56 protein-coding genes (2 of these 56 only partly in view) are annotated in these 55,281 nt (G+C 68.1%); 23 read left to right on the top strand and 33 right to left on the bottom strand.

Annotated features, from left to right (window positions below):
• Both EV645_RS11635 and EV645_RS11640 read right to left on the bottom strand, forming a co-directional pair.
• Positions 1 to 304 carry the start of a hypothetical protein gene (locus EV645_RS11635; RefSeq protein WP_130442517.1) on the bottom strand. It extends 311 nt beyond the left edge of the window, so 304 of the gene's 615 nt are visible here — the first part of the coding sequence; it begins with the start codon at positions 302 to 304; its stop codon lies beyond the left edge, outside the window.
• The gene (locus tag EV645_RS11640) at positions 297 to 785 is read right to left on the bottom strand and encodes a SigE family RNA polymerase sigma factor (RefSeq protein ID WP_130442519.1); all 489 of its coding nucleotides are present in this window, start codon (positions 783 to 785) and stop codon (positions 297 to 299) included. The genes EV645_RS11635 and EV645_RS11640 overlap by 8 nt, the downstream gene beginning before the upstream one ends.
• Positions 786 to 858: 73 nt before the next feature.
• On the opposite strand from EV645_RS11640, the gene EV645_RS11645 reads away from it, so the two are divergent.
• On the top strand, positions 859 to 1,371 hold the full coding sequence (locus EV645_RS11645; protein ID WP_157997049.1) for a TIGR04222 domain-containing membrane protein: 513 nt from the start codon (positions 859 to 861) through the stop codon (positions 1,369 to 1,371).
• 1 nt (position 1,372) lies between these two features.
• Here the strand turns inward: EV645_RS11645 and purD are convergent, their stop codons facing one another.
• Complete coding sequence (purD, locus tag EV645_RS11650; protein ID WP_130442523.1) at positions 1,373 to 2,650, bottom strand: phosphoribosylamine--glycine ligase; 1,278 nt, start codon at positions 2,648 to 2,650, stop codon at positions 1,373 to 1,375.
• A gap of 39 nt (positions 2,651 to 2,689) precedes the next feature.
• Positions 2,690 to 3,412 (bottom strand): hypothetical protein, encoded by a 723-nt coding sequence (locus tag EV645_RS11655; protein WP_130443747.1) that lies wholly within the window; start codon positions 3,410 to 3,412, stop codon positions 2,690 to 2,692.
• Between the two features lie 106 nt (positions 3,413 to 3,518).
• Between EV645_RS11655 and EV645_RS11660 the strand changes: the two genes are divergently transcribed.
• The 4 genes from EV645_RS11660 to EV645_RS11675 all read left to right on the top strand — a co-directional run bounded on the left by EV645_RS11660 (position 3,519) and on the right by EV645_RS11675 (position 6,905).
• Positions 3,519 to 4,382 (top strand): alpha/beta fold hydrolase, encoded by an 864-nt coding sequence (locus EV645_RS11660; RefSeq protein ID WP_130442525.1) that lies wholly within the window; start codon positions 3,519 to 3,521, stop codon positions 4,380 to 4,382.
• Positions 4,383 to 4,476: 94 nt separating this feature from the next.
• Positions 4,477 to 4,848 (top strand): FKBP-type peptidyl-prolyl cis-trans isomerase, encoded by a 372-nt coding sequence (locus EV645_RS11665; protein WP_130442527.1) that lies wholly within the window; start codon positions 4,477 to 4,479, stop codon positions 4,846 to 4,848.
• Between the two features lie 111 nt (positions 4,849 to 4,959).
• Positions 4,960 to 5,586 (top strand): DUF2238 domain-containing protein, encoded by a 627-nt coding sequence (locus EV645_RS11670; RefSeq protein WP_130442529.1) that lies wholly within the window; start codon positions 4,960 to 4,962, stop codon positions 5,584 to 5,586.
• A gap of 89 nt (positions 5,587 to 5,675) precedes the next feature.
• Complete coding sequence (locus EV645_RS11675; RefSeq protein ID WP_130442531.1) at positions 5,676 to 6,905, top strand: glycosyltransferase; 1,230 nt, start codon at positions 5,676 to 5,678, stop codon at positions 6,903 to 6,905.
• On the opposite strand, the gene EV645_RS43150 is transcribed toward EV645_RS11675, so the two are convergent.
• The 5 genes from EV645_RS43150 to EV645_RS11700 form a co-directional block, all read right to left on the bottom strand.
• The gene (locus EV645_RS43150) at positions 6,867 to 11,849 is read right to left on the bottom strand and encodes an AAA domain-containing protein (RefSeq protein WP_198681550.1); all 4,983 of its coding nucleotides are present in this window, start codon (positions 11,847 to 11,849) and stop codon (positions 6,867 to 6,869) included. The two genes, EV645_RS11675 and EV645_RS43150, sit on opposite strands and share 39 nt — an antisense overlap.
• Entirely contained in the window at positions 11,846 to 12,997 is a 1,152-nt protein-coding gene (locus tag EV645_RS11685; RefSeq protein ID WP_157997050.1) for a M48 family metalloprotease, read from the bottom strand. The genes EV645_RS43150 and EV645_RS11685 overlap by 4 nt, the downstream gene beginning before the upstream one ends.
• Positions 12,998 to 13,136: 139 nt before the next feature.
• Positions 13,137 to 14,051 carry an ABC transporter ATP-binding protein gene (locus EV645_RS11690; RefSeq protein WP_130442538.1) on the bottom strand — a complete coding sequence of 305 codons (915 nt, stop codon included), beginning with the start codon at positions 14,049 to 14,051 and terminating at the stop codon, positions 13,137 to 13,139.
• A 3-nt stretch (positions 14,052 to 14,054) separates the two neighbouring features.
• Entirely contained in the window at positions 14,055 to 15,092 is a 1,038-nt protein-coding gene (locus EV645_RS11695) for a FecCD family ABC transporter permease (protein WP_130442540.1), read from the bottom strand.
• On the bottom strand, positions 15,089 to 16,162 hold the full coding sequence (locus EV645_RS11700; protein ID WP_130442542.1) for a FecCD family ABC transporter permease: 1,074 nt from the start codon (positions 16,160 to 16,162) through the stop codon (positions 15,089 to 15,091). Before EV645_RS11700 ends, EV645_RS11695 begins: the two co-directional genes overlap by 4 nt.
• A gap of 115 nt (positions 16,163 to 16,277) precedes the next feature.
• Between EV645_RS11700 and EV645_RS11705 the strand changes: the two genes are divergently transcribed.
• Positions 16,278 to 17,084, top strand: a complete 807-nt coding sequence (locus EV645_RS11705) for a siderophore-interacting protein (RefSeq protein ID WP_130442544.1) — start codon at positions 16,278 to 16,280, stop codon at positions 17,082 to 17,084.
• Positions 17,085 to 17,136: 52 nt separating this feature from the next.
• On the opposite strand, the gene EV645_RS11710 is transcribed toward EV645_RS11705, so the two are convergent.
• From EV645_RS11710 to EV645_RS11720, 3 genes are all read right to left on the bottom strand, one after another.
• A complete protein-coding gene (locus tag EV645_RS11710; RefSeq protein ID WP_130442546.1) occupies positions 17,137 to 18,333 on the bottom strand; it encodes an alginate lyase family protein in 1,197 nt (398 codons plus the stop codon).
• Between the two features lie 302 nt (positions 18,334 to 18,635).
• Positions 18,636 to 19,031, bottom strand: coding sequence for a PPOX class F420-dependent oxidoreductase (locus EV645_RS11715; RefSeq protein WP_130442548.1), 396 nt, complete (start codon positions 19,029 to 19,031; stop codon positions 18,636 to 18,638).
• Positions 19,032 to 19,047: 16 nt separating this feature from the next.
• Positions 19,048 to 19,632, bottom strand: a complete 585-nt coding sequence (locus EV645_RS11720; RefSeq protein ID WP_130442550.1) for a TetR/AcrR family transcriptional regulator — start codon at positions 19,630 to 19,632, stop codon at positions 19,048 to 19,050.
• 88 nt (positions 19,633 to 19,720) lie between these two features.
• Between EV645_RS11720 and EV645_RS11725 the strand changes: the two genes are divergently transcribed.
• Positions 19,721 to 20,422, top strand: coding sequence for an SDR family oxidoreductase (locus EV645_RS11725; RefSeq protein WP_130442552.1), 702 nt, complete (start codon positions 19,721 to 19,723; stop codon positions 20,420 to 20,422).
• Here EV645_RS11725 and EV645_RS11730 read toward each other — a convergent pair.
• Positions 20,411 to 21,007, bottom strand: coding sequence for a DJ-1/PfpI family protein (locus tag EV645_RS11730; protein WP_130442554.1), 597 nt, complete (start codon positions 21,005 to 21,007; stop codon positions 20,411 to 20,413). The two genes, EV645_RS11725 and EV645_RS11730, sit on opposite strands and share 12 nt — an antisense overlap.
• Positions 21,008 to 21,084: 77 nt before the next feature.
• A complete protein-coding gene (locus tag EV645_RS11735; RefSeq protein WP_198681551.1) occupies positions 21,085 to 21,417 on the bottom strand; it encodes a DUF1330 domain-containing protein in 333 nt (110 codons plus the stop codon).
• 90 nt (positions 21,418 to 21,507) lie between these two features.
• Here EV645_RS11735 and EV645_RS11740 point away from each other — a divergent pair, with 90 nt between their 5' ends.
• Positions 21,508 to 23,415 carry a serine/threonine protein kinase gene (locus tag EV645_RS11740; protein WP_130442556.1) on the top strand — a complete coding sequence of 636 codons (1,908 nt, stop codon included), beginning with the start codon at positions 21,508 to 21,510 and terminating at the stop codon, positions 23,413 to 23,415.
• A 21-nt stretch (positions 23,416 to 23,436) separates the two neighbouring features.
• Here the strand turns inward: EV645_RS11740 and EV645_RS11745 are convergent, their stop codons facing one another.
• A complete protein-coding gene (locus tag EV645_RS11745; protein ID WP_130442558.1) occupies positions 23,437 to 24,717 on the bottom strand; it encodes an adenylosuccinate synthase in 1,281 nt (426 codons plus the stop codon).
• Positions 24,718 to 25,009: 292 nt separating this feature from the next.
• The gene (locus EV645_RS11750; protein WP_130442560.1) at positions 25,010 to 25,498 is read right to left on the bottom strand and encodes a VOC family protein; all 489 of its coding nucleotides are present in this window, start codon (positions 25,496 to 25,498) and stop codon (positions 25,010 to 25,012) included.
• A 57-nt stretch (positions 25,499 to 25,555) separates the two neighbouring features.
• Between EV645_RS11750 and EV645_RS11755 the strand changes: the two genes are divergently transcribed.
• Complete coding sequence (locus tag EV645_RS11755) at positions 25,556 to 26,374, top strand: helix-turn-helix transcriptional regulator (protein ID WP_130442562.1); 819 nt, start codon at positions 25,556 to 25,558, stop codon at positions 26,372 to 26,374.
• Here the strand turns inward: EV645_RS11755 and EV645_RS11760 are convergent.
• From EV645_RS11760 to EV645_RS11770, 3 genes are all read right to left on the bottom strand, one after another.
• A complete protein-coding gene (locus tag EV645_RS11760; protein ID WP_130442564.1) occupies positions 26,361 to 27,560 on the bottom strand; it encodes an MFS transporter in 1,200 nt (399 codons plus the stop codon). The two genes, EV645_RS11755 and EV645_RS11760, sit on opposite strands and share 14 nt — an antisense overlap.
• Positions 27,561 to 27,728: 168 nt before the next feature.
• A complete protein-coding gene (locus tag EV645_RS11765) occupies positions 27,729 to 28,466 on the bottom strand; it encodes a 2-phosphosulfolactate phosphatase (RefSeq protein ID WP_198681552.1) in 738 nt (245 codons plus the stop codon).
• A 43-nt stretch (positions 28,467 to 28,509) separates the two neighbouring features.
• Positions 28,510 to 28,917 (bottom strand): DUF3151 domain-containing protein, encoded by a 408-nt coding sequence (locus EV645_RS11770; protein ID WP_130388010.1) that lies wholly within the window; start codon positions 28,915 to 28,917, stop codon positions 28,510 to 28,512.
• A gap of 144 nt (positions 28,918 to 29,061) precedes the next feature.
• Between EV645_RS11770 and EV645_RS11775 the strand changes: the two genes are divergently transcribed.
• From EV645_RS11775 to EV645_RS11785, 3 genes are read left to right on the top strand one after another with little or no spacing between them, the layout of a single operon-like run.
• Positions 29,062 to 29,511 carry an HNH endonuclease gene (locus tag EV645_RS11775; protein ID WP_130442568.1) on the top strand — a complete coding sequence of 150 codons (450 nt, stop codon included), beginning with the start codon at positions 29,062 to 29,064 and terminating at the stop codon, positions 29,509 to 29,511.
• A 12-nt stretch (positions 29,512 to 29,523) separates the two neighbouring features.
• A complete protein-coding gene (locus tag EV645_RS11780; protein ID WP_130442570.1) occupies positions 29,524 to 30,258 on the top strand; it encodes a GNAT family N-acetyltransferase in 735 nt (244 codons plus the stop codon).
• Positions 30,259 to 30,303: 45 nt separating this feature from the next.
• The gene (locus EV645_RS11785) at positions 30,304 to 31,275 is read left to right on the top strand and encodes a type IV toxin-antitoxin system AbiEi family antitoxin domain-containing protein (protein WP_242000337.1); all 972 of its coding nucleotides are present in this window, start codon (positions 30,304 to 30,306) and stop codon (positions 31,273 to 31,275) included.
• A gap of 82 nt (positions 31,276 to 31,357) precedes the next feature.
• Here the strand turns inward: EV645_RS11785 and fbaA are convergent, their stop codons facing one another.
• Positions 31,358 to 32,383: a class II fructose-bisphosphate aldolase gene (gene fbaA / locus EV645_RS11790; RefSeq protein WP_130442572.1), complete on the bottom strand. Its 1,026-nt coding sequence runs from the start codon at positions 32,381 to 32,383 to the stop codon at positions 31,358 to 31,360.
• 207 nt (positions 32,384 to 32,590) lie between these two features.
• The gene (locus EV645_RS11795) at positions 32,591 to 33,310 is read right to left on the bottom strand and encodes a GntR family transcriptional regulator (protein WP_130442574.1); all 720 of its coding nucleotides are present in this window, start codon (positions 33,308 to 33,310) and stop codon (positions 32,591 to 32,593) included.
• A 139-nt stretch (positions 33,311 to 33,449) separates the two neighbouring features.
• On the opposite strand from EV645_RS11795, the gene EV645_RS11800 reads away from it, so the two are divergent.
• From EV645_RS11800 to EV645_RS11810, 3 genes are all read left to right on the top strand, one after another.
• Positions 33,450 to 34,469: an SIS domain-containing protein gene (locus EV645_RS11800; RefSeq protein ID WP_130442576.1), complete on the top strand. Its 1,020-nt coding sequence runs from the start codon at positions 33,450 to 33,452 to the stop codon at positions 34,467 to 34,469.
• Positions 34,470 to 34,473: 4 nt separating this feature from the next.
• Positions 34,474 to 35,118 (top strand): GNAT family N-acetyltransferase, encoded by a 645-nt coding sequence (locus EV645_RS11805; RefSeq protein ID WP_130442578.1) that lies wholly within the window; start codon positions 34,474 to 34,476, stop codon positions 35,116 to 35,118.
• A gap of 61 nt (positions 35,119 to 35,179) precedes the next feature.
• On the top strand, positions 35,180 to 35,602 hold the full coding sequence (locus EV645_RS11810) for a VOC family protein (protein ID WP_130442580.1): 423 nt from the start codon (positions 35,180 to 35,182) through the stop codon (positions 35,600 to 35,602).
• 56 nt (positions 35,603 to 35,658) lie between these two features.
• On the opposite strand, the gene EV645_RS11815 is transcribed toward EV645_RS11810, so the two are convergent.
• On the bottom strand, positions 35,659 to 36,441 hold the full coding sequence (locus EV645_RS11815; RefSeq protein WP_130442581.1) for an IclR family transcriptional regulator domain-containing protein: 783 nt from the start codon (positions 36,439 to 36,441) through the stop codon (positions 35,659 to 35,661).
• Positions 36,442 to 36,505: 64 nt separating this feature from the next.
• On the opposite strand from EV645_RS11815, the gene EV645_RS11820 reads away from it, so the two are divergent.
• Genes EV645_RS11820 through EV645_RS11830 form a run of 3 tightly spaced genes read left to right on the top strand, consistent with a single transcriptional unit; the run spans position 36,506 to position 40,192 of the window.
• Positions 36,506 to 37,591: a maleylacetate reductase gene (locus tag EV645_RS11820; protein ID WP_130442583.1), complete on the top strand. Its 1,086-nt coding sequence runs from the start codon at positions 36,506 to 36,508 to the stop codon at positions 37,589 to 37,591.
• A gap of 25 nt (positions 37,592 to 37,616) precedes the next feature.
• On the top strand, positions 37,617 to 38,462 hold the full coding sequence (locus tag EV645_RS11825) for an intradiol ring-cleavage dioxygenase (protein WP_130442585.1): 846 nt from the start codon (positions 37,617 to 37,619) through the stop codon (positions 38,460 to 38,462).
• Entirely contained in the window at positions 38,459 to 40,192 is a 1,734-nt protein-coding gene (locus EV645_RS11830) for an FAD-dependent oxidoreductase (protein ID WP_130442587.1), read from the top strand. Before EV645_RS11825 ends, EV645_RS11830 begins: the two co-directional genes overlap by 4 nt.
• Here the strand turns inward: EV645_RS11830 and EV645_RS11835 are convergent.
• The 3 genes from EV645_RS11835 to EV645_RS11845 all read right to left on the bottom strand — a co-directional run bounded on the left by EV645_RS11835 (position 40,178) and on the right by EV645_RS11845 (position 42,574).
• Positions 40,178 to 40,363, bottom strand: coding sequence for a hypothetical protein (locus EV645_RS11835; protein WP_130442589.1), 186 nt, complete (start codon positions 40,361 to 40,363; stop codon positions 40,178 to 40,180). The genes EV645_RS11830 and EV645_RS11835 overlap by 15 nt on opposite strands.
• A gap of 134 nt (positions 40,364 to 40,497) precedes the next feature.
• Entirely contained in the window at positions 40,498 to 41,655 is a 1,158-nt protein-coding gene (locus EV645_RS11840; protein WP_130442591.1) for an alpha-amylase family glycosyl hydrolase, read from the bottom strand.
• Positions 41,645 to 42,574 (bottom strand): FUSC family protein, encoded by a 930-nt coding sequence (locus tag EV645_RS11845; RefSeq protein WP_130442593.1) that lies wholly within the window; start codon positions 42,572 to 42,574, stop codon positions 41,645 to 41,647. The genes EV645_RS11840 and EV645_RS11845 overlap by 11 nt, the downstream gene beginning before the upstream one ends.
• A gap of 118 nt (positions 42,575 to 42,692) precedes the next feature.
• Here EV645_RS11845 and EV645_RS11850 point away from each other — a divergent pair, with 118 nt between their 5' ends.
• Positions 42,693 to 43,115: a MarR family winged helix-turn-helix transcriptional regulator gene (locus tag EV645_RS11850; protein WP_130442595.1), complete on the top strand. Its 423-nt coding sequence runs from the start codon at positions 42,693 to 42,695 to the stop codon at positions 43,113 to 43,115.
• On the opposite strand, the gene EV645_RS11855 is transcribed toward EV645_RS11850, so the two are convergent.
• Positions 43,097 to 43,723, bottom strand: a complete 627-nt coding sequence (locus EV645_RS11855) for a TrmH family RNA methyltransferase (protein ID WP_130443753.1) — start codon at positions 43,721 to 43,723, stop codon at positions 43,097 to 43,099. The genes EV645_RS11850 and EV645_RS11855 overlap by 19 nt on opposite strands.
• 60 nt (positions 43,724 to 43,783) lie before the next feature.
• Here EV645_RS11855 and EV645_RS11860 point away from each other — a divergent pair, with 60 nt between their 5' ends.
• On the top strand, positions 43,784 to 44,494 hold the full coding sequence (locus tag EV645_RS11860) for a DedA family protein (protein ID WP_242000338.1): 711 nt from the start codon (positions 43,784 to 43,786) through the stop codon (positions 44,492 to 44,494).
• Positions 44,495 to 44,497: 3 nt separating this feature from the next.
• Here EV645_RS11860 and EV645_RS11865 read toward each other — a convergent pair whose 3' ends face one another.
• From EV645_RS11865 to EV645_RS11890, 6 genes are all read right to left on the bottom strand, one after another.
• On the bottom strand, positions 44,498 to 44,908 hold the full coding sequence (locus tag EV645_RS11865; RefSeq protein WP_130442597.1) for a hypothetical protein: 411 nt from the start codon (positions 44,906 to 44,908) through the stop codon (positions 44,498 to 44,500).
• Positions 44,909 to 45,011: 103 nt separating this feature from the next.
• Positions 45,012 to 47,993, bottom strand: coding sequence for an AfsR/SARP family transcriptional regulator (locus EV645_RS11870; RefSeq protein ID WP_130442599.1), 2,982 nt, complete (start codon positions 47,991 to 47,993; stop codon positions 45,012 to 45,014).
• Positions 47,994 to 48,209: 216 nt separating this feature from the next.
• Positions 48,210 to 49,067 (bottom strand): LemA family protein, encoded by an 858-nt coding sequence (locus EV645_RS11875; protein WP_130442601.1) that lies wholly within the window; start codon positions 49,065 to 49,067, stop codon positions 48,210 to 48,212.
• A gap of 64 nt (positions 49,068 to 49,131) precedes the next feature.
• Positions 49,132 to 49,833 (bottom strand): DUF3137 domain-containing protein, encoded by a 702-nt coding sequence (locus EV645_RS11880; protein WP_130442603.1) that lies wholly within the window; start codon positions 49,831 to 49,833, stop codon positions 49,132 to 49,134.
• A complete protein-coding gene (gene pyrE / locus EV645_RS11885) occupies positions 49,833 to 50,378 on the bottom strand; it encodes an orotate phosphoribosyltransferase (RefSeq protein WP_130442605.1) in 546 nt (181 codons plus the stop codon). Before pyrE ends, EV645_RS11880 begins: the two co-directional genes overlap by 1 nt.
• 28 nt (positions 50,379 to 50,406) lie before the next feature.
• Positions 50,407 to 51,024, bottom strand: coding sequence for a class E sortase (locus EV645_RS11890; RefSeq protein WP_130442607.1), 618 nt, complete (start codon positions 51,022 to 51,024; stop codon positions 50,407 to 50,409).
• Positions 51,025 to 51,108: 84 nt separating this feature from the next.
• On the opposite strand from EV645_RS11890, the gene tdh reads away from it, so the two are divergent.
• Positions 51,109 to 52,158: an L-threonine 3-dehydrogenase gene (gene tdh, locus EV645_RS11895; protein ID WP_130442609.1), complete on the top strand. Its 1,050-nt coding sequence runs from the start codon at positions 51,109 to 51,111 to the stop codon at positions 52,156 to 52,158.
• A complete protein-coding gene (locus EV645_RS11900; protein WP_130442611.1) occupies positions 52,158 to 53,342 on the top strand; it encodes a glycine C-acetyltransferase in 1,185 nt (394 codons plus the stop codon). Before tdh ends, EV645_RS11900 begins: the two co-directional genes overlap by 1 nt.
• Here the strand turns inward: EV645_RS11900 and EV645_RS11905 are convergent.
• Positions 53,311 to 54,189 carry a hypothetical protein gene (locus EV645_RS11905; RefSeq protein WP_130442612.1) on the bottom strand — a complete coding sequence of 293 codons (879 nt, stop codon included), beginning with the start codon at positions 54,187 to 54,189 and terminating at the stop codon, positions 53,311 to 53,313. The two genes, EV645_RS11900 and EV645_RS11905, sit on opposite strands and share 32 nt — an antisense overlap.
• 146 nt (positions 54,190 to 54,335) lie before the next feature.
• Here EV645_RS11905 and EV645_RS11910 point away from each other — a divergent pair, with 146 nt between their 5' ends.
• Positions 54,336 to 55,281, top strand: partial view of a winged helix DNA-binding domain-containing protein gene (locus EV645_RS11910; protein ID WP_130442614.1) — the 5' portion only. It continues 140 nt past the right edge of the window; the window shows 946 of its 1,086 coding nt (coding positions 1-946); it begins with the start codon at positions 54,336 to 54,338; the stop codon falls past the right edge of the window.

Raw genomic sequence — 55,281 nt, forward strand, 5'->3', positions numbered from 1 at the left:
AGGTCAGCGTGAGCGGTCCGGCCTTCTCGACCGGGGCCGGGTTCGGCTGCACCGACACCTCGGGCGGCGCGACCATGTTGGTCGGGACCGGGCTGTCGGCCACCGGCGCGTTGTTGTGCGCCGGCCGGAGCGTCGGGACCACCGCGACGGCGGCGACCACGACGGCTGCACCGAGCACGGTCAGACCGGCGGTCATCCGGCGCTTGCGGGAACGGGCCGCGGTCAGGACGGAGTCGAAGTCACCGGCGGACTCGGCGGCCTTGCGGTCCGCCAGGGCCTGCAGGTCCTCTTGCAGATCAGGCATGGTCGTCACTCCTCAACAGCAATGAATCGGACAGGGCGTCCCGGGCGCGGGACAGGCGCGACTTGACCGTGCCTTCCGCGATCCCGAGCGTGTCCGCCACCTGAGCCACGCTCAGGTCACAGACGTAATGGAGGACGACGACCTGCCGGGTCGGCATCGGCAGGCCGGCGAGAGCCTGCTCGAGATCACCGGCGTACCTGTCGGCGGGGTCCGGGACGTGTTCCGCCGGCAGCCGGTGGAACAGTTGCGTGAACCGGTTGCCGTCACGGTGCCGATTCGCGGCGAGCCGCACGGCGACCAGGCGCACCCAGGCCTCCGGTGAGTCGTACCGCGAGACCTTCTGCCACCGGGGCACCAGCCGGACGAACGCCTCTTGGACGATGTCTTCCGCCTCGGCCCGCGACCCGGTCAGCAGCGAGATCACCCCGACCAGCCGTGGCTGGTGTGCGCGGTAGAACTCCCGCAGCCCCTCCGTCTCCATGCCCACTAACACCCCCGACCCCTGGATCCGGTTCCATCGGATTGCTGACCCTATCGAAGCTCACTCTGAGTACATGGACAAGCTATCGACGTACGAGGTCGCCTGGCTGGTCGGCGGCGCGGAGCGAGCCGCACTGGTCACCTTCGTGGCGCTGGCCGCCGACGGGCGGCTGGACGTCGCTTACAAGCGGCAGCGGGTCAAGGTCGCCCGCACGGAGTCGACGTACCCGGTCGAGGCCGCCGCCCTCGCCCTGGTCCCGGAGAGCGGGATCGGCGTGACTGAGCTCCTCGCGCGGCTCGCAGCCTTGCCGGAGGTCGCCGGCCTCAACGCTGCTGTCCGGGCGAAGGGCCAGCTCCGGTTCCTCCGCTGGTTCAGCTCGACGTACCGCGACCTGGCGGCACGCCCCGGCACCGGTCTTCGGCGGGTTGCCGTCCTCGGCGTACCGGGGATCGAGGACGTGCAACTGCGGGACATGTTGGAGCACCCGCTGCCGGACCTGCCGAAGATCGATCCGGTCGTCCCCGTCCGCGACAACACCATCGACGGCTCCATCGGGCCCTCGTCGGGCACCTGGACCGCCGGATAGGTCAGACGGTGATCTCGCCGCGTTCGGCCTTGAGGGCGATGTCGGTGCGGTGCTGCGAGCCCTTGATGCGGATCTGACCGACGGCGGCGTACGCGCGCTGGCGGGCCTCGGCGAGGTCCTTGCCGACGGCGCTGACCGCCAGCACGCGCCCGCCGGACGTGACGAGCTCCTCGTCCTCGAGCGACGTACCGGCGTGGAAGACGCGTACGTCGCCGCTCTCGGCCTGCTCGACACCGGCGATCGGATCACCCTTGCGAGGGCTGGACGGGTACTTCTTCGCGGCGACGACGACCGCGACCGACGCGGCATCCCGCCAGCTCAGGTCGCCCTGGTCCGCCAGCTTGCCGGTGGCGGCGGCCAGGAGCAGGCCGCCGAGCGGGGTCTTCAGCATCGGCAGCAGGGCCTGCGTCTCCGGGTCGCCGAAGCGGCAGTTGAACTCGATCACCCGGACGCCGCGTGACGTCAGCGCGAGACCGGCGTACAGCAGGCCGCTGAACGGCGTACCGCGGTGGCGGAGCTCGTCGATCGTCGGCTGCAGAACCTTTTCGGTGATCTCGGCAACCAAGTCGTCGGGTGCCCACGGCAACGGCGTGTACGCGCCCATGCCGCCGGTGTTGGGACCTTCGTCGTTGTCGGCGAGGCGCTTGAAGTCCTGCGCCGGTTGCATCGGAAGCACCGTGGTGCCGTCGGTGATCGCGAACAGCGAGACCTCGGGTCCGTCCAGGAATTCCTCGATCAGCACCTGCTCGCACTGCGCCGCGTGCGCGAGCGCTTCCTCGCGGTCCGAAGTGACCACAACGCCCTTGCCCGCCGCGAGCCCGTCATCCTTCACGACGTACGGCGGCCCGAACGCGTCGATCGCGGTCGCGGCCTCCTCGGGCGTCGTGCACACGTACGCGCGGCCGGTCGGCACGCTCGCGGCAGCCATCACGTCCTTCGCGAAAGCCTTGGAGCCCTCGATCTGCGCGGCCTCGCGCGACGGACCGAACACCGCGATGCCTGCATCCCGCAGCGGATCGGCCAGGCCGGCGACCAGAGGAGCCTCCGGGCCGACGACGACCAGGTCGGCGTCCAGCTCCTGCGCGAGCGCGACAACCGCGTCGTGGTCCTCGATATCCACCGACCGGCAAACGATCGTTTGACCGTCGTGCGCGGGCCGCAACGTCGCGATACCGGGGTTACCCGGCGCCGCCACCACCTGCTCGACCTCGGGGTCCTGGGTCAACGCCCAGGCCAGTGCGTGCTCACGACCACCGGACCCGACCACCAAAACCTTCACGGGCGCTCAGCCTAGCGTGCCCCGAGCTTGGCGTTCGCCTCAGTAGTGCCAGTAGTAGCGACCGTCGGCATTCCAGGTGAGGGGGACTGTGGTGCGGTTGGTGAAGGCCATGCCCAGGCCTTTGGCGAGCTCTACGGTGCGGGCTAGTTGTAAGGCGTAGGGGTGTTGGTTGTCGTCCCACCACTGTTCGGACTGAGTGATGCACGTCTGGCCCGTGTAGTACGGGTTGGTGCAGGGGTGCGGCGGGAGCCACTTCTGCAGGTGGCGGAAGGTGACAGTGGTGGCGCCGTTGGGAGGCTTGATGGTGCCGGTGGCGTCCAGGCAGTAGCCGGTGGTGGGGATGGTCCATCGGACGTAGTGCTGGCGGCCGCCGTTGGACGGGATGGGCTGCATGTTGGTGCAGCTCGCGTCGCCGATGGTTTCGGCGGTGACACGTTGGATCTGGGTCAGTGGACGGCCGGCGCCATCGTTGTATCCGTCGAGGAGAACCCAGTCGCCATCGTGGATGAAGTGTTCGGCCGACTTCGGCGGCCATGCCGTGGGATCGCCCCAGGAGATGTCGGACTCGGTCGCGCTCAGCGGGGTCCAGGCCCACTGGCCGGCAGCGGTCCCGCCCGCGAAGTACTGGCCGGCTGATTTCTCGAACATCAGCGAGTACTGCGCATAGGTCCCCGTCGCCGCGTCGGAGCTCCGCGGATCCGCCACCGCGACGCCCGACGTCAGCACCGCGGACAGGGCGATCACCAAGGCGAGCTTCTTCATCACGGAGGGCAACTTTAGTGCCGATCGGGTTCCGGTTGAGTTCCTGTTCCGTGCAGCCGGAGCGGTCTAGGCTCACCACCACTAGACCGACCTCAGAGGAGCTGTGATGCCAGAGCCTGTGACCCAGACGCTCGACGTGCCCGGAGCCACGCTGACGTACGACGTTCGCGGCGACCTCGCGAATCGCCCGGTGCTGCTGATGATCGGCTCCCCGATGGGCGCGAGCGGATTCCCGACCCTGGCCTCGCACTTCGCCGACCGCACCGTGGTCACGTACGACCCGCGCGGCGTCGAGCGGAGCGTCCGCACCGGTGAGATCACCGAGCTGTCTCCGGAAGACCACGCCGCGGACCTCGCCGCGCTCATCGAGCATCTCGACGTCGGCCCGGTCGACCTCTTCGCCAGCAGCGGCGGCGCGGTGAATGCGCTGGCCCTCACCGCGAAGCGTCCCGACCTCATCAACACCCTCGTCGCTCACGAGCCGCCGCTGGCCGCGATCCTGCCCGACAGCGAGGCCGCGCTGGCCGTGGTCGCCGACATGTACGCGACGTACCAGCGCGACGGCATGGGCGCCGGAATGGCGAAGTTCATCGCCTTCGTGGGGTACGACGGCGAGGTGCCCGCCGACTACACGCAGCAGCCCGCGCCGGACCCGGCCATGTTCGGACTCCCCACCGAGGACGACGGATCCCGCAACGACGCGCTCCTCGGCCAGAACCTTCGCGGCTGTACGTCGTACCAGCCCGACTTCGACGCCCTGGCCAACGCGAAGGAGCGGATCGTCATCGGTGTCGGCGAAGAGTCGGCGAACCAGATGGCTGCCCGTGGCGGCAAGGCGGCGGCCGAGAAGCTGGGCCTGGACCCGGTCGTGTTCCCGAGCGGCCACGGTGGCTTCCTCGGCAACGAGTACGGCCAGCCCGGCAAGCCGGAGGAGTTCGCCACCACCTTGCGCCAGGTCCTCGGCAGGTGACCGCGAGTGTCCATCGTTGCGCTGACAGCGGAACGATGGAGACCAGGAGGGTCCAGTACTCGACGCCACCGAGGCATCTGCTTAGCTGGAAGGTATGACTGAGAAGCCAGAGATCGACTTTCCGGACGGGCCGCCCCCGGCGGATCTCGAGATCACCGACATCACCGTTGGCGACGGCGACGAGGCGAAGGCCGGTTCGCGGGTCAACGTGCACTACGTGGGCGTGGCCCACTCGACCGGCGAGGAGTTCGACGCGTCGTACAACCGGGGCGCCCCGCTGGCGTTCCAGCTCGGCGTCGGCCAGGTCATCCAGGGCTGGGACACCGGCGTCCAGGGCATGAAGGTCGGCGGCCGCCGCAAGCTGGTCATCCCGCCGCACCTGGGCTACGGCGACCGTGGCGCCGGCAGCGCGATCAAGCCGGGCGAGACCCTGATCTTCGTCGTGGACCTCGTCAGCGTCAGCTGAACCAAACGCTGTCCCGAACCCCCGCGTCTCCGTCACAATGACGGAGACGCGGGGGTTCTTCGCGTAGTTGTACTCATCCGCCCAGCCCAGCGGCCCGATTGACTGGGAGGCATGACGACGATGACTGTGACCACGGTTCCCGCTACGCGAACCAACTGGCTGCGGTACGCCGCCCTGGCCGCGAAGGTACTGCTCTTCGCATTGTTGCTCTCGGCCCTGATCTGGCCCGACCTCAGCGGGATCAAGGGCAAGGCGTCGACGGCGCGCCTGGTCGTGTATCCGATCGGTGCGATGGCGCTCCCGCTGTGGTGGTGGGCCTACGGGCGCACGCGCAGCAAACTCCACAGCACGTTCCCGTGGCCTGCGGACCTGTTGATGACGCTGCCGTGGTTGATCGACCTGATCGGCAACCGACTCAACCTGTTCGACACCGTCGACTGGTGGGATGACGCGATGCACTTCATCCTCTGGGGCTTCCTGACCGCGGGCGTCCTGCTCGCCTTCGCACCGCGCGGTCTCTCCCGAGGACTTACCGCCTTCGTGGCCCTTGGCTTCGGCGCTACAGCCGCCGTCGTCTGGGAGCTGGGCGAGTACGTGGCCTTCGTCCGAAACTCCCCCGAGCTGCAGACGGCGTACACCGACACTCTTGGCGACCTCGCCCTCGGCACGATGGGCGCCCTGCTCGCCGGACTGATCCTCTACCAGCTGCGTCGATCCCCCTCTACTTCCAACGTATAGCGGCACAGGGGACTTGCCGCAAGCCCCGGTTCGGCCCGCAGAATTGTGGCCGATCAGCTCGTCGGAGCTCGGGGAACGGAGATTGATCAGTGCGTTTCGTGTTGGCAACCTGGGGGTCGCGCGGCGATGTGGAACCGTTGGCGGGGCTTGCGGTAGCGCTTCAGGAACTCGGTGCCGAGGCAACGGTCTGTGCGCCGCCGGACGATGATTTCGAGGCGCTGCTCGCGCGAGCCGGCGTACCGATGGCACCGCTCGGACCGTCGGTGAAGTCGGTGGTCGCGGCACCGAAACCACCATCGGGGCAGGCGGCGTTCGAGCTTGCGCCCCGGTTGGTCGCGGCGCGGTTCCAGACGCTCGGCGCCGTCGTGCAGGACGCCGATGCGATCGTGGCAACCGGTCTGATGCCGGCTGGTGCGCGGGACGTCGCCGACAAACTCGGCATCCGCTATGTGCTCGCCTGCTTCCACCTGGGTGGTATCCCGTCGCAGCATTTCTCGCCGGGAGCACGCCCCGGTACGCCGTCGCCGGAAGGCGAGACCGATCGGCGCGTGCTGTGGCAGCACGACGCCGAGCGTGTGAACGCCTTGTACGGTCCGTCGCTCAACAGCCACCGCGCCGAGATCGGCCTGCCGCCTGTGGAGAGCGTCCGCGACTATGTGCTGACCGAGCACCCGTGGCTCGCCGCGGATCCGATCTTGTGTCCGTCGAAGGGCATGACCGATCTCGACGTCGTACAGACAGGCGCGTGGCTGTTGCCCGACGACCGGCCGCTGCACGACGAGCTGGAGGCGTTCCTCGGCGCCGGTGAGCCACCGGTGTACGTCGGGTTCGGGAGCATGGCCGCGTACGCGCCGAAGGACATCGCTCGAACCGCGATCGACGCATGCCGCGCGCACGGTCGCCGCGTGCTGCTCAGCCGCGGTTGGGCCGGGCTGGACCTGGCCGACGAAGGCAGGGACTGCTTCATGGTCGGGGAGATCAACCAGCAGGCGTTGTTCCCGAGAGTCGCGGCGATCGTGCATCACGGCGGCGCCGGTACGACGACGGCCGCCGCGCGATCCGGTACGCCGCAGGTCGTCGTACCACTGATTGCGGATCAGCCGTACTGGGCGTCCCGGGTTGCCGCGCTCGGAATCGGGGCCGCGCACGAGCGCGCGACGCCGACCGTCGACTCGCTGGCCGCTGCGCTCGGGATCGCCTTGAGTTCGGAAACGCAGGCACAGGCGGCGAAAACAGGCGGAGAGATCACGACTGACGGAGCGAGAGTAGCTGCCGGACTGCTAGTCGACGGGGCGATGGAGGGCGTCAAGAAGGTGTGAGATGACGGTCTCCGGCGAGCGGGTCCAGTCCGTGGTGAGCACGTGGTGGACCCGCCAACCGGTGGTGGTCAGCGCGCTCGGGTGAGTGGTCAGTCGTTCCAGCAAAGTGTCGGATGCGACTCGGTCGGGCGTGTCCACGAGTACTGCGAGGCGGTGGCCGGCGTCCTCGGGCAACTTCAGCGCGAGATCGCAGCGGAAGACCGACTCCCCGACAGCGGTGTCCACCTCGACGCCGCGGGCTTCGAGCGCCGCGGCGAGCTGCTCGACCACAGCACTCGGGCGCGCAGACGCCGGGGCCTTCACGGCGTACGGCGTGAGGGCGGCCTTCGCGCCGGCGTGGTCGCCTCGGGAGACCGCGGTGGCATACGCGAGGAACCGGCGGAGGGTGTTGGCGCCGTCGTTGTAGGTGTTGGTGATGGCCTCGGGTTCGATGCTGCTGACGATCACCATGTGTTCGCGGGCGCGGCTGAAGATGACGTTCAGGCGCTTCTCGCCGCCGGAGGTGTTGATCGGGCCGAAGTTCATCAGCATCCGGCCGTCCGGACCGGTGCCGTAGCAGACGCTCATCAGGATGATGTCGCGCTCGTCGCCCTGCACGTTCTCGAGGTTCTTCACGAACAGGCCGGCGTCCTGCTCGCCATGCGTACGCACTTGCTCCGCCTCGTACAGCGTCGCGAACTCCGGGTCCGCCTCCGCCAACTGATCCAGCGCCCGCTCGATCTCGCCTTGCTGTGCCTCGGAGAACGCGACTATCCCCAGGCTCTTCCCGGTCTGCCGGATCAACGTCTCCCGCACCAACGCAGCGATCCATCGCGCCTCGGCAGGATTGGTACGCCGGATGTACACGCCGTCGACGAGCCGCACCGCCGTGATGCTTCCGGCCAGCATGCTGTCGCAGACCTCGGACACCATCGGTGAGTCCGACCGAACTGTCCACGGCGGCGCCGCATGCGGTGGCAGCCGATCCGGAACCGTCGCGAGCTTGCCCTGGTAGAACGCCGAGTTGCTGAAGGAGATCAACGCTTCCGAACGACTCCGGTAGTGCCACGTGAGCATCGTCGACGCGAGCCGCAGTGCGCTGATCGAGAGGAAGCTGTCTTCGGTGAGGGCGATCCCGACCTGCTCGGCCGCCTCGTCCTCGACGTCGATTTCTTCATCTGCTGTCCGCACGCGGAAGTACTGCGTCGGCGGTAGCTGCATCTGGTCGCCGACGACGATCACCTGCGGCGCTCGGTGCAGGGCGGGGATCGCCTCCTCCACAGGGATCTGGCTGGCTTCGTCGTAAACGACGACGTCGAATGAAGTTGTCAGCGGCAACGTTTCGGAGACCGAGGACGGGCTCATCAGCCAGACCGGTCGGAGGACCGAGACCACCTCACCGGGTGCGCCGGAGGCGAGGTCGCGGATCGAGCGGTACCGCATGACCTTGCCGAACTCGTGTTCCAGCTCGCGTCGGCCGGTCGCGAAGGTCTTCTTGCGTTCGCGGTCCTCGGGAGACATGCCGGTCACGCTCTGCTCGGAGTGCGCGACCTCGGCGAGGAAGCGGCGGCGGACCTGGGCGGTGACGACTTGGGCGTTGAGTTCGGTCAGGTCGTCGTACACCATGCTCAGTTCGCCGACGATCGCGTCGACTCGGGCGGAGGAGAGTTGCAGGGGTGCGGCCGCGCGGGCGCGTTCCCACTCAGCGACACAGACGGCGTACTCGAGCTGGTCGGGTGTGGCGTCGAGTTGGCGCAGGGCGGTGATGACGGAGGGCGTAGCGGTGGCGAGGTCACGCAGTCTGGGGCCGACTGCGCGTACGACGCGGCTCTCCGCGACGAGCCGGTCTGCGAGGTTGCGGATGCCGTCGACTGTCAGCGCGTCCCAATGGTCGGCGAGCAGGTCTTGGGTTGGTCCTTCGGCTTGCTCGAGCGCGTCGGCCAGGCGCGAGAGCTCGGCGGGGGCGCCGTCGCGGAGTACGAACTGCCAGTCCGGCACAGCCTTGCGGGCCGCTGCCAGTTGGTCGATCAGCACGCGCGGGTCGTCGACGGCCCAGTCGCGGCGGGTCTGCTCGGTGTGTTGCTCGACAGCGGCAGAGGCGGATTGCGCGGCGACCAGGTCAGTGAGGGTGTCGGTCACGGAGGGTTGTACAGCGCGTCCGGTAGCGTCGAAGCGGCCGCGAACGAGGCTCTTCACCCGCCGCCAATCACCACTCAGGAAGGAGAAAACCCCACCTTCCTTGCCCTGAGCAACCTTCAACGCCGCCCGCGCGTCCGCCGGCGCCAGCGGATCACTCCACCCAGCGGCCTCCTTCCAAGCCGCCCCCTCAACCACCACCAACCGCTCCCGCTCAACCCCAGCAGCAGCAAGTTCCCGAGCCAGCTCGGACCGCGGCACAATCGCCCCCACCCGATCCACCCTCACCAACGACCCCACCACCCGCCCCAACCCCGCCAACCCCCGCACTTCCTGCACGGTCTTGTCACCATCCGTGGCAGCCGCGACGACATCCCACCGTGCGCGGAGTTCGCCGGCGGTGACGGTCACGTCGGTGTCGTCCCAGTGCTCGGTGGCGATGAAGGCGAGCGAACTGCGAGCCAGCACACCACCTGTAGACGGATCCGCGGAGGCCAGCTCCCGAGCGACCTCGCGGACCGCGTCCCGCGCCTGCCACCACTCCCCAACCCCAGGCACCGCGGACTCCGGAGTCCAAGCGTGCGCGTGCAGTTCGGCGAGGCGGTTGATGAGGTCTCGGAGGTGTGGGTTGCCGGTGGCCAGCTGGTGTTCGAAGGTGTCGACTGTGGATAGCAGGCGGTCGACGCGGGCGGTTAGGTCGGCTCGGTGGGTGGTTAGCGTGTCTAGGTTGTCCTCGGTGGATAGCCAGGATTCGTAGGTTTCGCGCAGCCCATGGACGAAGGCCTTCTTGTCGGCCTGGGAGTCGTGGATGAGGGCGCACAGCCCGTCCAACCGCCGACTCGCCAGCCGCGCATGCACCACGTCCAGCGCGGCCCGCTTCTGGCAAACGAAGAGGACACGCTTCCCGCGCGCCACGAAGTCCGCGATCAGGTTGGTGATCGTCTGCGACTTACCCGTCCCAGGCGGACCCTGGATCACGAAGCTCTCGCCCCGTCGCGCGCGAGCGATCGCCGCCACCTGCGAACCATCAGCAGGTACGACGAGATGGCGGTCAGCCGGCGCCAACTCAGGCGGCGTACTGCCGATCGGTCGCGGCCGGTCCGAGAAGAGATGCTCGAACGACGCCGCCGACTCCCCACTCGTCAGCAGATCGTCGTAATCGCGGACCAACCCCAACGTCCGGTAGTTGAAGTTCGCCAGCGAGACCGCGCACAGATCGACGTCCCACGAGTACGGCCCGCCCTCGGTGTCCAGCGAGTAGACGTCGGTCTCGAGAGCCTGCGCCGGCCGCGGTGCCTCGCCCAGCGCGATCCCCAGCGGCAGCGTCTGCTCGGCGATCTGCGTCCGGTAGATCTGCACACCCAGCGGCTGATAGTCCGTACGCCGATACGAGTACGGGTACTGCTTCCCGCCGAACCCCGTCGCAACGTTCCCGCGCCGCCGCCGGTTGTACGTGCGCAGCCGCGTCATCGCCCGCTGCCGCACCAGGTCGATCCGCGGCTTCTCCCGAAGGTGCAACTGCAGCCCCGGCTCGGTCGCCTGGATCTCCTTCGCCAACCGCTCGTGCAATTCCCGCAGCGCACCCGGCGACGACAGATCGACCGTCTCCGGCAACGTGATCCCGTACAAGACCCGCAAACTGTGTCGCAGCGTCGGATTGACCTCGGCAATCGGATCGGTGACCCGCAACGTGTACGAATCCCGCACGCCGCGCTTCCGCGTCAGCTCCACCTTCGCCAGCACCAACGGCGACGCGATCCGCGTATCGCGGTCGTTCTTCAAGTCATGCCAACGCAGGAACGCCGGCACCAACCGCAGCTGGTCCTGCCCGTAGTCGGCCCGGTCGCGACGAGCCGTCGAGATCAGCTTGTCCAAGGTGTTCGCGGCGTACGGCGCCTCGTCGTACCGGATCCATTTCCCCAGCGGCTGTGCCTTCTTCAGCAACTCGCCCGCGAGTTCGTCCCGCCACGTGAACAGCTGCTCCGAGCGGATCGTCCGTACGTCGAGCATCAGCGGCACCGACACCTCGGTGAGGTTCAGCGTCTGGGCGGTCGGCCGGAAGTTGATCAGCCGATTACGTCGCGACAGGTCGAACAGCCTGTCCCGCAACGCGCCCAACACCGCTGTACGCCGGTCCGCCGCGCCCCGGATGATCGCTTCGACGTCGAAGTCCAACGGCTGATCGCGATAGTTCTCGAGCTGCTCGATCAGCGAATGCAGGTCCTGGGCGCGCCGGTGCCGATCCGGCTCGACCATCTGTGCCGCGACCGAGACGATCACCGGGTGCAGATCCGGATCGAGCTTGTACAAGTTGCCTCGGGCATCGATCAGCGTTGCGACGTCCGACGTCCGGGACAGATCGAGACCGCAGCCGAGCGCGAGCAGCAGCTGCCCGAGGCTGAAGATGTCGGTGAGCTGATCATGGTGACCGACGACGTGCTCCCAGCTCTGCCAGCCGGCCACGAGCGTCGGCGCCGTGATCGCATCCGGCACCGGCTCGGGCACGACGGTCTTCTCCTGACCGCCGCTGTCGCCGAGGTCGAAGTCGGACTGCCGGTGCGCGACGACCTCGACAGCCGTCGGTCGCGACCCCTGCCGTACGTCGAGCTCATGCACGGCGAGCGTCGGCCGGCCCGCATCCTCAGGCGCGAAGCCGAGCCGGTTCTGCTCGTCGACGACGATCCGATCCAGACCGCGCAACGGCGCGACGAGCCCGCGCTCGTGCACCGCGGCCGTCTCGTGGAACAACGGCAGCACGGCAGCCAGCAACGCATCATTACCCAGCCCGCCCTGGGAGACGGCCAGCGCAACGAGATCCTCAGCGCTCATCCGACCACCTCCGAAGCCTGCACAAACCTCGCTCGTTGCTTGTCGCTCCATCCCAGCTCGTCGTCGGCGACATCGACGTACCCCGGCAGCCCGGAGCGCCGCGCGAGGGCCAGCGACGCGACCAGTCCGGCGTCGCCCACGTCAGGGTCGGCGGTCGCGAGATCGAGCAGCAGGTAACACAGGTACCGCTTGGTCGCCGCCGCCAGCGGTCTCGGTCGCGGCATCGGCGCCCCATCCACCGGACGCACAGTCAACGGCTCGTCGAACCGCACAGTTCCCCCGGGCCCGCCCGGATCGTCCGCGAATCCGGCAGCCGCTGTCGCAACCGCATCGGTCCGCAAGCCTTCGGTGTGCGCGATCACGGCAGCAAAATCACGGCTGAGCTCGCGCAACACCACAGCGTCGAGCAGATCCGGTGCGTCCACGTCGAGCGGCCCGGTCACCAGCTCCTCGACGTACTCACCGTCGACCCAGTTCTTCAACGCCCAGGCCCGTCCGACGGCCTCAGGATGCGTCGTCCCACGACTCCCCGAACGCAGGTCGAGCGACTCGGCCTGGCGCAGGTACGCCGCGGGGTCCGCAGTACTCAGACCTGTCTCCAGCTTCAGCAGCGCGCGGATCGTCGTACTCAGATCACCACACGCCGTCAGCGCACCACGGTCCGCGAACAGCTCCGTCGCCAGCGACCAGCGCCGATGGGTCTCGAGGTACTGCGACGGGGTCCGCGCGTCACCGGCCGCCGCGTCGAGCAGACGGTCAACGGCGAGATACCCACCGTCCTCGGCCTCCCACAACAGCCGATGCGCGAGCTCATGCCCGATCACCGCCGTCAGCTCGTCCTCGTCCAGCCGATCGAGCAGCGGCCCTTGGAAGAGAATGACCGGCCTGACCTGGTGGATGTACGCCGCGTTCGGCTCCCCACTCACCTGGAAGTACTCGACCTCCGCAGACACGCCCAACGCCTCGGCCGCACGCCGGCCCGCCCGGTGCACGAGCGGATGCGCGTCCTCCTCCAGACGGTACGCATTCCGCAACAGCACGTCGCGGAGATCGCCCTCCGGTCCGCCGTGCAACGCCGTCCACGCACGCTCGTCCTGACGACGAACAACCGCCAGGACGGCCCGGTGATACCCAAGGACGGACAACATGTCGGCAACCATAACCACCCGGACCGACGAAAAGCTGCGCCAACGACAGGAGGTAGTCCGCTCGAGGACCGACCATCACGCCTCAGCCGGGAGGCGAGCAGCGCCCATCACCCGACTACCTCGTGTCCTTAGGCCAGGATCATTCAGGTGTTGGACGGCAGACGCCATTGGCAGCAGCGCTGGCAGCCAGGGCCGCGGCTGCAAGGTTGCCGGACGAGGAGCCGGCGGCCGCAGTGTCGGTCCGGTCCGTTCGGGAGGTGTGCCGGCCGATCGGCACGACCATCGGCGTACCGGCAACTGGATCGGGAACGACCTTGACGGCCAGGCCGAAGACATCCTGGACGACGTCCTCGGTGATCACCTCGGACGGGTTGCCCTCGGCAACGATGTCGCCGTCCTTCATCGCGATCAGGTGGTCGCCGAACCGGCAGGCCTGGTTGAGGTCGTGCAGCACGAGCACGATCGTGCGGTCGTCGGACTTGTTCAGGTCGACCAGCAGATCGAGGACTTCGAACTGGTGCGTCAGGTCGAGGAACGTCGTCGGCTCGTCCAGCAGCAGGATGTCGGTCTCCTGCGCCAGCGCCATCGCGATCCACACCCGCTGCCGCTGACCGCCGGACAGCTCGTCGATCGGCCGGTCCGCGATCGACAGTACGTCGGTCGACGTCATCGCCTCCGCGACCGCTTCGTCGTCGGACTTCGACCACTGCCGGATCCACCGGGTCCGCGGGTACCGCCCACGCCCGACCAGGTCCGCGACCGTGATCCCCTCCGGCGCGGTCGGCGACTGCGGCAGCAGACCGAGCTTGGTCGCCACCTCGCGCGTCGGGATCTGCTGGATGCTCTTGCCGTCCAGCAGCACGGTCCCACGCGACGGCTTCAGCAACCGCGCCAACGTCTTCAGCAGCGTCGACTTGCCGCACGCGTTGGCGCCGACGATGACTGTGATCTTCCCGGTCGGGATCCGCACCGACAGGTCGTGGATGATCTCCCGCTGGTCGTACCCGACCGCGAGACCGTCGGCAGCCAAGCTGTGTTCCACAACGTTCTCCATCTCTCAGCCACCACTTCCGACACGGTTGGCCCGGGCCAGCAGGAACATCAGGTACGGCGCACCCACGACACCGGTCACGACGCCGACCGGCAGCTGCATGTCCCCGAACGCGTGCTGGGCAACAAGATCCGACAACGCCACCACCAGCGCCCCGAGCAACCCGGACGCGATCATCGCCGGCCCCGGCGACCGGGTGAGCCGCCGCGCGATCGGCGGCGCCACGAACGCCACGAACCCGATCGGCCCCGCCGCAGCAGTAGCCACCGCAGCGAGTAGTACGGCGATCACGATCAGCCCGAGCCGCGACACCTCCACCCGCAACCCCAGCCCGTACGCCGTCTCGTCGCCGAGCTGCAGGATCCGCAGCTGATGCACGAGGAATACCATGAACGGCAGCAGCACGACGAACGTGATCGCCAGCGACCGTACGTTCGACCAGTCCCGCCCGTTCAGGCTCCCGGTCAGCCAGATCAGCGCCTGCTGAGCGATCTCCACCCGCGCCTTCGTCAGCAGGTACGACGTGATGCTGGTCGCGATCGCGCCGATCCCGATGCCGATCAGGATCAACCGGTAACTCGACACCCCGTGCCGCCAGGCGAGCACGTACATGAGGAACGCGGTCAGCACCGCGCCGGCGATCGCGAACGCCGACACCGCGACCCCGGTGAGGCTGAGCGTCACGATCGCGAACACCGCGAACGCGCTCGCGCCGTACGTCACGCCGATGATGTCCGGGCTGGCCAGCGGGTTGCGGGCGACGCTCTGGAAGATCGCGCCGGACAGGCCCAGCGCCGTACCGACGAGGAGGCCGGTGAGTGCCCTGGGCAACCGAAGCGTGTTGACGATGAACTCGGTCGCGTGATCGCCGCCGCCGAACAGCGTCTTCACCACGTCGATCACCGGGATCTTGAAGTCACCCAGCGACAACGAGACACAGAAGGTCGCGAACACCACGACTGCCAGCACGACTGTGACCACGAGCGAACGGGTCTGACGGGCGGCGCGCGCCCGGGCAATGACCTGAACTGCCTCGGCCGTCACAGGTCCGCCAGCTTCCGTCGGCGTACCAGGATGATGAAGAAGGGCGCACCGAGGATCGCAGTGACGACGCCGACCTGCAGCTCACCGGGCAGCGCGACGACCCGGCCGATCACGTCCGAACCCAGCAGCAGGATCGGCGCGAGCAGCATCGAGTACGGCAGGATCCATCGGTAATCCGGACCGGTCACCAGCCGCGCCACGTGCGGGATGGTCAACCCGATGAACCCGATCGGCCCCGCCGCTGCCGTCGCCGCGCCACACAGCAGTACGACGACGACCGCGACGAACAACCGAGCCAGTCCGACCCGCTGGCCGAGCGACTTCGCCACGTCGTCACCCAGCGACATCGCGTTCAGCACCCGGCCACAGAACAGCGAAAGCACGACTCCGACCAGGATGAACGGCGCAACCTGCGCCGCGACGTCCGAACCGCGACCCGCGAACGACCCGACCGACCAGAACCGGAACTGGTCGAACGTGTCCACGTCACCGATCAGCAGAGCCGTCGTCAATGACCCGAGCATCGCCGTCAGCGCCGCCCCCGCGAGCGCAAGCTTCACCGGCGTCGCGCCCTCACGTCCGAGCGACCCGAGGAAGTAGACGGCCACGGAGGCTGCCGCGGCGCCGGCGAAGGCGAGCCAGACGTACGCCGTCAACGTCGACAACCCGAACCAGTAGATGCCCCCGACAACGAACAACGCGGCGCCGCCGTTCACCCCGAGGATGCCCGGATCGGCCAGCGGGTTGCGGGTCACGCCCTGCATCAACGCCCCGGACAGCCCGAGCGCGGCGCCGACCATCAGACCGATCAGCGTCCGCGGCACCCGCAGAGACCTGACGATCACGTGATCGGTGTTCGACTCGTTGTAGTGGCGCAGGGCGTCGATCACCGTGGAAAGCGGGATCTGCTTCGACCCGATCGCGATGCTGAGCAGCATCACCAGGATCAGCAGGACGAGACAGCCGATCAGTCCGAGGACGAGCGTGGTCCGCCGGGCCCGGCGTTGAGGACGCGCGGGAGCGGCTGCCAGGTCGGGGTCGGCGGATGCGACAGCACTAGGCGGGGGCATTGGACTTTCGGGATCCTCTTAGGTAAGGCTAACCTCTGGGTGCTTCACCATAACCCGGCCGCCCACGGGCGCGCACCTGCGCCTCCCCCTGCGAAGTTTATGGAGAAACCACAGTATGACGACTGTGCTCGAGCGACCGATCGAGTTCGACTCGCTGCTGGCCACCGTGGCGGCCGTCGACGACCTGAGCCCGCATCTGCGCCGCGTGACGTTCGTCGCACCGCGGATCGCCGAGGCGGTCACGGCCGGTCCTGACCAGCGGATCAAGGTCCTGCTCGCCCCGCCGAACGGCACCGCGATCAAGCTCCCGTCAGGCCCGGAGTGGTACGCCGAATGGTGCGCGCAGCCCGTCGACGAACGTTTCATCATGCGGACGTACACCGTGCGCGCACTCCGCCCGGAGGTCGCCGAGCTCGACGTCGAGTTCGTCCTGCACGGAGTCAACGGGCCGGCGTCGGCGTGGGTCAGCGAGGCTCAGATCGGCGACGCGGTCGGTCTGCTGCTGCCGTTCGCGGTCGACACCACGAGCACCAAGGGTCTGCTGCACTCCGGCATCGACTACGTGCCGCCGGCAAGCAGCGTGCGCCGGATCCTGGTCGCGGACGAGACCGCGCTTCCGGCGGTGGCCGGCATCCTCGAGGAGCTGCCGGCCGACGTACATGCCACTGTGTTCATCGCCGTACCGGATGCTGCTGACGCGCGGCCGCTGCCCGGAAACGCGGACATCACCTGGGTCACCGACGGATCGTTGCTCGAGGCACTCAAGGCGGCCAGGCTGCCGTTCGACGCGGACTACGCCTGGGTCGCCGGCGAGTCCTCGATGATCAAGTCGGTACGCCGTCACCTGGTCAACGTCGTCGGGATGCCGAAGGCCGCGATCTCCTTCCAGGGCTACTGGAAGCGCGGCGAAGCCCACTGCTGAAGATCCGGGAGAGCTGAAGGGCAGAGATTCCAGCCCTCCCGGAAGCCTTCTGCTAGGACGGGTTCTCGGCGTGGGTGAGCGTCTCCCACGCGACGAACAGGTTGTTCGAACCCGCCGGGCGGCGGGACTCGGTCAACGCCTGGGTGTTCGCCATCGCGATCCCCAGCCGGGTGTGCAGTGCGTTGAAGCCGACCTCGGTGACCGGGCCGAGGCCGCGGTTGACCGTGCCCTTGCAGAGCCAGGACGGCACCGGCTCGAGGTTGCGCTCCCAGCGGGACTGGAACCCGAGCGCCTGACGGAGCCGTTCACCGAACTCCGGGTACATGTCGATGCCCTGGATCCGCGCGGTCTCCAGCACATGTGAGATCGACGAGATGCCATAGCCGGTGTGGGTGAAGTCGCGGCAGGTCTCCTGAGTCAAGCCTGTCACGAACGTCCCCTGGCCCTGCCAGTAGCTGACGATCTTATCGCGGGTGTTGAGGTTCTGGCTCGGCACCGTCTTGGGCAGCGCACCGTCCGACTCCAGATACACGTACGCCGGAACGCGCAGCCGGTACAGCGAGATCGCCTTGTCGTAGATGGTCTTGTCCTCGAGGAACACGCCGATGCCCTGGAGGGCCTCGGTCATGCTCAACTCCCAGTTCCCATTGGAGTTCGAGCCGTTGATCATCTCCGGCACGTAGACGTTGCGCAGCATGGTCGCGAACCGGCCCGAATTCGGCCAGTTGCCGTACACATGCTTGATGATCTCCGCAGCCTTCGGCCACGAGGAGGCGGACCAGGCCGTCTGCAGCGGTGCGTTGCTATTGGTGTGGTCCTGGATCGTTGCCGACCAGGCATCCATCAGCTGGATCGACTTTTGCGCGTAGCGGTCGTCGCGGGTCAGATACCAGAGCAGTGCGTCCGTGTACGCCGCGATGGCGTCCTCGCGCTCGTCGGTGCAGCCGAGGTTCGGGTTCGAGTACGGACCGCATTCGACCACCGCGCGCGGTTTGGGCGTACGGGAGAGGGATGCGTACGTGCTGCTCTTGGCCTGGTTGAACGCGTTGGTCCACGGCTGCGCGCCGGCCTGCACCTTGGCCCGGACGAAGTCGAGTTGAGCCACGCTCACACCGACACCGGGATGGGTGAACGCGGCCGGTGCGTCCTCTTTCGCCGGAGCGTTCGAGGACGCGACTGCGGGACTGCTGAGGGTCCCGGCAACCAGCGCAGCACAGGCTGCGGCCAGGACCAGGGGTTTCTTTCTCATGGGCGGTGTCCTGTCTTCGGGGGCGGTGGACACTTGCGCTTCCCCCACTAGCGCAGGGTCTTTTCGAAAGTTTGACGACGGACCGTAAGGGCGTCAACATCTCGGCGAGAAGAAAGTTCACTTCGGAACAAAACAGGAGATATTCCCAGCTCAGTGGAACAAAGTGAGGATCTGTCCCATGAACCGACGCCAGTTCCCAGCGCTCGGAACCACAGCCGCGGCCGCCCCGGCACTACCCTCCGTCACCGCCACCGTCGTCCACCCCGACGGTTTCCTGCTCGCGGGCGCCGAGCTGTCAGGTCTCAGTGCCCGAGCTGGCTGGTGATGCGCTCGACGACGACGCTTGTCGCGTAACGCGTCGTGCCCGGCGGCTCGACGTCGGTCCAGTTGCCGGTGTACTTCCGCGCAACCGCCTGCTCCAGCGCCAGCTCCGGATCCGGCATCAGGTCGTCGATCCGGCCCCGCAACTCGACGTAGTACGTCGGCTGGGCCGGATCGACGACGACCAGCGAGATCGCCGGATTGCGCTGCAGGTTGCGCAGCTTCTGCCGGCCCTCGACCAGACTGAACCGGACCCGCTCTCCGTCCCAGAGGAACCACAGCGGAGTCACCTGCGGCTCGCCGCGCCTGCCGATCGTCCCCACCATCGCGATCGCCTTCGAAGACAGCAGGTCATGGAACTGCGCCGGAATCTCCACGGTGGCGAGAATAGGCTCAGCTGAGGGCGAACTCACCCGCGTGGACGCCGGCAGCGTTCATCAGCGCTGAGGCGGTTGCGGCGCCGATGCCGCCGAGAGGTTGGGCTCGGACCACTGCTCGGGCGCTCGCGCCGTCGAAGATCATGGTGAGCTGGATCGCCACTGTCGACGGGTCCTCGGCGCCGGCCTTCACCAGCTCGCGATGGAAGAAGTCGGTCAGCTGCTGCTTGAAGTGCCGCGCCACCACCGACCCCGGGTGCTCCGGGTTCTTCAGCTCCACCGCCGTACCCACGTAGGGGCAGCCGAGGTAGTTGCCCGAAGCAACCAGCTCGTCCTGGCGCTCGAACACCGTCAGGATCCGCTCCCGCGGCGACCGGTCGTCCTCGGCCCCCGGCTGCAGCAGCGTCTGGTACGCCGGGCCGCGGCTGGCGAGGCTCTCCGCGATCAGCTCGTCCTTCGACCGGAACAGCTGGTACATCGACTTCTTCGACACCCCGGCCGCCTTGCAGAGCGCGTCCACTCCGATGTTGACGCCGTCGCGGTAGAAGAGTTCCCCCGCGGCGTCCAGCAGTCGCTCACGGGGTGTCGCCGAAGTGCTCATGGAACGAGGGTACCGGTTGGATTTGAAAACGGAAACCGATCGGTTTACTGTGTGCGAAACAGATCGGTTTCCTCCTAGGGAGTTTCAGATGACCACACTCGAAGGCGCCGTCGTCCTCGTCACCGGCGGGCAGCGCGGCATCGGTAAGGCGATCGTCGACGACCTGCTGAGCCGCGGCGCCGCGAAGATCTACGCGACTGCCCGTACGCCGAAGCCGAGCACGGATCCGCGCGTCGTACCGCTGCCGCTCGAGATCACCGACCAGGCCTCGATCGACGCGCTGGCCGCGGCTGCGCCGGACGTCACGATCCTGATCAACAACGCCGGCGCCAGCTCGCCGGACACCTACCTGGACAGCTCGATCGAGGACGTCCGCGCGGTCTTCGACGCGAACTTCTTCGGTCCGCTCCAGCTCACCAAGGCGTTCGTCCCGATCATCGAGCGCAACGGCGGCGGCCACATCCTCAACGCCCACTCGGCCCTGTCCTGGGTCGCCCGGCACGGCGCGTACTCCGCGACCAAGGCGGCGTTCTGGCTGCAGTCCAACGCGATCCGCGTCGAGCTGCTCAACCGCGGCATCGGCGTCACCGGCCTGCACATGGGGTACGTCGACACCGACATGGTGTCCGCGGTCACCGCCCCGAAGTCCCGCCCCGAGGACATTGCCAAGCAGGCCCTCGACGGCATCGAGTCCGGTGCGCACGAGGTCCTCGCCGATGACACCGCTCGCGGCGCGAAGGCCGCCGTCTCCGGCGACCTGACCGGGCTCTACCCCGAGCTAGTTGGCTGAAATGTAGACGTCGCGGTCGCGGGTGTATTCCATGGCACCCGCGATCCCGTCGGCGACATCCGGACCGAGTTCGCGCTCGACGATCCGGAGCGCGAGATCGATCCCGCTGGTGATTCCGCCGGCGGTGATCAGCGTGCCGTCGTCGACGACCCGGTTGGTCTTCAGGTCAGCGCCGAAAGCCTCCAGCTCGGCCCACGCGCCACGGTTGGTCGTGGCCGGGCGTCCCTTCACCAATCCGGCCTCGGCCAGCAGCATCGAGCCGGTGCACACCGAGCCGATCCACTGCAGCGAGGGCGCCAGCTCAGCGATCCGCCGCGTCATCACGCCACGCCGAGCCTCGGCCCATGAGCCCTTCTCCGCGCGGTTCATCCATCCGCCGCCCGGCACGAAGAGCGCATCGGGCTGCCCCAGGCCTTCTGGCGCCTTGAACTGCAGGCCGTGCATCCCGGTCACCTCGGCCGGCCCGTCCAGCCCGACGAGCGCCAGCTCGAACTCGGGCCGCCGGGCCGCGTGGCTCCAGACCTCGAACGGCCCCATCACGTCCATCTCGTCCACACCGTCGAACACCAGGATCTCGATTCGCATACCTCCACCCAACCGGGACGGCTCGGAGGCAGCCAGTGGCCACGATGCCCATGTTCGCAAGGATCTGGCCAGCCTCCTCAGACCAGCACGTCGGTGGCCTTGTGCTTGCGGTCGACGCCCTCGACGAAGATCACCACGCCGTCGGAGTTCCCGGTCCGCAGCGGCAGGATCTCGCGGTAGTCGGGCGACTCGTACCAGTCCCGCAGGTGGTCGTAGTCCGGGACCTCGATCACGATCGGCGCTCCCTCCCACTCTCCCTCGATCTGCTCGGCCGTCGCGCCGTGGACGAGGAAGTGACCGTCGTACGGCGCGAGCGTCTCGTCGATCCGCTCGAGGTACTCGACGATGTCGGCGCCCATCCGGACGTTGCGCAGGTAGGCGATCGCGTAAGCCTTCATTCTCTGTGTCATGGCTCCAGCCTTGACCACGGGGAGAATTCGCACGATTACCTCTGACGTCATCGGGACGGCTTGATCTGCTCCCGACGTACCGTAGATGCCATGTCAGTCACAGGGGGACCGCCTTCCACCCATGCGGAGGAGGTGGAGGACGAGCGGCTCGGACCGTACCGGTTGATCCGGCGGCTCGGCCAGGGCGGCATGGGAGTGGTTTACCTCGCCGAAGGCCCTGAGCACCAGGAGGTCGCGGTCAAGGTGCTGCGGCCGCACGTCGCGCACGACCCGATCGCACGGGCCCGGTTGCAGCGCGAGGCGACCACCCTGCAGAAGGTGGACCACCCCGGCGTGGCCGGCATCCTCGACCACGACCTGGAGGCCGAGCGGCCCTACCTGGTGACGCGTTTCGTCCCGGGCCGGCCGCTGGACGAGCAGGTCGACGAGCGCGGCCCACTGACCCCGCGCAAGTGGCTGCCGCTGGCAGGCTGCCTGGCCGAGTCGCTGCAGGCGATCCACGCGGTCGGCGTGATCCACCGCGACCTGAAGCCCGGCAACGTGATGATGTTCAACAGCAAGCCAGTCATGATCGACTTCGGTATCGCCCAGGCCGCCGACGATCTGCGACTCACCCAGACCGGCCTCGTGATCGGTACGCCGGGCTATCTGGCGCCCGAGCTCATCGAGGGCGAGATGGTGTCGCAGTCCGCGGACTGGTGGGGCTGGGCCGCCACTGTGGCGTTCGCCGCGACCGGGCGGCGGCCTTTCGGCAAGGGACCGTTCGAAGCAGTGCTGGCGCGCGTGCACTCCGGTCAGGCTGATCTGGAGGGGCTGGACCCGCGGCTGAAGCCACTGCTCGCCGCAGCGCTCTCACCGAGCAAGGCCGACCGGCCGACGCAAGAAGAGATCATGGACGGTCTCACCCGGTACTCCGAGGGCCGCGATGCCCTACTGCCGCGTGGGACGCCTACTGTCGCCGCCGTACCGCCGACCCGGCTCGTGACGAAGCTCATGCCGACGGATGCAGAACCCCCGGTGGGTCCGACACCGACTGAGGTCGCGCAGCTTGTGCCGCCGGTGATCCCACCGCTGTCGGCGTTCACACCGCTCCGCGACAAGATCCGGGACGCGGCGGCGAAGAAGCCTGCCGCCGAGGTGCCACCGCACCCGGCGACGTACAGCCCGGCGCCTAACGCGGCTGCTCCGGCTGGGATGCCGTTGCCGTACCAGAGCGGTCTGCCGGCGCCGTACTCACAGCCGTACCCACAGCCCTACTCGCAGCCGTACCAGCAGGCCGGTCCCCCAGCGACCGTCCAGCCCGCGACTGTTCACCCCGCGGCGCAGCCTGTCCAGCCCGCCAAGGCCCCGCCGGCCGGTCGACGTACCGCGGTCATCGTCGGCTTCATGGTCGCCCTGACCGGGCTGATCGCGCTGACACCTCTGGTCGGCTCAGCAGTCGCCGTCATCCTGCTCGTGCTCGCGCGGACAGTCGACCGTTCGAGTACGGCGTTGATGCGGCGCCGTCAGGTCCGCGGACGCTCCGGCAAGTCCGACGGCGTCATTGCAGCAGCCGCGAGCCCGCTGCAGCTGGCGATGGCCGCGCTGATCACGCTGCCCTGTCTGATCCTTCCGCTGGTCATGGCGGTCGTTATCGGCGGCATCGTCACCGCCGTCGCCGCCACGACGTACGACCTCAACTGGCAGCCGCTGTCGGCAGTCGGCTTCGGCAGCGCCGCACTGACCGCGCTGTTCACTGCCTGGTGGGGCCCCGGCGGAAGCTCGCTGCGTCGAGGCGCCCACATCGCGGCGCGCAACACGTTCCGCGCGCACTGGCTCTCCGCGCTGATGGCCGTCGTACTGCTGGCGATCGGTGGCATCACGTTCTACAAGGCCACCCAGGGAGCCGGCGCGGACTGGGCACGCACTCCGATCGAGACGCCGAACATCGAGCGTCCGACCCTCGGCGACCTGCGCAACGCGCCGTTCATCCGGGACCTCCCCATCATCGGAAACTGACGACGGGGAGGCCGGTCGGCGTTACAGCTGGACGATCTGGCTGCGCTCCGGGCCGACGCCGATGGCGGAGATCCGCGCACCGCTGAGCGACTCGACCGCGCGGACGTACGACTGCGCTTCCTTCGGCAGGTCCTCGAACGTGCGGCACCCGGTGATGTCGTCGGACCAGCCGTCGAACTCCTCGTAGACCGGGACCGAGTGGTGGAAGTCCGTCTGGGTCATCGGCATCTCGTCGTACCGGACGCCGTTCACGTCGTACGCGACGCAGACCGGGATCTTCTCGCGGCCGGTGAGGGTGTCGAGCTTGGTGAGCACGAAGTCCGAGACGCCGTTCACGCGGGCGGCGTACCGGGCGATGACCGAGTCGTACCAACCGCAGCGACGCGGCCGGCCGGTCGTCGTACCGAACTCGGCGCCCTGCTGGCGCAGCCACTCGCCGTCGGCGTCCAGAAGCTCGGTCGGGAACGGGCCTTCGCCGACGCGGGTCGTGTACGCCTTCACGACGGCCATGACCCGGTCGATGCGGGTCGGCGGGATACCGGTGCCGGTGCAGGCGCCCGCGGAGATCGCGTTCGACGAGGTGACGAACGGGTACGTGCCGTGGTCGACGTCGAGCAGCGTGGCCTGACCGGCCTCCATCAGCACGGTCTTGCCGTCGTCGAGTGCCTTGTTCAGCAGGAGGCTGGTGTCCGCGACCATCGGGCGCAAGCGGTCGGCGTACGCGAGCAGCTCGTCCAGCACCTCGCGGATCTCGACCGCGCGCCGGTTGTACACCTTCACCAGCAGCTGGTTCTTCTGCTCCAGCGCGCCGGTGACCTTCTGCTCGAGGATCTTCTCGTCGTACAGGTCCTGGATCCGGATGCCGACCCGGTTCATCTTGTCGGCGTACGTCGGACCGATACCGCGGCCCGTGGTCCCGATCTTCCGGCTGCCGAGGAACCGCTCGGTGACCTTGTCGAGGGTCCGGTTGTACGGCGGGATGACGTGCGCGCTCGCGCTGACCACGAGTCGCGACGTGTCCACCCCGCGCGCCTGCAGCGCGTCGAGCTCCTCGAACAGCACGCTGAGGTCGACCACGACCCCGTTGCCGATCACCGGGGTCACGCCCGGTGTGAGGATGCCGCTCGGGAGCAGGTGCAGCGCGTACTTCTCGGATCCGATCACCACCGTGTGGCCGGCGTTGTTACCGCCGTTGAACTTCACCACGTAGTCGATGACCTCGCCCGTGTTGCCGAGCAGATCGGTCGCCTTGCCTTTGCCCTCATCGCCCCACTGGGCGCCGACGAGCACGATTGCGGGCATCTCAGCCCTCCTCTTCACGCACCAACTTCACACCCCGTGGCGGTCGGTGCTGGAAACGGTGAAGCCCGGAGACGTTCACCGGACATTCATCCGGCAACGCATCCAGGCTCTTGCGACCAAAGCCTACCGGAACCGCGCGCAGGCGTTTCGGGCCTGTCCACAACCCCTAAGCGACCGTTTCAAATAGCTGTTTCATCAAGCGATGGGTTGCCAACTTGCGTGATCACGTGCACACTCTTAGTCAGCGGCCCGCCGAAACTGCCGCAGGGGACGGTTCCGGCGGGCCGCTTCCTCATGAGTCGAGACCCTCGGGGTTCGAGGCGAGCCACTCTTTCACTCGCCGGTCTGCCTCCTCGCGCGATACGTCCTCGACCTTCGTCAGGATCGCCCAGCGGTGCCCGAACGGATCGATGACCGTGCCGAACCGGTCACCGGTCATGAAGGTCTGCACCTCTTCCACCGACGTCGCGCCGGCCTCGATGGCCTTCGCGTACGTCGCGTCCACGTCCGGCACGTAGTGCACCAGCGAGGAGTGCACCCACTCGCCGTTCGGCGCGCGCAGTCCGATCTGCGGCATCTGGTCGCTCAACTGCAGCATCGAGTTGCCGAACTTCAGCTCAGCCTGACCGACCCGCCCGTCCGGCATGTCCTGCCGGCTGATCACCTCCGCCCCGAACACCGACTGATAGAACTCGATCGCCTTCGGCCCGTCGGAGACGGCGAGGTACGGGGTCAGCGAGTGATAACCGTCGGGGATGGGGTTTACCGTGTTCGTCGTCATGCCCTTAGTCAAAGCCCTGGGGGCCATAGCGGTCTTGTAAGAAAGCGACAGTCAGCCTTGACCCAGCCACCGGACAACGAGCGAGGCATCCTGCACCCCCGGGAGCAGGCCCGGCACCGTTCGCTGCACCGCCTCGCAGCCGGCCCGGACGCCGGCCGGTTCGTGGAGTGGTACTGGATCGTCGAGTGGGACCTGGACGAGCCGTACACGGCCGAGGTGCTGCCCTATCCGAGCGTGAACGTGACGTTCGAGCAGCCGGGCGGCGCGTTCGTGAACGGGGTCTGCACGCGCAAGTTCGAGCGCGAACTGGTGGGCCGCGGCCGCGCCTTCGGGGTGAAGTTCTGGGCCGGCGGCTTCGGGGCGATCACCGGCCTCGACGTCGGCTCGTTCCGCGACGAAGTACTGCCGCTGACCGACGTCTTCCCCGACGGCGACCGACTCGCGGACCTCATGTTCACAGCCGAATCCGACGAACGCCGCCGCGCCGTCTTCGAGGCATTCCTACGTGACCACCTCGCGCCCCCGGACTCGTCGTACGAACTCGTCCGGGAGATCGTCACGACCATCGCGTCCGACCGCTCAATGGCCCGCGTAGACGAAATCACCGACCGCTTCAACGTACCGATCCGCACCCTCCAACGGCTCTTCCGCCGGTACGTCGGCGTAGGCCCGAAATGGATCCTCCGCCGCTACCGCCTCCACGACGGCGCCGAGCTACTCGCGCAGGGCGAAGTAGCCGAACTGGCGGAACTGTCCGCCTCCCTCGGCTACTTCGACCAGGCCCACTTCTCGAAGGAGTTCAAGCAGCAGATCGGTCTGACGCCGGCGGAGTACGCAACGCGAGCCGCCGCCGAACGCCAGATCACCTACCGCTGAGCTTCACCGTCATCGCCATCAGCGTTGCCATCACCGCTGCTGCGAGCGCGACCATGAAGCCGTACTGCGCGCTGTGGTCGTCGACGAGCCAGCCGGCGAAGGCGGAGCCTAGGGCTATGCCGGCTGCGCCGCCTGAGTTCAGCCAGGTGAAGGCCTGGGTCAGGATTGCGGGGTGGACGGTTGTCTCGGTCAATACCGCGGACAGGGTCTGGAACGGTGCAATCGCCAAGCCAGGAAGAGCCAAGGCGATAGCTGCTGTCAGCGGAGTGTGCGCTGCGATCAAGGGGACGCAACTGATGGTCAGCCAGACGAAGGCGATGACGAACTGTGTCTCTGGAGCAGTCCGCCACCGGCGTGCGCCGTACACGAGTCCGGCGAACAGACTGACCAGGCTGGTGATGCTGTAGAGCGGTCCGGCCAGGCCCGGAGTACCTCTTGAGACTGCGAAGGCGGTGACGGAGACCTGCATGCTGCCGAGGAAGAGGCCGATGCCGATGTTCGTACCGACCAGGCCGGCGAATCGCTTGTGCAGTAGGTGTTTCGCGTGCCCGTGCTCACCAGGTGCGGTCGGCGGTGGCGCCGTACCTCGTTGTATCGCCAGGACGAGGCCGCCGGACACCAGGAGACTTGTCGCGAGGATCGAGCCTGCTGCTGGGCTGGTGGACGAGCTCACGATGCCGACCAGCCCTGGACCGACCATGAACGCGATGCCGACGCTCAGCGCCTCCAACGCGAACGCCGACGAGAGCAGTGGGGTGTCGCGTAGTGCGTACGACCAACGGGCCGCCGTCTGCGCACTCACCTGCGGTAGCGATCCGCCGGCGAGGACGCCGGCTACAACGAGCGACCAGAGCGATGAGTCGGAGACGGTGAGGCTGATGAGCAGAGCCATCGTCGTCGCGTGTACGAGCAACGTGATCGGCAACATCCGGGTCTGACCGAACCGGTCGATGAGTCGCGCGACCTGCGGTCCGGCGACCGCTTCGGCGACAGCGAAGCCGCCGGTAACGCTGCCTGCCGCGGCGTACGAGCCGGTCGATCCGTGGACCAGCCAGACGATGCCGAGGCCGGTCATGGCGATCCCGATCCTTGCCGGGACCGCTGCGAGGTAGAACTTCCACGCGCCAGGAGTACGCAGTACCGCTGCGTAAGTGGGCGCGCCTATCCGTCCGGTGAGAGCCGGCACGGTGTGACCTTCCGCTGCCCGGAGGGGCGGGGGACCCGACCGTGGGCGTCCAGCTTCGCCGGTCTGTCCGTCCGCCTAGAACCGTCCATGTTCGGCAGGCAGCTTCCCTTCGATAGGAAGGGGGGACGCTCGCCACCCACCGGCACTGTCAACGGGCAATAAATTGGTTCAGGTTGACCGGAACATCGTACCGCCCTCGAGCACCGGCACGCTCGTACTCTCATCCACCTCGGCCGCGATCGCTACGTCCTCCGGATAGCCGTACTGCGTGAGCTCGCGACCGCCGGCGCATTCGTGCAAGAGCTTGGGCAACTCATCGGCCACCGCGTCGTACGCCGCGACCGCCGCGCGCGCCTCCGGCGACAGATCGTCCTGGTCGAGCGCACTCAGGAACCCGCCGGCTCCCCACAGATCCTCGACGGCCGGCCGAAGCGATCCGTCGGACCACCGCTCCCCGGCCGCGATCGCGACAACCCGTCGTCCGGTGCCCTGCTCTCTGACCCACTCCGCTGCCGCTCGGCGGTTACGCAACGACACCGCGATCACCGTTGCCCCGCTGTCACTGAGCTGCTTGGCAATCGTGGAGCCGTTCGGCGACGGCAGCACCAACCTGCTGACACCTTGCGATTGCCGAATCGTCGCCGGCGACAGACTCACGTCACCCGACCGGGCCTCGGACCGCCCCACCGCCAGCTTCGCGCTCCACCGCTCGGCATAAGCGACAGCCGACTCGTCTCGCCACTGATACGGGTAGACCGCGATCCCGAGATCGGCCGCAACTGTCACAGCTGTGGTGAACGACAGCACGTCCACCACAGCAACGATGTCCCCGGCAACCACCTCGGCCCCGACCGGTCCCCAGTCGAACCCGAGCCTGAAGCCGCTCTGCGCATACGGGCTAGCCACCCGACGGATCATGCCGTCGGGCAACCAACCCCACAAGCAGGTTTCAGCTCAGAGCGTCGGCGGCAGCCGGCGACGAGTCCCGCAGGAAGGTAACGCAGCGCTCCGCTTCGTCCTTCTCGTCGATGAGCGCGGCCGCCTTGCCCAGCGCGGCCAGTGCGCGCAGGAACCCGCGGTTCGGCTCGTGTTCCCACGGCACCGGTCCGTGCCCCTTCCAGCCGTTCCGGCGGAGCAGGTCCAGCGCGCGGTGGTAGCCGGTCCGCGCGTACGCGTACCCCTCGATGGTCCGGCCGTCCGCCAAGGCGCCCTCGGCAAGCACGGCCCAGGCCAGCGACGACGTCGGGTGCTTGGCGGCGACGTCCGCCGGAGCGGCCCCGTCGGCGAGTTCCGCCGCGGCCGGGTCGACCGGTAGTAGTGTCTCGGGTGGGCCTGAGAGCAGATTGTTCAATTCCATAAGCACATCTTCGCCGATCACGCAGCCGTACCGGCACGTGACCGTCTGACGAAATCCGTTGACCGTTCACCCACCGGCCACGGATGCTTGAGACCCTGCGTCAAACCGCCGTGGTTCCCAGCTACGGCCGGAAGGAGGCACCGGATGAGCGTCATAGTCCTGAACGCGTCGTACGAACCGCTGCACACCGTCTCGATCCAGCACGCCATCCGGATGCTGGTGCGTGAGGTCGCAGTGGTGGAAGAGGCGCACGGAGAGCGAACTATCGGCCCCTTCCCGGTCCCTCGCGTCCTACGCCTGGTCCGGTACGTCGTCACCCATTGGCGCTACGCAGCCGGTCGGATGAAGTACAGCAAGCACGGTGTCCTCCGCCGGGACAAGTTCCGCTGCGCGTACTGCGGTCTCGAGAACGCCGACACCATGGATCATGTCCAACCCAGATCCAGGGGCGGCCGCACCGAGTGGCTGAATGCCGTGGCCGCCCATGCCTCGTGCAACGAGCGGAAAGGCAACCGCACTCCGTCCGAGGCCGACATGCCGCTCCTTTGGCAACCCTGGGTACCAACCCGCGCCGAGCTCGTCATAGACAGATGACGAGCTTTTTTCATGCCCGTGGAGATCACCACAGTCGCTGATCGCCCCGAGCTCGCGAACGCAGACATCGACGTACACGGCTGGCCCGAGTTCATGCGCCACAACCGCGTGTCCGAGGCGTACTTCGGCCAGGTCCCTTCGGCGTTCCCCGCCACCTGCCTGATCGCCACTACCGGCGACCGGGTCGTCGCCGACGCCCATGCCGTCCAGTTCGCCCGCCGCTCGGACTTCCCGCCCGGCGGATGGGAGCAGGCAGTCGTCTGGGCGTTCACCGACGTACGCCGCGGCGCACGACCTGACACGGCCTGTGCCCTCAACATCAGCGTTGCGCACGACCTGCAGAATCAGGGCATCGCGGCACTCATGCTCGCGGCCCTTCGACAGGCGGCCGGCGATGCGGGACTAGACGTCCTGGATGCCCCTGTAAGGCCGACTCACAAGCACCTAGAACCCCAGACCTCCATGACTGAGTACGTCGCCCGAACGCGCGCTGACGGGCTGCCGTGGGATCCGTGGCTGCGTACCCATGTCCGGGCCGGCGGCGAGATCGCCGGAGTCGCGCCCGCGTCCTGGGTGGTCGCCGGGTCGCTGGCCGAGTGGCGTTCGTGGACCGGGCTTCCGTTCGATCGCAGCGGTCCCGTCGAGGTCGCGGGCGGACTCGTCCCGGTCGACTGCGACGTCGCTGCCGATCGCGCGGTGTACGTCGAGCCGAATGTGTGGGTGCGGCACAAGTTCTCCACAGCTTGAAAATCGTCGGTCCGGGCGAGGGTCGATCGCGGCACTTTCTAGGGCATGAATCCTCAACTTGCTGTGATGGCGTCGATCCGCGGTGGTGTCTTCACCCGGGCCGACGCGCGCGCCTGTGGTTACCCCGACGCTGACATCGACTCTCTGCTGGGCACCGGCTGCTGGCGCCGGATCCGGCGCGGGACGTATGCCGCCCAACGCTCACTCATGCTCGTCACCGACGAGGTTCTGCACCTGCGGAAGGTGCACCGCGTCCTCCGCGCCGGCGGACCCAACGTGTTCGCGAGCCACCAAACCGCCGCGGCCCTGCATGCCTTACCTGTCTGGGGTCTCGACCTGACGCGCGTCCATGTGACGGCTCCCGACGGGCGATCCGGCCGAATACGCGGCGGTGTCCATCGCCACATCCGCGATCCCGTCGGCTCGGGCCTCCAACTGTGGAACGGACTGCGCATGGCCTCACCCGCCCGCGCAATCGCCGAGGTGGCCGCCACTGCGCCACCGACCTCAGCGGTCGTGCTCGCCGACGCCGCTCTGTACGCCGGTCTCGTCAGCAAGCGCACGCTCAAACACGCGGTCTCCTCGCTCGACCACGGCAACAAACGTGCGCTCGCGGTCCTGGATCACCTCACCGGTGCCGCCTCGATCGCCGAGTCGCGACTCCGACTGATCCTCGCCACCGCAGGCTTGCCGACTCCGAGCCCATCACTACCGCCAGAAGCCGACGACCCGGACTTCCCAACCGAAGGATTCTGGTTCCCGGACGAACGCACTGTCGTCGAGTTCGAGGCGCGTTTCCCCTTCTGGTGCGAGGAATTCGAGCCCTCCGTCGAAGAACCGCTCCCCGAACCACAAGCAGCCGATCCCGACGGACCGCAACCCGTGGAGCACTGCCGGATCTCCTGGGCAGATCTCGACGACCCACCGACCGTGGCCGACCGCATCCAGGCCACGTTCACCCGAGCAGCCCGCCGCACCGGCATCCGCCACTTCGACCTGGCCCGAGCCCGGATGTGACAGACAGAAAGGCTCACCGCCGCGTGCAGTCGACGCGGTGGTGAGCCCCTCGAAGATCCCCTTGAGGAGGACCCAGCTGATGTCAGCCGTTCAGCGACGTACCGGTCGAGCGGAGGCTCTCGCAGGCCTCGCCGACGCGGTTCGCCATACCCACTTCGCCCGCCTTGCCCCAGGCGCGCGGGTCGTAGGCCTTCTTGTTGCCGACCTCGCCGTCCACCTTCAGCACGCCGTCGTAGTTGGTGAACATGTGCGCCGCCACCGGCCGGGTGAACGCGTACTGGGTGTCGGTGTCGACGTTCATCTTGATGACGCCGTGGTCGACCGCGGCCCGGATCTCCTCGAGCGTCGAGCCGGAGCCACCGTGGAAGACCAGGTCGAACGGACGCTCCTTGCCGACCTTGGCGCCGACCTGCTCCTGGATCTCCGCCAGGATCTCCGGCCGCAGCTTGACCGCACCCGGCTTGTAGACGCCGTGCACGTTGCCGAAGGTCAGCGCGGTCAGGTAGCGGCCGTTCTCACCGGTGCCGAGCGCCTCGACCGTGGCCAGGCCGTCCTCGACCGTGGTGTAGAGCTTCTCGTTGATCTCGTTGGCGACACCGTCCTCCTCGCCGCCGACGACACCGACCTCGATCTCCAGGACGATCTTCGCCGCGGCCGTCTTGGCCAGCAGCTCCTTGGCGATCTCCAGGTTCTCGGTCAGCGGCACCGCCGAGCCGTCCCACATGTGCGACTGGAACAGCGGGTTCTCGCCGCGCGCGACGCGCTCGGCGGAGATCTCCAGCAGCGGCCGGACGAAGCCCTCGAGCTTGTCCTTCGGGCAGTGGTCGGTGTGCAGCGCGATGTTCACCGGGTAGTTCTTGGCGACCTCGTGCGCGTACGCCGCCAGCGCGACCGCGCCGGACACCATGTTCTTCACGGTCGGACCGGACAGGTACTCCGCACCGCCGGTGGAGACCTGGATGATGCCGTCCGAGCCCGCCTCGGCGAAACCGCGGATCGCGGCGTTCAGCGTCTGCGAGGAGCTGACATTGATGGCCGGGTAGGCGAAGCGGTTCTGCTTGGCCTTGTCCAGCATCTGGGCGTAGACCTCAGGGGTTGCAATAGGCATGTCTCGCGGTACTCCTCACAACACAGTTCTTGTGGGTTCGGCTCCAGTATTGCCGCCTGGCACTTCGTCGTGACCAGCGGCCCGCCTGCCGGGCCGGCCCGGTGGCCGGGGAGCGATCGGCAGGGATGTAGACCAGTTGATGAACAGGACCGATCCAGTTCGTTGCGTCCGGATGTCCTCCGGGAACAGCGGCCGCTCCGTGGACGGTCAGGCGGACCCGGTTCGCGGGCCGCGCGGGGTCAGGGCCATGTGCAGCCGGTAGCGGTCGGCACGGTAAGCCGACCAGGACAGTTCGACGACCTTGCGGCCGGCGAACGTGGTGCGCTCGAGGACCAGCAGGGGTGCCCGCCTGGCCACGCCGAGCACCCGGGCGACATGACCGTCGGCGTTGTCCGCCCGGACGGTCTGCTCACCGGAGGTGACGACGACGTCGTACTCACTGGCAAAGACGTCGTAGAGGGTGCCGAGCTCGCGGCCGAGCAGGCCGGGGAAGAGCGCGGACGGGTAGTAGCCGACCTCGTAGGCCATCGGCGACGCGTCGGCCGTGCGGAGCCGCTCGACCCGGATCACCTTGGTGCCCTTGGGGACCCGCAGGCCCTTGGCGGTCTCGTCGGAGGCCTCGATCTCGCTGGCCGACAGCACCACGGTGCCGGGCTCGAGACCACGGGCCCGCATCTCCCGGGAGAACGAGGTCAGGTGCAGCTGGGAGTCGACCTGGGGGCCCGTGACGAAGGTGCCCTTGCCGTGCACCCGCTCCAGCGCGCCGGACTCGACCAGGTCGCTGATCGCCTGCCGGACGGTCACCCGCGAGACGTTCAGCTTGTCGACCAGGGCCCGCTCGGACGGGATCGGATCGCCGGGATGCAGCTCGACATCGATCAGCCGTTCCAGCACCGATCGGACCTGGGCCCGCTTGGTCGCCACCATGGAATCTCGATCCTCCAGACCTGGGCGGATCTCGGGGGTGCCCCGGGACGCCGCTCACTGCTATCGTGCGCAGCATACCTGTTAAGACCAGATAGGACCAGTGATCCCAGTGGTGTCTGTGCCCGTCCAGGAAACCCAGATGGCGCGCGAGATCGCCGAGCAGCCGGCGGCGCTCGCGGCGACGTTCGAGCATGTTCTGCCGCTGCGGCACGACATCACCAGGCTCGCCGCCGGGCGGCGGCACGTGATCTTCGTCGCCCGTGGATCGTCGGACAACGCCGGGGTCTACGGGCGGTACCTGACCGAGATCCACGCCGGCCGGCAGGCGTCCCTGGCCGCTCCGTCGGTTGCCACGCTGTACGGCGCGAACCTCGACCTGTCGAACTCGCTGGTCGTCGCGGTCAGCCAGTCGGGTGCGACGCAGGAGATCGTCGACACGGCCGAGTGGGCGAAGCGGAACGGCGCCGCGATCGTCGGCATCACGAACGACGGCGACAGCCCGTTGGCCTCGACCGCCGACGTCGCGCTGATCACGCAAGCGGGCAAGGAGCTCGCCGTGCCGGCCACGAAGACCTATACGACGCAGCTGGCCGCGATCACGGTTGCCGTGGACGCGCTCGCGCAGCGACCGGGGACGCTCGACGCGGACATCGCGCGGGTGCCGGACGAGGCGGCCAAGATGCTGTCCGGATCGGTCGAGGCCGCCGCGGACCTGCTCGCCGGCGCCCACGACGTACTCGCGAGCGGTCGTGGCCTCACGTTCGGCACGACCCTCGAGGTCGCGCTGAAGCTCGAGGAGACCTGCCTGCAGCCGGTCCGCGGACTCTCGTACGCCGACTTGAAGCACGGCCCGATCGCAGTCGTCGACGCCGACCTGGTCACGATCCTGGTAGCGGCGGGGGACGGCCCCGCGCTCCCCGGTATGACCGAGCTGGCCGGTCTCGTCCGCGAGAAGGGCAGCAAGATCCTGGGCATCGGCGGCGACCCCACGTTCGCCTCACGCTGCGACGTGAACCTGCCCGGCCCCGCCCTCCCGGAGACGCTCGTCCCGCTCGCGCTCGTCATCCCTGCCCAGCGCGCCATCGAGCTCCTCGCCCGCAAACTCGGCCTCGACCCCGACGCACCCCGAGGCCTCCGCAAGGTCACCCAGACGGACTGAGCCTGTGCCACTGCTCGTCGATCCAGCGCTCCCGGACGGAACGCTGCGAGCTGCCACTCAGCCGCGCCTGACGACGAACGACGGATTGGTCTTGCGGCCGTGGCAGCGCGACGACGCGGCCGCTGTGCTGACGGCGTTCGCCTGTCCGGAGATCCAGCGGTGGCATGTTCGCCGGCTCGACACACTCGAGGAAGCAGCTGAGTGGGTCGGCCAGTGGGCCGACCGTTGGGAGACCGAGACGGCGGCGAGCTGGGCGGTCGTCGATGGCGATCACGCCGGGACCGACGCCCGGCACGGTCTGCATGATCTGCCGCTGGGACAGATCGGTCTGCGCAACATCTCGCTCGCGGAGGGGTCAGCCAGCCTGTCGTACTGGGTGACCCCGGCGGCTCGGGGGCGGTCCGTCGCCGCAAGATCGGCCGACGCGCTATCCGCCTGGGCGTTCGAGTCGATCGGCTTCAACCGGCTGAACATCCAGCACTCCACCGTCAACACAGCGTCCTGCCGGGTCGCCGAGCGAACCGGTTACGGCGTCGAGGGCACGTTGCGGCAGGCGATCAAGCACGCCGACGGCTGGCACGACTGGCACCTCCACGGCCGACTGCGCACCGACGGACAGACCTCGTTCAACAAAGTGCTCACTCGGTGAGCACTTTGACTGGAATGGTGGTGGTCATCAACAGGGAAGACCCGAGGAGAGGACCACCACGATGTTGCGAGGATTCGCCACCGTCAGCTTCTACGCCGCGGATGTGAAGGCGGCACGCGCTTGGTACGAGGAGCTGCTCGGCATCAAGGCGTACTACGCCGTGCCGACGGCGGATGACCCGGCGTACGTCGAGTTCCGCTTCGGCGACTTCCAGTGCGAGCTGGGCATCATCGACGCCAAGTACGCGAGCCACCAGGTCACCTCGGGCCCCGCCGGCGCGGTCATCCACTGGCACGTCGACAACCTCGAAGCCGAACTCCAGCACTTCCTCGACCACGGCGCCACCCTCCAAGAACCGATCACCGAACGCGGCAACAACACCGGCTTCCGCACGGCCTCCGTGGTCGACCCCTTCGGCAACCTCATCGGCATGATGAACAACCCGCACTACCTCGAGATCTTCGAAGGCCTGAAGAGCGCTTAAAAGTTGCCGCACTGCGCTCGAAGTCGCCGCAGTGCGCTCGAAGTCGCCGCGGTCGGTCAGAAGTTGCCGCGGTGGGTGAGGGCGGTGGTTATTTGGGCGGCGGCTTCTTGGAGGTGCGGGAGGGCCTCGGTGCGGAGTGAGGTGGGGGTCGAGCGGGAGGCGTGGGCGGAGACGTTGAGGGCGGCGATGACGCGACCGCGGGCGTTGTGGATGGGAGCCGCGATCGAGCGAAGGCCCTGCTCGAGCTCCTGGTCGACGAGGGCGTAGCCGTCCGTGCGGGCCTGGGTGATCGTGGCGCGCAGGTTCTCGGCAGACGTGACCGTGCGCTGCGTGAGCGCCTCGGCCTGCAGCGAGTCGAGGTACGACGCGAGCTCGTCCTCCGGCAGGCCCGCGAGGAGGACGCGGCCCATCGAGGTCGGGTACGCCGGGAGGCGGGCGCCGACACCGAGCGCGACCGTCATGATCCGGCTCGTGGGGACGCGAGCGACGTACACGATGTCAGGAAGGTCGAGCGTCGCGATGGAGCAGGACTCGCGGGTCTTGGCGCTGAGCTCTTCCATGAACGGGCCGGCTAGCTCGCCGAGATCCAGCGACGACAGATAGGCCCAGCCGAGGGCCAGCACGCGCGGGGTGAGTGAGAAGCGGCGGTGGTCGCTGCGGACGTACCCGAGCTCTTCCAGCGTGAGCAGGATCCGCCTGGCGGTCGCAGGCGTGATGCCGACCGCTCGCGCCACCTCGCTGAGCGTCAGCGACGGCGCATCGGCGGAGAACGCGCGGATCACCGCGAGCCCGCGCTCCAGGCCTTGCAGAAACGTGCCTGTAGACGCGTCACTCGCCATCGGCTAGCCTACTTTTCGTTGAAAGAAGAACTATTCGCTGAGCGAAATCCTATCGGAGCTGCCGATGCCGCGTCCAGCAGAACCGGGACGAGCGGAGCCTCAGGCCGGGTTCGTGCACACGTTCCTGCCGGGGCGAGTGGTGTTCGGAGCGGGCTCGCTCGACCAGGTGGCCGGCGAGGTCGAGAGCCTCGGCGTACGGCGGGCGCTGGTCGTGGCGACCAGATCCGCACGCGACGCGGCGGACGTGGTCGAGGTGCAGCTCGGCGACCGGTTCGCAGGGCGGATCGATGGTGTGACCCAGCATGTGCCGACCGCGGTCGCGGAGCATGCCCGGGCGAAAGCGCATGAGCTCGACGCCGACGGGGTCATCGCCATCGGCGGCGGCTCGGCAATCGGCCTGGCAAAGGCGGTCGCCCTCACCAGCGAGGTAGCGATTGTTGCGGTGCCCACGACGTACGCGGGGTCCGAGATGACGCCGGTGTGGGGCGAGACGTCCGGCGGAAGCAAGACGACCGGCACCGACCTGAGGGTGCTGCCGCGCGTTGTCGTGTACGACCCGGTCCTCAGCCAACACCTGCCGAAGAAGGTCACCGCAGCAAGCGTTGCCAACGCGATCGCGCACTGCGTCGAGGCCGTCTGGACACCGAAAGCCGACCCGATCACCGAAGTGACTGCGGTCGAAGGACTCCGCGCCCTCGCCACCGGCCTCCGCCGAACACTTGCCGAGCCACTAGATTTAGATGCCCGCAGCAACCTTCTGTACGGCGCCTGCTTGGCCGGCTCGGCGTTGGCGACGGCCGGGACGGGACTGCACCACAAGCTGTGCCACCTGCTGGGCGGCACCTACAACCTCCCCCACGCGGAAACGCACGCAGCTGTGCTGCCGCAAGTTGCCCGCATCAACGCGCCCGCAGTACCCCCATCAAAAGCACGACTGGAAGCTGCGCTCGGCACCACAGACCTGGCAGCCGGACTGTTCGACCTGTTCACGGAGGCGGAAGTTCCGACCAGCCTGAAGGAACTAGGGCTGACCGAGGACCAAGCGCGAGAAGCAGCGAAGGCGTTCAAGCCCACCGACAACCCGATCCCCGTGACCGAGGACCTGGTGCGCGAGATCCTCACCCGCGCCTGGGCCGGCACGCGACCTTGATGAACCTTGATGAACGAGGAGACCGATGGACCTGCAAGGCGATGACCTGACCGAGGCGGTGGTGGCCAGCTTCGACGGCAGCGAGAGCGACCGCTACAAAACAGTGATGAGCGCCCTCGTCCGCCACCTGCACGCGTTCGCGCGGGAGGTGGAGCTGACCGAGGACGAGTACTTCACCGCGATCGATTTCCTCACCCGGACCGGCCAGATCTCGACCGGTACGCGGCAGGAGTTCGTGCTGCTGGCCGACGTACTCGGGCTGTCGATGCTCACCGTCGGACTCGGCAACCGCAAGCCGCCGGAGGCCACGCAGTCCACCGTGTTCGGCCCGTTCTTCGTCGAGGGATCGCCCGAGGCACAGCTCGGCGACGACATCGCGAACGGCGCCCCGGGACAGCCGTGCCTGGTGAGCGGCAAGGTCCTCAACACCAAGGGCGAGCCGATCGCCGGCGCACTCGTCGAGACCTGGCAGGCCGATGAGGACGGGTTCTACGACGTACAGAAGGATCTCGACGGACCGCAGAACCGGGCGCACCTCGCAACCGATGCCGAAGGCAACTACCGGTTCTGGGCGGTGAAGCCGGTCGCCTACCCGATCCCCGATGACGGCCCGGTCGGCGAGCTGCTGCGGGCCGGCGGCCGTGGCCCGATGCGTCCGGCGCACATCCACTTCATGGTCACGGCTCCCGGCTACAGCCGGCTCATCACCCATGTCTTCGCGGCCGGCGACGAGTACCTCGACACGGACGCGGTCTTCGGAGTCAAGCAGTCCCTGATCGCCGATTTCACCGAACACCAAGACGACGACAAGACCTACTACTCCGTCGAGTACGACCTGGTGCTCGCGACCACCGAGGAGACGCAGCAGTGATCACGACAGACGTCCTCATCGTCGGCAGCGGCCCCGCCGGCGGCGCCGCGTCGCTCTTCCTGTCCACGTACGGCGTCGACAACATCGTCCTGACCCGGTACGGCTGGACCGCGAACACGCCCCGCGCGCACATCACCAACCAGCGCACGATCGAGCTCATGCGCGACATGGGCATCGAGGACAAGGTCAACGACAACGGCACCGCCCACGACCTGATGGGGCAGACGGCGTTCTGCACCAGCCTCGCCGGCGAGGAGATCGGCCGGATCCGCACGTGGGGCACGCATCCGCGCCGGCTCGCCGACTACACCGAGGCGAGCCCGTGCCTGCCGTGCGATCTCCCGCAGACGCTCTTCGAGCCGATCCTCGTCAGCACGGCGGCCAGCCGCGGCGCGCAGCTCCGCTTCAACACGGAGTACCTGTCGCTCGAGCAGGACGACGACGGTGTCACCGCGACGGTCCGCGATCGGCTCAGCGACACGACGTACCAGATCCGGGCGAAGTATCTGATCGGCGCCGACGGCGGACGCAGCAAGGTTGCCCAGGACATCGACCTGCCGATGGCCGGCGCGATGGACATCGAGGGTTCGATGAACATCGTCTTCGAGGCCGACCTCAGCCGGTACGTCGCGCATCGCCCGAGCGTCCTGTACTGGGTCCTCCAGCCGGGCGCCCAGATCGGCGGGATCGGCGCCGGCCTGGTCCGCATGGTCCGCCCGTGGAACGAGTGGCTGATCGTCTGGGGCTACGACATCAACCAGCCCGCGCCGGTGGTCGACGAGGCGATGGCGACCGAGATCGTACACAACCTGGTCGGCGACGACACCATCGACGTGAAGCTGAAGGGTACGTCGGTCTGGAGCGTCAACCACATGTACGCCGAGAGGGCGTCAAAGGGCCGCGTGTTCTGTATGGGCGACGCGATCCACCGGCACCCGCCGAGCAACGGTCTCGGCTCGAACACGTCGATCCAGGACGCGTACAACCTGGCGTGGAAGCTCGCACTGGTCCTGAAGGGCCAGGCCTCCCCCGAGCTCCTCGACACCTACAACGACGAGCGGGCGCCGATCGCGAAGCAGATCGTTGACCGCGCCAACAAGAGCCGCAACCAGTTCGGGCAGATCTTCCGCGCGCTCGGGATGACGCCGGATGCGCCGGCCGGGCGGACGATCGAGTCCCGCAAGGACGACACTCCCGAAGGCGCAGCACAGCGCGAGGAACTACGGCAGGCGATCGAGCTCAAGGACTACGAGTTCAACGCGCACGGCGTCGAGCTCGGGCAGCGCTACAAGTCATCCGCCGTGATCGAGGACGGTACGCCCGAGCCGCCGTACGAGCGGGATCACGAGCTGTACTACCACCCGACGACCTGGCCGGGCGCCCGGATCCCGCACTGCTGGCTGACCCGCGGTAGCGAGACCGTCAGCACGCTGGACGTGGTCGGCAAGGGCCGATTCACGTTGCTCACCGGCATCGGTGGCGACGCGTGGGTGAAGGCGGCGCAGTCTGTGTCCGAGCACCTCGGCGTACCGATCGAGCCGTACGTGATCGGGCCGGGCCGTGAGCTGGACGACCTGTACGGCGACTGGGCGCGGGTGCGCGAGATCCCGGACGAGGGCTGTCTCCTCGTCCGTCCGGACGCACACATCGCCTACCGCTCGTTCGAACAGCCCGACGACCCCACGGGTGCGCTGCAGCAGGCCGTCAGCGCGCTCCTAGGCCGCGCTTGACGCTTCGGAGCGGAGGATCTGGTCGAGGATCGCCGAGATCTCCGCGGTCTCGGCGTCCAGCAGGGTGATCAGCGCGACCCGCGACGTCTCCGTGCGCGCCTCCAGAGCCGCCGCGCTCAAGGCGCGCACGGTCCCCAGCTCGTGTATCAGTTCGTCCCACAGAGCGTTCATCAACAAACCCCCATGATTCCCGTCACAAACCCGACGACATGCTTGATGCACGCCGAACCCCCCGAGTTGGGGCTGACTTTGGTCGAGAAGCCTCACTTCTGTCACCGGGTACAACGCGGCACCCCGGGCGCACGTTACGGATGTGTCAAGAATTTCCAGCTGTGAGGCGGGACGACGACCGCGTCCTCGACCGGGAACTCAGCGTCGGAGTCCGAGACGTTGAGCAGGAGCAGCACCCATTCGTCGCCGTGGCGAGCGCGCAGGGCGATGGTCTGATTGGTCACGTGCTCGACCGTCGTCCGGGCGCGGGTGAGCCACGAGTGACGGCGCCGCAGGCCGATCAGCTCCTGGTGCAACCGGTACGTCGGCCAGCCGTCCGGCGCGAGCCCGTCGGGCGTGTCCGGAAAGGCAGGGCGTATCGCATCGTCACCACCGACGCGGTCCTCCTTGAGACCGCGGAACGCCTGCTCATCCCCCGAGTAGACGCTCGGCACGCCGCCGACCGCGAACAGGATCGCGAGCGCATGCCCGAGATGCCGCTCGTCCTCGAGGCGGGTCGCGAGCCGCGTCACGTCGTGGTTGCCGACGAACGTCTGCGGGACGAACGTGTCGAGCAACGCGTTGTGCCGGCCCAGCGCGTGCGAGAGCTCGAAGAAGTTGCCGTCGTTCAGTGAGCTCCAGATCGCTTTCCACAGTTCGTACTGCGTGACCGAGTCGAGCCCGCTCTTCTCGACGTACTCGGCGTAGTCCCCGTGGATCACCTCGCCGAAGTACCAGGCGTCCCGGTCTCGCGGCAGGACGGCGCGCCAGAATTCGGGCGGCACGGCGTACGCGACGTCGAGGCGCCACGCGTTCACACCGCGGTCGAGCCAATGGCGGACTACGTCGCCGACGTACTGCGCGACGGCGGGGTTGCTGTGGTCGAGGGCAACCAGGTGCTCGTGGCCCTCGAAGGTAGCGCCGTCGCTGCGGAACCACTCCGGGTGGACGAAGGAGCGAGCGACGTGATTGAAGACGCCGTCGAGGGCGATCCGCAGACCGCGGTCGTGCGCCTTCGCGACCAGGCGGTCGAAGTCGGCATCGTCGCCCAGGCGAGGGTCGATGCGGAAATGATCGATGGTGTCGTAGCCGTGCGTCTCCGACGCGAAGATCGGCCCGAGCAGGAGCCCGTTGCAGCCCAGCTCGATGGCGTAGTCGAGCCAGTTCTCCAAGTGCGCCAGGCGGGCCCCAGTGCGATCGGCTGTGAAGCCGAGAGGGTAGATCTGCCACCAGATCGCGTGGTCAGCCCACATGTCTTCTCCTCAACAGCAAAGTAGGAACGATCGCGATCAGGCAGCCGATCACGGTGTCGATGAGCCGGTACCCGACGGTCGAGAGCTCCGGCGTACGGCCGAGGTCCATCAGCAGGACTACCAGCGGGGTCATGACGGTGGCATAAGCAGCGTAGTTGCGTTCCTTCAGCAACGGCCGCAATCCGGCGAGGACACTGACGACCGCCACGATCACCCAGGACGGCGGGACCCACAGGATGAGCAGGCCGCCGATCAGTACGCCGGCACAGGTCCCGGCGCAGCGTTGTGTTGCTCGGAGCAACGATCCGCCACGGCGACGTACGACGATCACCACCGCCAGCGCGATCCAATACCCCTTCTCCTGATGCCATAACTCGCCCATCACCTCCGCAACAGCAAGCGCGGGCACCAGCTGCACGGCGTACCGCCAGCCGTCGAACTGCCGCAGCTTCCCGCGCCACCGCCGCCACAACTGCCGGTACGTCGGCCGCGCGGCCTCGGGTCCAGCGGACGAGAACGCCAACCCCAGCAGGATCGACCACGCGACCCCGAGCGCGAACCAGCGAGCCACCTCCCACGGATCCGCCGCACCCAGCCCGGTCGCCATCACGAGAAACGTGACGAACCGCGTCGTCGCGTCCGCCGTCCACCGGCTGAACCCACCCACAACAGCGGCCACCGCCGACAACCCCACCACGCCGGCCGCACCACCCGATCCCCGCCCACCAAGCCACACCCCGACCAACGCGGCGACCGTCACGACCGCCCCGAGACCACTTTGTGCACCGGCCAACCACAAGAACCGCCTGCGAATGGTTGATGCGCGCCCAAGGTGCGGCATGGCCAGGGCGCCGAGTGCCGCGAAGGAGGCGTGGGCGAGGTGGTCGGTGGTGACGCCGTACGTGATGGGAGCGGCCATCGCGAGCGCCCCGGTGACCAACTGGGCCGGAACGACAGGTGTGTCCCGAGACCAGTGGTTTACGCTCATAGTAAGCTAAGCTTAGCATCTCCAAGCGTCAGCAAAGGTAGGACAGTAAGTGGAAGCGTACGATACAGCGGTCGCGCTCCGGCGGACGAGCACTCGGCTGGCCCTGCGGCTGCGGGCTGAGCGGACGGGTGACGGACTCGGCAGTACGGGCGTTGCCGTGCTGGGCCAGCTGCACCGGCGGGGAGCGCTGACGGCAAGCGAGATCGCGGCGGCCGAGCGTGTGCAGCCACAGTCGTTGACGCGGGTCCTGGCGAGCCTCGAGGAGCAAAACCTCATCAAGCGAGAGCAGGACGCCCAGGACCGCCGCCGGCACACGATCGAACTGACCGACGACGGGCGGCAACTGCTCCGCGAACATATGAAGAGCTCCGACGACTGGCTCGCCGAAGCCATCGAAACCCGGCTCAACCCGACCGAGCGGGCAGTACTTCAGCTGGCCGCGGGGATCCTGGATCAGCTGCTCGACGGCTGACCGAAGGTGTGGCGGCGGATCCACGCATGCATGGCGATCGCGGCCGCTGCGCTGGCGTTGATGGAGCGAGTCGAGCCGAACTGTGCGATCGAGAGGACAGCTGTGCAGATCGCATGCGCATCATCGGTCAGCCCGGGACCCTCTTGACCGAAGAGCAGGACGCATTCGCGCGGTAGGTCGTACGTCTCCAGCGGAACCGAGCCCGGCAGGTTGTCGATTCCGATCACGGGCAGCTCGTGCGACCTGGCGTACGACGCCAGGTCTGCCAACGTCGGCTGGTGGCGGACGTGCTGGTACCGGTCGGTGACCATCGCGCCGCGGCGGTTCCACTTGCGGTTGCCGACGATATGGACCTCCGCCGCGAGGAAAGCGTTCGCCGTCCGGACGACCGAGCCGATGTTCAGGTCGTGCTGCCAGTTCTCGATCGCGACGTGGAACGGGTTCCGCTGCCGGTCCAGGTCCTCGACGATCGCCTCGAGCTTCCAGTACCGGTACTTGTCGACGACGTTGCGCCGATCACCCTCGGCGAGCAGCTCCGGATCCAGCCGCGGATCGTCCGGCGGATCGCCTGCCCACGGGCCGACGCCGACCTCGCTCGGCCCGACCATGTCCGCGCCCCGGAGGTCGCTGCTCAGCTCATGCACAGGTCGGGACGCTACCCTGTCCGCGTGCTTCCTCTTGTCGCGATGCTGATGCCCAACTGGATGGACCCGGAGTACCTCCTGAACTGGATGGGTAACTGGGCCCTCTGGGGCACGCTGATTGTGGTGTTCATCGAGTGCGGGGTGTTGTTCCCGATCCTGCCCGGTGACTCACTGCTGTTCGCGGTCGGCCTGTTCATCGCGCGCGGCACCATCGACGTACCGCTGTGGCTGGCTTGTGTGCTGCTGACCGTGGCCGCATTCCTCGGCAACGTGTCCGGCTACTACATCGGCCGAGTCCTGGGGACGTCGCTGTTCCGCAATCCGAACGCCCGGATCCTGAAACCGAAGTACATCGAGCAAACGCATGAGTTCTTCGAGCGATATGGTCCGCGCGCGCTGGTAATGGCCCGCTTCGTGCCGATCGTCCGCACGTTCGTCACGATCGTCGCGGGCGCCGGGAAGATGGATGCCCGCAAGTTCTTCGTCTGGACCGCGGTCGGCGCGGTGCTCTGGGCGCCGACGATCACCCTGCTGGGTCACGCGCTCGGCAACGTCGAGTTCATCCACAAGAACCTCGAAGCCGCGCTTGTCCTGCTCGTGCTGATCTCGCTGATCCCGATGCTCGTCGAGTACCTGCTCGCCCGGCGCCGCAACCGCAACAACAACTCCGACGGCCCGGGCGCCGCGAAGCACGCCGCGCCGAAGCACGCTGTCACCAACAATCACACCGACTGAAGGTCAGTGCCCGAAGGGAAAGTGCGGGTCCGACCAGACGAAGTCGGTGCTGAGTAGCGACAGGTCAGCGACTTCGACCGGGCCGAGCAGAAGGGGACCCACCACCTGGCCGGAGCCGAGTGAGCATGCCACCCGGATCCGGTCTGCCGCCTGGTACCAGACCAGCGCCCCCCGTGGCGCCGCCCCTTCACGGAGCAGGTCGTGGTGGTTGAGCCAACCAACCGCATCAGCCGCGTCGTGCCAACCGCTGTCGTGCGCATAGCCGAACGCCATTCGCTGAAACTTCAGCGGCCAGTCCTTCCAGGCCGCCGATCCGAGACGTTCCAGCTGCCAGTTCAGCGCCGCCTCGTTGTCCCGCGGGTTCACTACCCGCGGGACGTTCGGGCGCTCCACGGCAACCTCCCCCCAGGCCATAGGTTCTCTCCCCCGATTCCCCCGAAAACCCCGAAAACCTCGGTCTGTGCCGTGGCATGGTCAGATCCTGTCCGACCGCGATACAGCCGCCGTACATTGCTTCTCAGCCGGCCGCGACGCCTGCTTCGGATCCGGCCAGCATCCGGCGGCAGTCGGCGGCGGCGCTGTCGTTGCCGGCCTGCTGCCACACGCGCGCGGCGCGCTCGAGGGTACGGCGGGCGTTGTCGAGGCTGCCCGTGGACAGGTACAGCTCGCCGAGGTGCTGCGCCGCCTCGCCCTCGACACTGCGATCGCCCAGCCGGTGGCCGATGTCGATCGCGTCCAGCAGAGTCTTCCGCGCCGCGGCAACCTCACCGCGCTCCATCAACGCCTGCCCGAGAAGCGCCCGGGTGTACGCCGCACAGTGGTCGTCGCCCATCCCGTCGAAGATCGCCAACGCCTTCCGCAGCTGCCGTACCGCCTCGTCGTGCCGTCCTTGATTGACGCGGAGCGCTGCGATGCGGCGTCGTACCTTGGCCTCCCGATGCGCGTCGGCCCGGCGTACGGCGATCAGGAATGCCTGCGCCAGAAGGCTTCGCGCGGTATCCAGGTCGCCGCGGCCCAGGTACACGTTCGCCGCCGCGGTCCGCGCCAGTGCCTCGGCGTTCCCGTTGCCGTCCTCGACGAACGCCTCGATCGCCCGCTCGTACTGCGCGAGCCCCTCGTCGCGCTGCCCGCGTTCCCGCAGCCACGTGCCGAGTCCGACGGCCACCACGCCCTCGCCGAGCCGGTCACCGACCTCGGCGAACACCTCCGCGGCCGCGTCGAAGTGCCGCCGTGCGTTGTCCCAGTCGTCCTGGTAGACGGCGAGCTGGCCGAGGTTGCGGTGCATGATCGCTTCGCCGTGCCGGTCGCCGCACTCGATCGCACTCAACAGACCCTGCTGGTGCGAACCATTCCAGTCGTCGAATCCGGCCCGCAGGTCGAGGTACGGCCCCCACGCCGCCGCGATCCGCCACGCGTGGTCGTGCAACCCGTTCTGCGCCGCAGCTCGGATCGCCGGCACGAACGTACTGCGTTCGCTGTCCAGCCACGCGATCGCGTCGGCCTCGGTGAACGGCGACGGGTCCGGCGCCGTCAACGGCCCGGTGTGCTCGAGGACCCCGAAGTACTCGAAGGACAAGGCGTCGTTCGCGCGGCGGATCTTGTTCAGGATCGCCTCGACGACGGTCTCGACGTCTCGGACGGCTTGCGCCTTCTGCTCGTCGTCGCCAACCCCGAGCGCGTGCAGCCGCAGCAGGTCGTGGACGCGATAACGCGCCGTACCGCGGTGGTCGACCGAGCTGATCCGGACCAGGTTGACCTCGATCAGCCGGTCCAGACTTCGCCGTACGGCGGCCGGCGACGCGACCGCCTCCAACGCGCGGGCGGAGAAGACACCGACCGCGAAGTGGCCGATCAGCCTGTACAGCCGGGCCTCTTCCGGACTGAGTGCGTCGTAGCTCAGGTCCGCACTGGTCCGTACGGCGAGCTCGCCGATGCTCAACTCGTCCAGTCGCGAGGTCTCGTCCCGCAACCGCCGAGCCAACTCCCGCGCGCTCAGATCGGGCCGCTGCGCCAACCGACTGCCGACGATCCGAATCGCCAGCGGCAGGTTCGCGCACGCAGTCAGGATCTCCTCGGCTTCCGGCGAGGACGCGTCGATCCGCCCAGATCCAGCCACCGACGACAGCAGTACTGCGGCCTCGCGGTCGTCGAACGTGTCGAGCGGCATGCTGTCCGCCCCGGCCAGGTCCATCAGCCGGTTGCGACTCGTCACTACGACTGCCGACGCGCCGGTACCGGGCATCAGCGGCGTGACCTGACCGGCCGCGGCGACGTCGTCGAGGATGATCAGCACCCGCCGGCTTGCCAGCTCGGACCGCAGCATCGCGGACCGGCGCTCCGGATCGGTCGGGATCGCGAAGTCCGGCAGGTTGAGGCTGAGCAGCAGATCGGTGAGTGCCGCGGCCGGATCGCGGGGCTGAGTCGCGCCGTGCATGTCCAGGTAGATCTGCCCGTCAGGGAAGTACTCCCGGACCAGATGGCCGAGCCGAACGGCCAGTGAGGTCTTTCCAGTCCCCGGTGCGCCCGAGATGACGGCGATCGGCGGCCGGACCGGGTCCCGACCGCAGACCAGGTCCCGCAGCTGCTCGAGATGGCCCTGCCGCCCGCTGAAGTCAGCCAGGTCGAGCGGCAGCTGGCTCGGCGGCCGGACCGGGTCGGTCAGCTCGGGCGCGGCCATCGGTCCGGGTTGTGCGGTCGGCTCGGGGCGTTCCGCCGTACGGTCTGCTGGGATGCCGGGGTTGGGCCAGTTGGCCGAGCGACCGTTCTCGGCGCGCGCACCGGCGGCCTCCAGCTCCGGACCAGGCTTGATATCGAGCTCGTCAGCGAGCGTCTTCACTGCCTTCTGGTACTCCGCCCGCGCCTCTCCGACCCGGCCGGCCGCGACCAGCGCGTCGACCAGGCGTCGCCAGAGCTGCTCGTCGTACGGGTCTTCGGTCAGACGGGCGCTGAGTAGCACAGCCGCGCCGCTCGCGTCGCCGTACTCGAGCCGCAGGTCCAGCAGGTTGTCGACGAGTCCGCGGTGCTGCGCCTCAAGGCGGGCGATCGAGCCCTCCCACGCCGCGGGCATCGGCAGATCGTCGAGCGGACGGCCGCGCCACAGCGAGTACGCCCGGGACAGGACCTGCATCGCCTGGCGTCCGTCGCCGGCGTCCCGCAGGTGGCCGCCCTCGGCCAGCAGCGACTCGAACAGGCTGGCGTCGAGTTCGTCGACGCCCACCTCGATGCTGTAGCCCGCTGCCGAGGTGTCGATCGGCGCGGGCAGCCCGGCGTCCTGCAGCACGCTACGCAGGGCGCGGACATACGTCCGGATGTTCGCAGTGGCCGACCGCGGCGGACTGCTCTCCCAGAGCGCGTCAGCGATCAGATCGGTCGAGACGAACCGGTTCGGGTGCAGCAGCAGGGTCGCGAGCAGCTGGCGCGGTTTGGCGGCCTTCAGCGGCTGCCCCTGGACGTGGACGAGTCGCAGTGGTCCGAGGATCGCGTACCTCAGACTGTCCACTCGTCCGACCTCTCCACTCTTGAACCGGCTTATCGTGTCATCCGGTCGCACCATGCGGAAGCCCGATGTACGCCGGATGTATCTCGCTGCGGCACTGTTGACTCAGGTACCGGGGGGAGGGCAGGCCCGGGTGTGGCGACTTGACCGCCGTCACTCCGGGTCTGGCACTGGGAGAGAGTCCGGGGTCGGGGGTCCTGGGCTACGGGGATCCGGTGCCTACTGGCCACCGGTGAATGGCGGCTGACCGTCCTGTGGAGCGGGGGAACCCGCAGGCGGGCCGCCCACCGGTGGCTCTCCCTGTCCCTGGTACTGCCCAGGCGGCGGGTACTGACCGGGCTGACCTTGGTACGGCGGCTGCGCGGGAGGCTGCTGGTAGCCGCCCGGGATCGGCTGCGGCGGCGACTGGTAGTTGCCCTGGTCACCCGGCATCTGCGGGTGGATCTGCCCCGACGACGGCGCGCCCGGCTGCATCTGCGGCGGCGCCTGCTCACCGGCGACCGAGCCGATCGTGCCGAACGACACCTGCGGTACGGCGCGGACCTGCTCGTCCTTGACCTCGAAGTACCCGGCCTTCTCGAACTTGAAGCCGCCCGCGATCAGGTTCGACGGGAAGGCCTCGATCCGGGTGTTGTAGTCACCGACGTTCGCGTTGTAGAACCGGCGGCCGGCCGCGATCCGGTCCTCGGTGTCGGTCAGCTCGCGCTGCAGGCCGAGGAAGTTCTGGTTCGACTGCAGCTGCGGGTAGGCCTCGACCGAGATCATCATCTGACGCAGCGCACCGGACAGCTGACCCTCCGCCGCGGCCCGCTGCTCCGGGGTCGCGCCCTGCACGTTCACCGCCTGGGTGCGCAGCCGGGCGACCTCCTCGAACACGTGCCGCTCGTGCGCCGCGTACGCCCGGACGGTCTCGACCAGGTTCGGGATCAGGTCGTACCGGCGGTGCAGCTCGACGTCGATCTGCCGCCAGGACTCCTGGATCAGGTTCCGTTGCTTGACGAACCGGTTGTACGACGTGATCAGCATGATCGCCAGAATGACGATCACCGCGACGATCACGATGATGACCCAGACCATGACGAGCTCCCGAGAGTTGGCAGTGCTGACTGCGACTCTACGGGCAGGTGGGTCCGCTCGGTGGTTACTGAACGCGGGGGTCTATCCCGGCGTAGTCGCGCCAGACGTACGGCGGGACGTTCTCGATCACCTGCTGGAGCAGACCGAGGCGGTTCATCAGCTGGTTCGGGTCATGGTCGCCCTTGCCCCAGCCGACCAGCGAGTTCCCCTCGGTGCGCCAGCCGATCTCACCGCGGGCGAGCAGCAGCTCCATCATCCGCGGGGTGACCACCGCGTGGCCGAACCGCTCGTCGTCGGCCTTGACCCGGAACGCCCGGTTGAACTGCTCGCTCTCGAACTGGATGTCGCGGAAGCCGAACGCGTTCGCGACCGCGCCGCCGAAGATGCCCTCGTGCGTCACCTCGAGATGCGGCAGCGCCCCCGGGAGCTGCATCACGACCACCGCGTAACGGTGCGTCGTGGTCCGACGCTGACCTCGCCCGTTGGTCGTGTGGGTCTGGTAGCTGTAGTCGAAGGCAACCATCGGGTGCCCGTTGTACGGACCGGACAACACGTTCTTGACGCGGTAGTTGTCGCCGGTACGAAACGGCGTACCCGACCACTGCCCGGCCAGGGAGGGGTTGGACGGCACGTACGACCAGCCCTGCTGGGCCGCGAGACTCGAGAACTGTTCGCGGCGCTTCTTCGCGCGGTAGTAGTTGAAGTAGGCGAGACCGACGCCGACCACAACGGCCACCCCGACGAGCAGGAGGGTGCTGGCCTGCATCAGTTCAGCCCCAGGTCCTCGAGCCCGAACACGGTCCGGTACTCCAGGCCCTCCGCCTCGACCCGCTCCTGCGCCCCGGTCGCCCGGTCCACGATCACGGCAACCGCGACGACCTCGGCCCCGGCTTCGCGCAACGCCTCGACCGCTGTCAGCACCGATCCGCCGGTGGTCGAGGTGTCCTCGACCGCGAGCACCCGCCGGCCCTTCACATCCGGACCTTCGATCCGCCGCTGCAGCCCGTGCGTCTTCTCTGCCTTCCGTACGACGAACGCGTCGAGCGTCCGGCCTTGCTGAGCAGCGGCGTGCAGCATCGACATCGCCACCGGGTCGGCCCCGAGCGTGAGCCCGCCGACAGCGTCGTACTCCAGGTCCTTGGTCAGCTCGAGCATCGCCGGACCGATCAGCGGCGCCGCAGCCGCATCCAACGTGATCCGCCGCAGGTCGACGTAGTAGTCAGCTTCCTTCCCCGAAGCCAACGTCACCCGCCCATGCACGATCGCCTTGCTCTTGACCTGTTCCAGCAACCCGTCCCGGTCGTAGCTCATGGGCGTTGAGCTTAGAACACGGCTGAGCTCACGATTTCTTCTGGACCTTGACCAGGTGGCCGAAGGCAACCGAGCGGTCCGGGGAGTGGAAGAGGTCCTGGCAGGTGGTGAGGGTGATGATCGAGGTGGTGGGGGCTTCGCGCTTGCCAGGGACCGGGTCGAGGACCCAGGTGTCGGTCGGCTTGACGGTGAGGTCGCGGGGCGAGCCGTCCAGCTCGTAGGTGTAGACAGCGTCCTGGGTCTCGACGACGACCTGGTCACCCTTCTGCAGCTCGAGCAGCTTGCGGAACGGGGAACCGTGCGTGACGCGATGCCCGGCGATCGCGAAGTTGCCCGGCTGGCCCGGCAGTTGTGTCTGCGGATAGTGCCCGATCCCGCGCGCCAGATCGTCCGCGTCGACACCCTCGACGACCGGCTTCTGCCAGTCGGCGCCGAACCGTGGGATCCGCAGCAGCACGAACGGCTTCCCGGTCGACGGCTTCACGACCGCAGGAGCCTTCCACTGGTTGCGCAGCGAGTCCTCCGCCTTGCCCATCTGGTGGTTAGAGCTGATACCGGTACCGAAGTACTGCCACCCCACCCACCCGAGCAACCCCACGCCCACCACCAGGAACACGATTCCGAGTCCCCTGACTACTCCCCGCATATGTCCAAGTATGCAGTTCGGCTGTAAAGGCTGTGCACGACGTGTCGATGGACGGGGATGGTTGCCCGGGACGACGATGTGGGCATGAAGGCGCTCGTGAAGGCTGAGGCCAAGCCCGGTCTGTGGTTGCAGGATGTTCCGGAGCCGAAGATCGAGGCCGACGAGGTCCTGATCAAGGTCCTCCGTACCGGTCTGTGCGGCACCGATCTGCACATCCAGAACTGGGACCCGTGGGCACAGAAGAACGTGCCGGTGCCGATGGTGACCGGGCACGAGTTCTGCGGCGAGGTGGTCGAGATCGGCGTCGGCGTACGCGATGTCGCGGTCGGCGACCTGGTCAGCGGCGAGGGCCACCTGGTCTGCGGCCGCTGCCGCAACTGCCGGGCCGGCCGGCGCCACCTGTGCATCAAGACGCGCGGGCTCGGCGTCCACGTGCCGGGAGCGTTCGCGGAGTACGTCGCTCTGCCGGCGACCAACGCGTGGGTGCACAAGGACCCGGTGGACCTCGACGTCGCCGCGATCTTCGACCCGTTCGGCAACGCCGTACACACTGCTCTGTCGTTCCCGCTGGTCGGCGAGGACGTGCTGATCACGGGCGCCGGCCCGATCGGTGTGATGGCCGCCGCGGTCGCGCTGCACGCCGGTGCACGGAACGTGGTGATCACGGACCTCTCGGAGTACCGGCTCGACCTCGCTCGGAAGATCGGCGTCACCCGCGCGGTGAACGTCGGCGAGGAGACGATCGCGGAGGCGCAGCAGAGCCTCGGCATGCGCGAGGGATTCGACGTCGGGATGGAGATGTCCGGGCAGCCGGCCGCGCTGCGCGACATGCTCGCGAACATGACGCACGGTGGCAAGATCGCGATGCTCGGCCTGCCGTCGGACGAGATCGCGATCGACTGGGGCACGGTCGTGCTCAACATGCTGACGATCAAGGGCATCTACGGCCGGGAGATGTTCGAGACCTGGTACTCGATGTCGGTGATGCTCGAGCGCGGGCTGGACCTGACGCCGGTGATCACCCACCGGTTCGGGTACGGCGACTTCGAGCGCGCGTTCGACGTGGCGCGCGCGGGGCAGTGCGGCAAGGTGATCATGGACTGGACGGCTGAATCTCTGGAGGAGAAGCACTGATGTTCGGACGGATGCGGGATGACCTGACGGCGACCATCGGCGAGATCCGGGACGCCGGGCTGTACAAGTCCGAGCGGGTGATCACCTCACCGCAGCAGTCCTTGATCTCGGTTGCGTCGGGCAACGAAGTACTCAACTTCTGTGCGAACAACTACCTCGGACTGTCCGACCACCCCGAAGTTGTCGCCGCAGCCAAGGAGGCCCTCGACCGGTGGGGGTTCGGACTGTCCTCGGTGCGCTTCATCTGCGGCACCCAACAGATCCACAAGGACCTGGAAGGTGCCCTGAGCAACTTCCTCGGCACTGAGGACACGATCCTCTACAGCTCCTGCTTCGACGCGAACGGCGGACTCTTCGAGACGCTGCTCGGCGCCGAGGACGCGATCATCTCCGACGAGCTCAACCACGCCAGCATCATCGACGGCGTACGGCTCTCGAAGGCCAAGCGCTACCGGTACAAGAACCGCGACATGGCCGACCTCGAGGCCCAGCTCAAGGACGCCGCCGACGCGCGGTACCGGCTGATCGCGACCGACGGCGTGTTCTCGATGGACGGGTACGTCGCCCCGCTGGACGAGATCTGCGACCTGGCCGAGCGGTACGACGCGCTCGTCATGGTCGACGACTCGCACGCGGTCGGCTTCGTCGGGTCGGACGGCGCCGGTACGCCGTCGTTGTTCGGCGTGAAGGACCGCGTCGACATCGTCACCGGCACGCTGGGCAAGGCCCTCGGCGGCGCGTCCGGCGGTTACGTCTCCGCCCGCCGCGAGATCGTCGAGCTCCTCCGGCAGCGCTCCCGCCCGTACCTGTTCTCGAATTCCCTGGCTCCGTCGGTCACCGCCGCGTCCCTGAAGGCCCTGGAACTCATCGGCTCTTCCAGCGCCCTGCGCGACAAACTGGCCGCCAACACCCAGCTCTTCCGCACGAAGATGACCGAGGCCGGCTTCAACGTCCTCCCCGGCGACCACCCGATCTCCCCCGTCATGATCGGCGATGCCGCCGAGGCCGGCCGCCTGGCCGACAAGCTCCTCGACCTCGGCATCTACGTCATCGGCTTCTCCTACCCGGTCGTCCCGCAGGGCAAGGCCCGCATCCGGGTCCAGCTCTCCGCCGCCCACTCCACCCAAGACGTAGAAACCGCCATCGCCGCCTTCATCGAGGCCCGGGCGGCCCTGGCGGGGTAGCCGCCTCCGGACGCGGCTGTCCGAGGGCTTGTTCGAGCCGCGCGGAGACCGCGTCCAGGTCCGATGGCATCGTGATCGGCGTGGCGGAGGCCAGCAGGTTCTCGATGTCGCCGCGGGCTGCCCGGACGGCGTCCCGGAGGGTGCGGGCCCGGGTGCCGGCGGCTTCGTCGGGCGCCGAGCGTTCGAGTGCGGTGAGCTTGTCCTCGGCCGTTACGACCCGGCTCGACTCGACGTTCCAGGCGCCGGCGGCCTGCTCCGGGGAAGGCTGCCGGCGGAGCTCCGGGATCAGCCCGCGGGCGAACCACGCCACCTCGTCCTCGCCGGACGCGAGGTCGTCGCGCCAGGCCTGGCGACGGCGCGACCTGATCAGCAGCGGAATCCCCACGGCGAGCGCGACCACGATCGCCGCCAGCACCCACCACAGCCAGGTAGGTGCCCCGCCCGTCTCGGCCGACGTGGGTTGGGTCGAGGACGTGGTCGCAGCCGACGGCACGACCGACGCTGTCCGGGTCGCCGTGGTGGTCTCGGTCTGCGTGGCCTTCCTGGTCTCCGTGGCCCTGGTCGTCTCGGTCTCCGTGGCCCTGGTCGTCTCGGTCTTCGTCGCCCCGGTGGTCTCGGTCTCCGTCTGCGTCTTGGTCGTTCTGGAGGTCTCCGGCTCGGTCGACGTGGACGTCGTTGCGGCCGACTTCTCCGCGCGTTCGGGCGTACGGGTCGCGCTCGGAACTGTTGCGGTCACCGACGGCACCGAGGCCGGCGTACGCGTCGACGAGCCCGACGGCCGCTCACCGGACCCGCCACAGGACACGAGCAGGAACGCTGCCAGCACCAGACCAACCGCTCGCATCATCAGTGGACCCCTCCTGCTCGATGGCGCGCAGCTCGTGCTCTCCCGACGAAGATCGCACCTGCGAGGGTGGTCCGACTCATCCCGGCGGGGCGATATTCGGACCGCCCACTGCCCCACTTGTCGGTCCACGCAGGCAGGATGTGGGCATGTCGGTTCTGAGTGCGAGGGCGGTCAACCGGGCGACGCTGGCCAGGCAACTGCTGCTGGAGCGAGCGGACGTCCCGGCGGTTGACGTGGTGGGACATTTGGCCGGGATGCAGGGGCAGGAGCCCAAGCATCCCTATGTCGGGTTGTGGACCCGGATCGACGGGTTCGTGGAAGCCCAGCTGGATCAGGCCGTCGCGGCGCGGGCTGTGGTGCGGGCGACGATGTTCCGGGGGACGTTGCATCTGGTGACAGCGGCGGACTACCTGCGGTTCCGGGTGACGGTGTCGCCGGTGCTCGAGGCCGGGTTGCGGGTGCTCGGAGATCGCGGCGCGGGGCTGGAGCCGGACAAGGTCGTCGCGGCGGCGGAGAAGTTGCTGGCGAACGAGCCGCTCACCTTCACCGAGGTGCGGGACGCGTTGCAGGAGCAGTTCCCGGAGGTGAACGAGCGGGCGCTCGGGTTCTGCACGCGGATGCTCGTGCCCCTGGTGATGTATCCGGCCGACGTGCGATGGTCCTGGACAGCGAACTCGCGCTTCACGCCGGCCGAGGAGTGGATCGGGAAGAAGCTGCACAAACGCGCCGAGCCGGCCGAATTGGTCACGCGTTACCTGCAGGCCTTCGGACCGGCCACGCCGGCGGACTTCCAGACCTGGTCCGGGCTGCAGAAGGCCAAGCCGTTGTTCGACGAGCTCGAACTGGACACGTTCACCGACGAGGCCGGCAAGACGTTGTTCGACGTACCGGACGGACCGCGGCCCGATGAGGACACTCCGGCGCCGGTGCGGTTCTTGCCGGAGTTCGACAACGTGCTGCTCTCGCACGCGAAACGGGAGCGGATCATCGCCGACGAACACAAGCCGCACGTCTTCACGAAGAACCTTCGCGTCAAGGCGACGTACCTCGTCGACGGGCTGGTCGCCGGGCTGTGGACGGCCGAGAAGAAGC

It is taken from the genome of Kribbella rubisoli, from assembly GCF_004217145.1.
GTDB lineage: Bacteria > Actinomycetota > Actinomycetes > Propionibacteriales > Kribbellaceae > Kribbella > Kribbella rubisoli.

What these genes read in the sequence shown, in the direction of transcription:
- EV645_RS11730 (WP_130442554.1), bottom strand. Translation starts at nt 21,007, where the DNA reads ATGCGAATCGAGATCCTGGTGTTCGACGGTGTGGACGAGATGGACGTG.
- EV645_RS11705 (WP_130442544.1), top strand. Translation starts at nt 16,278, where the DNA reads ATGACGACTGTGCTCGAGCGACCGATCGAGTTCGACTCGCTGCTGGCC.
- EV645_RS11855 (WP_130443753.1), bottom strand. Translation starts at nt 43,723, where the DNA reads ATGGTCGGGCCGAGCGAGGTCGGCGTCGGCCCGTGGGCAGGCGATCCG.
- EV645_RS11875 (WP_130442601.1), bottom strand. Translation starts at nt 49,067, where the DNA reads ATGGTCTGGGTCATCATCGTGATCGTCGCGGTGATCGTCATTCTGGCG.
- EV645_RS11820 (WP_130442583.1), top strand. Translation starts at nt 36,506, where the DNA reads ATGCCGCGTCCAGCAGAACCGGGACGAGCGGAGCCTCAGGCCGGGTTC.
- EV645_RS11785 (WP_242000337.1), top strand. Translation starts at nt 30,304, where the DNA reads ATGAATCCTCAACTTGCTGTGATGGCGTCGATCCGCGGTGGTGTCTTC.
- EV645_RS43150 (WP_198681550.1), bottom strand. Translation starts at nt 11,849, where the DNA reads ATGAGCGCTGAGGATCTCGTTGCGCTGGCCGTCTCCCAGGGCGGGCTG.
- EV645_RS11845 (WP_130442593.1), bottom strand. Translation starts at nt 42,574, where the DNA reads ATGGCCGCTCCCATCACGTACGGCGTCACCACCGACCACCTCGCCCAC.
- EV645_RS11880 (WP_130442603.1), bottom strand. Translation starts at nt 49,833, where the DNA reads ATGCAGGCCAGCACCCTCCTGCTCGTCGGGGTGGCCGTTGTGGTCGGC.
- EV645_RS11720 (WP_130442550.1), bottom strand. Translation starts at nt 19,632, where the DNA reads ATGAGCACTTCGGCGACACCCCGTGAGCGACTGCTGGACGCCGCGGGG.
- EV645_RS11740 (WP_130442556.1), top strand. Translation starts at nt 21,508, where the DNA reads ATGTCAGTCACAGGGGGACCGCCTTCCACCCATGCGGAGGAGGTGGAG.
- EV645_RS11750 (WP_130442560.1), bottom strand. Translation starts at nt 25,498, where the DNA reads ATGACGACGAACACGGTAAACCCCATCCCCGACGGTTATCACTCGCTG.
- EV645_RS11745 (WP_130442558.1), bottom strand. Translation starts at nt 24,717, where the DNA reads ATGCCCGCAATCGTGCTCGTCGGCGCCCAGTGGGGCGATGAGGGCAAA.
- EV645_RS11780 (WP_130442570.1), top strand. Translation starts at nt 29,524, where the DNA reads ATGCCCGTGGAGATCACCACAGTCGCTGATCGCCCCGAGCTCGCGAAC.
- EV645_RS11660 (WP_130442525.1), top strand. Translation starts at nt 3,519, where the DNA reads ATGCCAGAGCCTGTGACCCAGACGCTCGACGTGCCCGGAGCCACGCTG.
- EV645_RS11770 (WP_130388010.1), bottom strand. Translation starts at nt 28,917, where the DNA reads ATGGAATTGAACAATCTGCTCTCAGGCCCACCCGAGACACTACTACCG.
- EV645_RS11890 (WP_130442607.1), bottom strand. Translation starts at nt 51,024, where the DNA reads ATGCGGGGAGTAGTCAGGGGACTCGGAATCGTGTTCCTGGTGGTGGGC.
- fbaA (WP_130442572.1), bottom strand. Translation starts at nt 32,383, where the DNA reads ATGCCTATTGCAACCCCTGAGGTCTACGCCCAGATGCTGGACAAGGCC.
- EV645_RS11735 (WP_198681551.1), bottom strand. Translation starts at nt 21,417, where the DNA reads ATGACACAGAGAATGAAGGCTTACGCGATCGCCTACCTGCGCAACGTC.
- EV645_RS11725 (WP_130442552.1), top strand. Translation starts at nt 19,721, where the DNA reads ATGACCACACTCGAAGGCGCCGTCGTCCTCGTCACCGGCGGGCAGCGC.
- EV645_RS11640 (WP_130442519.1), bottom strand. Translation starts at nt 785, where the DNA reads ATGGAGACGGAGGGGCTGCGGGAGTTCTACCGCGCACACCAGCCACGG.
- EV645_RS11700 (WP_130442542.1), bottom strand. Translation starts at nt 16,162, where the DNA reads ATGCCCCCGCCTAGTGCTGTCGCATCCGCCGACCCCGACCTGGCAGCC.
- EV645_RS11840 (WP_130442591.1), bottom strand. Translation starts at nt 41,655, where the DNA reads ATGTGGGCTGACCACGCGATCTGGTGGCAGATCTACCCTCTCGGCTTC.
- EV645_RS11800 (WP_130442576.1), top strand. Translation starts at nt 33,450, where the DNA reads ATGGCGCGCGAGATCGCCGAGCAGCCGGCGGCGCTCGCGGCGACGTTC.
- EV645_RS11710 (WP_130442546.1), bottom strand. Translation starts at nt 18,333, where the DNA reads ATGAGAAAGAAACCCCTGGTCCTGGCCGCAGCCTGTGCTGCGCTGGTT.
- EV645_RS11835 (WP_130442589.1), bottom strand. Translation starts at nt 40,363, where the DNA reads ATGAACGCTCTGTGGGACGAACTGATACACGAGCTGGGGACCGTGCGC.
- EV645_RS11685 (WP_157997050.1), bottom strand. Translation starts at nt 12,997, where the DNA reads ATGTTGTCCGTCCTTGGGTATCACCGGGCCGTCCTGGCGGTTGTTCGT.
- EV645_RS11810 (WP_130442580.1), top strand. Translation starts at nt 35,180, where the DNA reads ATGTTGCGAGGATTCGCCACCGTCAGCTTCTACGCCGCGGATGTGAAG.
- EV645_RS11815 (WP_130442581.1), bottom strand. Translation starts at nt 36,441, where the DNA reads ATGGCGAGTGACGCGTCTACAGGCACGTTTCTGCAAGGCCTGGAGCGC.
- pyrE (WP_130442605.1), bottom strand. Translation starts at nt 50,378, where the DNA reads ATGAGCTACGACCGGGACGGGTTGCTGGAACAGGTCAAGAGCAAGGCG.
- EV645_RS11865 (WP_130442597.1), bottom strand. Translation starts at nt 44,908, where the DNA reads ATGGCCTGGGGGGAGGTTGCCGTGGAGCGCCCGAACGTCCCGCGGGTA.
- EV645_RS11670 (WP_130442529.1), top strand. Translation starts at nt 4,960, where the DNA reads ATGACGACGATGACTGTGACCACGGTTCCCGCTACGCGAACCAACTGG.
- EV645_RS11825 (WP_130442585.1), top strand. Translation starts at nt 37,617, where the DNA reads ATGGACCTGCAAGGCGATGACCTGACCGAGGCGGTGGTGGCCAGCTTC.
- EV645_RS11775 (WP_130442568.1), top strand. Translation starts at nt 29,062, where the DNA reads ATGAGCGTCATAGTCCTGAACGCGTCGTACGAACCGCTGCACACCGTC.
- EV645_RS11900 (WP_130442611.1), top strand. Translation starts at nt 52,158, where the DNA reads ATGTTCGGACGGATGCGGGATGACCTGACGGCGACCATCGGCGAGATC.
- EV645_RS11645 (WP_157997049.1), top strand. Translation starts at nt 859, where the DNA reads ATGGACAAGCTATCGACGTACGAGGTCGCCTGGCTGGTCGGCGGCGCG.
- EV645_RS11655 (WP_130443747.1), bottom strand. Translation starts at nt 3,412, where the DNA reads ATGAAGAAGCTCGCCTTGGTGATCGCCCTGTCCGCGGTGCTGACGTCG.
- EV645_RS11665 (WP_130442527.1), top strand. Translation starts at nt 4,477, where the DNA reads ATGACTGAGAAGCCAGAGATCGACTTTCCGGACGGGCCGCCCCCGGCG.
- EV645_RS11905 (WP_130442612.1), bottom strand. Translation starts at nt 54,189, where the DNA reads ATGATGCGAGCGGTTGGTCTGGTGCTGGCAGCGTTCCTGCTCGTGTCC.
- tdh (WP_130442609.1), top strand. Translation starts at nt 51,109, where the DNA reads ATGAAGGCGCTCGTGAAGGCTGAGGCCAAGCCCGGTCTGTGGTTGCAG.
- EV645_RS11690 (WP_130442538.1), bottom strand. Translation starts at nt 14,051, where the DNA reads ATGGAGAACGTTGTGGAACACAGCTTGGCTGCCGACGGTCTCGCGGTC.
- EV645_RS11795 (WP_130442574.1), bottom strand. Translation starts at nt 33,310, where the DNA reads ATGGTGGCGACCAAGCGGGCCCAGGTCCGATCGGTGCTGGAACGGCTG.